The sequence below is a fragment of the Bacillus sp. sid0103 genome, assembly GCF_019219025.1.
The window spans coordinates 1-57,671 of record NZ_JAHUWN010000029.1 but is presented as its reverse complement, the minus strand read 5'-3'; the positions used below and the strand labels follow the sequence as shown (position 1 = coordinate 57,671).

47 protein-coding genes and 4 pseudogenes (1 of these 51 running past the window's edge) are annotated in these 57,671 nt (G+C 37.0%); 41 read left to right on the top strand and 10 right to left on the bottom strand.

Annotated elements, in window-relative coordinates; all coding sequences use genetic code 11:
- The 7 genes from KW850_RS25730 to KW850_RS25700 all read left to right on the top strand — a co-directional run.
- Positions 1-1,685, top strand: the 3' portion of a protein-coding gene (locus tag KW850_RS25730; RefSeq protein WP_218350626.1) for a DUF262 and DUF1524 domain-containing protein. The gene continues 28 nt to the left of window position 1, outside the view; the window shows 1,685 of its 1,713 coding nt (coding positions 29-1,713); its start codon lies beyond the left edge, outside the window; the stop codon is at positions 1,683-1,685.
- A 773-nt stretch (positions 1,686-2,458) separates the two neighbouring features.
- Complete coding sequence (locus KW850_RS25725; protein WP_218350610.1) at positions 2,459-3,973, top strand: competence protein CoiA family protein; 1,515 nt, start codon at positions 2,459-2,461, stop codon at positions 3,971-3,973.
- Between the two features lie 19 nt (positions 3,974-3,992).
- Positions 3,993-5,978: a prefoldin domain-containing protein gene (locus KW850_RS25720; RefSeq protein ID WP_218350609.1), complete on the top strand. Its 1,986-nt coding sequence runs from the start codon at positions 3,993-3,995 to the stop codon at positions 5,976-5,978.
- A gap of 17 nt (positions 5,979-5,995) precedes the next feature.
- Positions 5,996-6,937 (top strand): hypothetical protein, encoded by a 942-nt coding sequence (locus tag KW850_RS25715; protein ID WP_218350608.1) that lies wholly within the window; start codon positions 5,996-5,998, stop codon positions 6,935-6,937.
- 48 nt (positions 6,938-6,985) lie between these two features.
- A complete protein-coding gene (locus KW850_RS25710; protein WP_256358454.1) occupies positions 6,986-12,328 on the top strand; it encodes a DEAD/DEAH box helicase in 5,343 nt (1,780 codons plus the stop codon).
- A gap of 858 nt (positions 12,329-13,186) precedes the next feature.
- The gene (locus KW850_RS25705) at positions 13,187-15,919 is read left to right on the top strand and encodes an ATP-dependent DNA helicase (RefSeq protein WP_218350607.1); all 2,733 of its coding nucleotides are present in this window, start codon (positions 13,187-13,189) and stop codon (positions 15,917-15,919) included.
- Positions 15,920-17,073: 1,154 nt separating this feature from the next.
- The gene (locus tag KW850_RS25700; protein ID WP_218350606.1) at positions 17,074-17,526 is read left to right on the top strand and encodes a JAB domain-containing protein; all 453 of its coding nucleotides are present in this window, start codon (positions 17,074-17,076) and stop codon (positions 17,524-17,526) included.
- A gap of 792 nt (positions 17,527-18,318) precedes the next feature.
- Here KW850_RS25700 and KW850_RS25695 read toward each other — a convergent pair.
- Together KW850_RS25695 and KW850_RS25690 are read right to left on the bottom strand one after the other, a co-directional pair.
- On the bottom strand, positions 18,319-18,765 hold the full coding sequence (locus KW850_RS25695) for a transporter substrate-binding protein (protein WP_218350605.1): 447 nt from the start codon (positions 18,763-18,765) through the stop codon (positions 18,319-18,321).
- Positions 18,668-19,078, bottom strand: a complete 411-nt coding sequence (locus tag KW850_RS25690) for a transporter substrate-binding protein (protein WP_218350604.1) — start codon at positions 19,076-19,078, stop codon at positions 18,668-18,670. The genes KW850_RS25695 and KW850_RS25690 overlap by 98 nt, the downstream gene beginning before the upstream one ends.
- Before the next feature lie 298 nt (positions 19,079-19,376).
- Between KW850_RS25690 and KW850_RS25685 the strand changes: the two genes are divergently transcribed.
- The 13 genes and pseudogenes from KW850_RS25685 to KW850_RS25625 all read left to right on the top strand — a co-directional run bounded on the left by KW850_RS25685 (position 19,377) and on the right by KW850_RS25625 (position 28,343).
- The gene (locus KW850_RS25685; RefSeq protein ID WP_218350603.1) at positions 19,377-20,924 is read left to right on the top strand and encodes a sodium:solute symporter family protein; all 1,548 of its coding nucleotides are present in this window, start codon (positions 19,377-19,379) and stop codon (positions 20,922-20,924) included.
- Positions 20,921-21,151: a hypothetical protein gene (locus tag KW850_RS25680; RefSeq protein WP_218350602.1), complete on the top strand. Its 231-nt coding sequence runs from the start codon at positions 20,921-20,923 to the stop codon at positions 21,149-21,151. The genes KW850_RS25685 and KW850_RS25680 overlap by 4 nt, the downstream gene beginning before the upstream one ends.
- A 14-nt stretch (positions 21,152-21,165) precedes the next feature.
- Positions 21,166-21,312, top strand: coding sequence for a hypothetical protein (locus tag KW850_RS25675; RefSeq protein WP_218350601.1), 147 nt, complete (start codon positions 21,166-21,168; stop codon positions 21,310-21,312).
- Positions 21,293-21,595 (top strand): urease subunit gamma, encoded by a 303-nt coding sequence (locus KW850_RS25670; protein WP_218350624.1) that lies wholly within the window; start codon positions 21,293-21,295, stop codon positions 21,593-21,595. Before KW850_RS25675 ends, KW850_RS25670 begins: the two co-directional genes overlap by 20 nt.
- A 45-nt stretch (positions 21,596-21,640) precedes the next feature.
- On the top strand, positions 21,641-21,961 hold the full coding sequence (locus tag KW850_RS25665) for an urease subunit beta (RefSeq protein WP_218350600.1): 321 nt from the start codon (positions 21,641-21,643) through the stop codon (positions 21,959-21,961).
- Entirely contained in the window at positions 21,962-23,671 is a 1,710-nt protein-coding gene (gene ureC, locus KW850_RS25660; RefSeq protein WP_218350599.1) for an urease subunit alpha, read from the top strand.
- A 169-nt stretch (positions 23,672-23,840) separates the two neighbouring features.
- Entirely contained in the window at positions 23,841-24,287 is a 447-nt protein-coding gene (gene ureE / locus KW850_RS25655; RefSeq protein ID WP_218350598.1) for an urease accessory protein UreE, read from the top strand.
- Positions 24,280-24,966, top strand: coding sequence for an urease accessory protein UreF (locus KW850_RS25650; protein ID WP_218350597.1), 687 nt, complete (start codon positions 24,280-24,282; stop codon positions 24,964-24,966). The genes ureE and KW850_RS25650 overlap by 8 nt, the downstream gene beginning before the upstream one ends.
- A 28-nt stretch (positions 24,967-24,994) precedes the next feature.
- The gene (gene ureG / locus KW850_RS25645; RefSeq protein WP_218350596.1) at positions 24,995-25,609 is read left to right on the top strand and encodes an urease accessory protein UreG; all 615 of its coding nucleotides are present in this window, start codon (positions 24,995-24,997) and stop codon (positions 25,607-25,609) included.
- Positions 25,606-26,421 (top strand): urease accessory protein UreD, encoded by an 816-nt coding sequence (locus KW850_RS25640; RefSeq protein ID WP_218350595.1) that lies wholly within the window; start codon positions 25,606-25,608, stop codon positions 26,419-26,421. Before ureG ends, KW850_RS25640 begins: the two co-directional genes overlap by 4 nt.
- A gap of 127 nt (positions 26,422-26,548) precedes the next feature.
- Positions 26,549-27,181, top strand: coding sequence for an urease accessory protein UreH domain-containing protein (locus tag KW850_RS25635; protein ID WP_374226390.1), 633 nt, complete (start codon positions 26,549-26,551; stop codon positions 27,179-27,181).
- Positions 27,182-27,534: 353 nt separating this feature from the next.
- Positions 27,535-27,750, top strand: a pseudogene (locus KW850_RS25630) (JAB domain-containing protein); the annotation flags it as partial.
- A gap of 374 nt (positions 27,751-28,124) precedes the next feature.
- Positions 28,125-28,343: a hypothetical protein gene (locus KW850_RS25625; RefSeq protein ID WP_218350592.1), complete on the top strand. Its 219-nt coding sequence runs from the start codon at positions 28,125-28,127 to the stop codon at positions 28,341-28,343.
- 114 nt (positions 28,344-28,457) lie between these two features.
- On the opposite strand, the gene KW850_RS25620 is transcribed toward KW850_RS25625, so the two are convergent.
- From KW850_RS25620 to KW850_RS25610, 3 genes are all read right to left on the bottom strand, one after another.
- Positions 28,458-28,634: an aspartyl-phosphate phosphatase Spo0E family protein gene (locus tag KW850_RS25620; protein ID WP_218350591.1), complete on the bottom strand. Its 177-nt coding sequence runs from the start codon at positions 28,632-28,634 to the stop codon at positions 28,458-28,460.
- 342 nt (positions 28,635-28,976) lie between these two features.
- On the bottom strand, positions 28,977-29,648 hold the full coding sequence (locus tag KW850_RS25615; protein ID WP_218350590.1) for a ThuA domain-containing protein: 672 nt from the start codon (positions 29,646-29,648) through the stop codon (positions 28,977-28,979).
- A gap of 28 nt (positions 29,649-29,676) precedes the next feature.
- Positions 29,677-30,837, bottom strand: coding sequence for a Gfo/Idh/MocA family protein (locus KW850_RS25610; protein WP_218350589.1), 1,161 nt, complete (start codon positions 30,835-30,837; stop codon positions 29,677-29,679).
- A 340-nt stretch (positions 30,838-31,177) separates the two neighbouring features.
- On the opposite strand from KW850_RS25610, the pseudogene KW850_RS33550 reads away from it, so the two are divergent.
- Positions 31,178-31,471 (top strand): annotated as a pseudogene (locus tag KW850_RS33550) (cupin domain-containing protein); the annotation flags it as partial.
- Between the two features lie 51 nt (positions 31,472-31,522).
- Positions 31,523-31,933, top strand: coding sequence for a helix-turn-helix domain-containing protein (locus KW850_RS34090; RefSeq protein WP_374226389.1), 411 nt, complete (start codon positions 31,523-31,525; stop codon positions 31,931-31,933).
- A 214-nt stretch (positions 31,934-32,147) separates the two neighbouring features.
- On the opposite strand, the gene KW850_RS25600 is transcribed toward KW850_RS34090, so the two are convergent.
- On the bottom strand, positions 32,148-36,335 hold the full coding sequence (locus tag KW850_RS25600; protein WP_218350587.1) for a S8 family serine peptidase: 4,188 nt from the start codon (positions 36,333-36,335) through the stop codon (positions 32,148-32,150).
- Positions 36,336-36,731: 396 nt separating this feature from the next.
- Here KW850_RS25600 and KW850_RS25595 point away from each other — a divergent pair.
- The 4 genes and pseudogenes from KW850_RS25595 to KW850_RS25580 form a co-directional block, all read left to right on the top strand.
- Positions 36,732-36,971 (top strand): annotated as a pseudogene (locus KW850_RS25595) (hypothetical protein); the annotation flags it as partial.
- Between the two features lie 229 nt (positions 36,972-37,200).
- The gene (locus KW850_RS25590) at positions 37,201-37,371 is read left to right on the top strand and encodes a hypothetical protein (protein ID WP_218350585.1); all 171 of its coding nucleotides are present in this window, start codon (positions 37,201-37,203) and stop codon (positions 37,369-37,371) included.
- Between the two features lie 1,984 nt (positions 37,372-39,355).
- Positions 39,356-39,532, top strand: a complete 177-nt coding sequence (locus tag KW850_RS25585; RefSeq protein ID WP_218350584.1) for a hypothetical protein — start codon at positions 39,356-39,358, stop codon at positions 39,530-39,532.
- A gap of 106 nt (positions 39,533-39,638) precedes the next feature.
- Entirely contained in the window at positions 39,639-39,833 is a 195-nt protein-coding gene (locus KW850_RS25580) for a DUF2187 family protein (RefSeq protein ID WP_218350583.1), read from the top strand.
- Positions 39,834-40,420: 587 nt separating this feature from the next.
- Here KW850_RS25580 and KW850_RS25575 read toward each other — a convergent pair.
- Complete coding sequence (locus tag KW850_RS25575; RefSeq protein ID WP_218350582.1) at positions 40,421-40,759, bottom strand: YolD-like family protein; 339 nt, start codon at positions 40,757-40,759, stop codon at positions 40,421-40,423.
- Between the two features lie 427 nt (positions 40,760-41,186).
- On the opposite strand from KW850_RS25575, the gene KW850_RS25570 reads away from it, so the two are divergent.
- The 5 genes from KW850_RS25570 (at position 41,187) to KW850_RS25550 (ending at position 45,894) form a co-directional block, all read left to right on the top strand.
- Positions 41,187-41,390 (top strand): hypothetical protein, encoded by a 204-nt coding sequence (locus KW850_RS25570; protein ID WP_218350581.1) that lies wholly within the window; start codon positions 41,187-41,189, stop codon positions 41,388-41,390.
- Between the two features lie 146 nt (positions 41,391-41,536).
- Entirely contained in the window at positions 41,537-42,388 is an 852-nt protein-coding gene (locus KW850_RS25565) for an ArdC family protein (protein WP_098934519.1), read from the top strand.
- 660 nt (positions 42,389-43,048) lie between these two features.
- Positions 43,049-43,474, top strand: a complete 426-nt coding sequence (locus KW850_RS25560; protein WP_256358453.1) for a hypothetical protein — start codon at positions 43,049-43,051, stop codon at positions 43,472-43,474.
- Between the two features lie 168 nt (positions 43,475-43,642).
- Entirely contained in the window at positions 43,643-43,972 is a 330-nt protein-coding gene (locus tag KW850_RS34345) for a cysteine hydrolase family protein (protein WP_374226388.1), read from the top strand.
- Between the two features lie 386 nt (positions 43,973-44,358).
- Positions 44,359-45,894 (top strand): peptide MFS transporter, encoded by a 1,536-nt coding sequence (locus tag KW850_RS25550; protein WP_098934504.1) that lies wholly within the window; start codon positions 44,359-44,361, stop codon positions 45,892-45,894.
- 492 nt (positions 45,895-46,386) lie between these two features.
- On the opposite strand, the gene KW850_RS25545 is transcribed toward KW850_RS25550, so the two are convergent.
- Positions 46,387-47,268 carry an IS110 family RNA-guided transposase gene (locus tag KW850_RS25545; protein ID WP_256358452.1) on the bottom strand — a complete coding sequence of 294 codons (882 nt, stop codon included), beginning with the start codon at positions 47,266-47,268 and terminating at the stop codon, positions 46,387-46,389.
- Between the two features lie 508 nt (positions 47,269-47,776).
- Here KW850_RS25545 and KW850_RS25540 point away from each other — a divergent pair.
- Together KW850_RS25540 and KW850_RS25535 are read left to right on the top strand one after the other, a co-directional pair.
- Positions 47,777-47,947: a hypothetical protein gene (locus KW850_RS25540; RefSeq protein WP_218350580.1), complete on the top strand. Its 171-nt coding sequence runs from the start codon at positions 47,777-47,779 to the stop codon at positions 47,945-47,947.
- 184 nt (positions 47,948-48,131) lie between these two features.
- The gene (locus KW850_RS25535) at positions 48,132-48,287 is read left to right on the top strand and encodes a hypothetical protein (RefSeq protein ID WP_218350579.1); all 156 of its coding nucleotides are present in this window, start codon (positions 48,132-48,134) and stop codon (positions 48,285-48,287) included.
- A gap of 65 nt (positions 48,288-48,352) precedes the next feature.
- Here KW850_RS25535 and KW850_RS25530 read toward each other — a convergent pair whose 3' ends face one another.
- Positions 48,353-48,493, bottom strand: coding sequence for a hypothetical protein (locus tag KW850_RS25530; RefSeq protein WP_218350578.1), 141 nt, complete (start codon positions 48,491-48,493; stop codon positions 48,353-48,355).
- A 405-nt stretch (positions 48,494-48,898) separates the two neighbouring features.
- Entirely contained in the window at positions 48,899-49,195 is a 297-nt protein-coding gene (locus KW850_RS25525) for a hypothetical protein (protein WP_218350577.1), read from the bottom strand.
- A 755-nt stretch (positions 49,196-49,950) separates the two neighbouring features.
- Here KW850_RS25525 and KW850_RS25520 point away from each other — a divergent pair.
- From KW850_RS25520 to KW850_RS25485, 8 genes and pseudogenes are all read left to right on the top strand, one after another.
- Complete coding sequence (locus KW850_RS25520) at positions 49,951-50,223, top strand: HU family DNA-binding protein (protein ID WP_218350576.1); 273 nt, start codon at positions 49,951-49,953, stop codon at positions 50,221-50,223.
- 743 nt (positions 50,224-50,966) lie between these two features.
- Positions 50,967-52,442, top strand: a complete 1,476-nt coding sequence (gene cshA, locus KW850_RS25515) for a degradosome RNA helicase CshA (protein ID WP_218350575.1) — start codon at positions 50,967-50,969, stop codon at positions 52,440-52,442.
- A 220-nt stretch (positions 52,443-52,662) separates the two neighbouring features.
- A complete protein-coding gene (locus KW850_RS25510; RefSeq protein WP_218350574.1) occupies positions 52,663-52,863 on the top strand; it encodes a cold-shock protein in 201 nt (66 codons plus the stop codon).
- A 783-nt stretch (positions 52,864-53,646) separates the two neighbouring features.
- Positions 53,647-54,027: a BlaI/MecI/CopY family transcriptional regulator gene (locus tag KW850_RS25505; RefSeq protein ID WP_218350573.1), complete on the top strand. Its 381-nt coding sequence runs from the start codon at positions 53,647-53,649 to the stop codon at positions 54,025-54,027.
- 17 nt (positions 54,028-54,044) lie between these two features.
- Positions 54,045-55,763 (top strand): M56 family metallopeptidase, encoded by a 1,719-nt coding sequence (locus KW850_RS25500; RefSeq protein WP_218350572.1) that lies wholly within the window; start codon positions 54,045-54,047, stop codon positions 55,761-55,763.
- Between the two features lie 232 nt (positions 55,764-55,995).
- Positions 55,996-56,592 (top strand): L,D-transpeptidase, encoded by a 597-nt coding sequence (locus KW850_RS25495; RefSeq protein WP_218350571.1) that lies wholly within the window; start codon positions 55,996-55,998, stop codon positions 56,590-56,592.
- Positions 56,593-56,775: 183 nt separating this feature from the next.
- Positions 56,776-56,979, top strand: coding sequence for a hypothetical protein (locus tag KW850_RS25490; RefSeq protein WP_218350570.1), 204 nt, complete (start codon positions 56,776-56,778; stop codon positions 56,977-56,979).
- Positions 56,963-57,497: pseudogene (locus KW850_RS25485) on the top strand (tyrosine-type recombinase/integrase); the annotation flags it as partial. The gene KW850_RS25490 and the pseudogene KW850_RS25485, both read left to right, overlap by 17 nt.
- Positions 57,498-57,671 lie beyond the last annotated feature (174 nt).

Sequence of the window (57,671 nt, the reverse complement as noted above, 5' to 3'; positions counted from 1 at the left end):
AAGAAACACTTATCGGCCTAATCAATGAGAAAGAAGTTCCAGAGGAATATTCTCAAAGAGTCTATGAAAATTACCAATTCTTTTTGGACAGTATTAAAAAAAGTGGAATTGATCTCAATTTGCTTTATCGAGGTATATCAAAACTAATCGTTGTAGATATATCACTCGATAGAGACCATGATAATCCGCAACTCATTTTTGAAAGTTTAAATTCGACAGGTCTTGATTTGTCCCAAGCTGATTTAATCCGTAATTTTGTTTTAATGAAACTGGAACCAAAGGAACAAGAAATACTATATAAAAATTATTGGTATCCAATGGAAAAGGGATTTGGTCATATAAACGATCCTTCCTTATTTGATAAATTTATGCGTGATTATTTAACGGTAAAGACAGGGCGTATTCCAAATATAAGAAATGTTTATTCTGACTTTAAGGAATATGTTCTTCAACAGAAAGAAGTCTCAATTGAAGAGATATTGAAAGACATTTATAAGTGTTCTAAATACTTTGTGAATTTAATGTTTCAAACTGATAAGGATAAGGAAATTAATCAAATTTTAGAAGATGTTAATACATTAAAGGTAGATGTATCATACCCATTTCTTCTTGAAGTCTATGATGATTATTCCAATCAAAAGATAACTAAAAATGAGTTTACTGCCATTTTAAAATTGGTTGAGTCCTATGTGTTCCGTAGAGCTATATGTGGAGTACCAACAAACTCACTAAATAAAACATTTGCCACATTTAGCAAAGAAATAAACAAAGAAAATTATCTAGAAAGTGTCCAAGTCGTTTTGAGCTTAAAAGATTCTTATAAGCGGTTTCCAAACAACGAGGAATTTGTTAGAGAACTTACGGTAAAAGATGTTTATAACTTTAGGAACCGAAACTACTTATTGAGGAAGTTAGAAAACTACAATCGGAAAGAAATTGTTGATATAGAAAGCTATACAATCGAACACATAATGCCTCAAAATAAAAACTTATCTACCGAGTGGCGAAAAGACCTCGGCGAAAATTGGGAAGAAGTTCAGATGATTCATCTCCATACTTTAGGGAATTTGACGTTGACAAGATATAATTCCGAATTGAGTGATAAACCATTTAAAGCAAAAAGGGATATGGATGGTGGTTTTGCTGATAGTCCGTTACGATTAAATAAATGGCTAAGTCAGCTGGAAGTTTGGAATGAACAAGAAATTATCAATAGAGGTAAGAGACTTTCTGAACAGGCAATTTTAGTTTGGAGTTATCCGGAGCTGCCTGTAGATGTGGTAGCAAAATATAATAAAAGGGCTAATGAGAGTGAGAATGTAATTTATACAAGTAATGATTTTCCTGATTTAACTGGGAATATGTTAGAACTTTTTGAGGAGCTTAGAAAAAGGATTTGCAACCTTGATAGTTCAGTAAGGGAAGAATTTAAAAAACTTTATATTGCTTATAAAACAACAACAAATTTTGTTGATGTAGTACCACAAAAGAGCAGATTACGATTAAGTCTAAATATGGCTTTTAATGAGATACATGATCCAAAGGGAATATGTAAAGATGTTACTAATTTAGGAAGATGGGGGAATGGTGATGTGGAGATAGGTATTTCCACGTTCATGGAGATAGATGATGTTATGTACCTGATCAAACAGTCTTTTAATAAGCATCGGGGTGAAGATCAGTAAAATATACTTCTCTATTAACTTAATTCCAAGGTATCAAAAGAAATAGGATGTACTGGATAGTCTTAAAAGACTTTCCAGTATTTTTATTCGAATTGGATAAATACCTGATTCACTTATGGAAAACATCCGTTCTTCTCGAGGTATGTGCCGTGGTGAATTTTTAGATGCTTTAAAGCCGGATCAATGCTTAACAACCTGGCAGCCTTAAGGCTGCGAATTTTCTTCAGAAATTAGAACTTTAAAGATCTAGAACAAGTACATAAATAACTTATTTAGGAAGGCAGCACTACGGACTAATCAGAAAGGAAAAGACGCCTTTCTGTCATTCCGTACGTGTCGCTTCGGCATTAAATGGACCGATAACCACGGACTGTAAGGGCTAACGCCTACATTCCGTAGGTTCCTGTTTCATTTGCGGCGAGCCGCCATACCAAACGAGCAGAAAATCGGAAAATCAAAAGATTAAAAGCTCAATCAAAAGAATAAATGACAAAAGGAGAGCAGCCGAATGACAGGGTCGAATAATCAAGGAATGGTAATGTGGATTATGTATTGTTTGGAGACAATGAAAAGCCTTTGGCAGTCGTAGAGGCAAAGTGTACAAGTGCTGATGTAAACGAAGGGAAACAGTAGGCCAAACAGTAGGCAGATTGTTTCGAAACCATGTATGGTCAGAGACCTGTTATTTTAATTAAAATAATAGTAAAATATAATTATTGACTATTCTGTAAATAATAACAAATGAATCTATGAAAGTAAATGTGGTGATAAAAATGGAAAAAGCTTTTGATAGGGTTGGAAACCTTATTCAAGCTAATAAAGCTTATAAGAATATTGGAGGGTATACTTGTCCGTGTTGTGGAGAAGATGTGATAAAAGCAGAAGGAAGAATTCAAATAGCTCATTTCCGACACAAAGTTGGTGGAAAGAAAGAGTGGTGTGATTTATATACTCAAGGGTTAGGGGATTTTTATGATCCACTAGATTATGCGACTTCGGTACGGAGACCTTATATTACATTTGAAGAAACAGAAAGTGAGTGGGAATTTTATCTTAAATTCCCTAAGATTTCAAGAAACTATACAAGGTTATTTGAAGATAAGGGATTATACTTTAATGTTAGGTGCATAGAGATACAGCAGAAACTGTCCTCTATAAACTTAAGGCACGATTCTATTACTAATAAAATGAAGATTAATCCGAAAGAATTATATCATATATCTTTAGACAATAGAGATTATGCTAGTAAGTTAAATTTAAAATGGCCAGAGATAATTAATGGATTTCAACGAGATAATTATATATTCGCCTATATTAATGGAGATTATGTCATGATGGAAAGGAAAGAAATATCCCTACATGAAACATTTTATTTCGTCTCAAAGAAAAAATTCTCTAGTTTCCATAAAAGTTTAACCGTTCAACCATTAAAATGCAAAAACGGTTGGTATGCTTACAAAATAAATTTACCCAATACATTAGATGATAATTTAGTTAAATGGTTTTTTAATAATCTAAATTACCAAATAAAACCCCCTTATTATTACCTTGATTTAGTATCACCTTCACTTTATGAGCGGCATGATGACTATTCATATGCTGTTTATAAACCAGAATGTACCATCGCACTTACTTTTTGTGATTTTAAACAAAGTAGCACGACTATTGTTCATTTAGACTCTGATATGTCGTCTCAAGAGTATGAGATAACTTCATATATAAAAGAATTTCCAAATCTATCAAAAGGTTTTCATACCTTTTATATAAAAGGTCACGAAGGAAAGATGCTCAATCTATATATTGATAATACAAGAGCAAACAATAAGGAGATTCATTATAAAAATAGGTTTTTGACAAATGGACAAGAAGCATTTGTATTTAAAGATAAGGAAGTAAATAGAAAAAATACTGTAGACCTTATTCACGATATACCTTTTGAGTTATGGTGTAAGGAGAAAGGGTTATTTCCATTTCCGTTAAAAGAAACAAATTACGTAATCTCAACTAGTAATACCATTATTTATACACCAAGCGTGTGGAGTTTAAGAGTGCATGAAAGGAATGAAAATCAACAACTTAAAATAAATGTACTTCAATTATTGCAATCATATTTGAGACTGGAATATGGACCAAATATATTTATCACAACGAAACAATATAAAGCGCTACTAAATATAATAGAGAAATTACCGGACGGGATAGAAAAGAGAAAAATCAATTATTTTATTAAATTGTATCGTAATAGAGCTCCTAGGATGGTTGAGGAAATTTTAAAAAACACATATTAATTTTAGGAGGATGCCACTTTTGAAAACAGTTTTTGGTTTCATTGATCGAATAGATGGACGTAAACGTACTTTTTTAGGGGTTTTAGCAAATGTACAAAATAATAAATTAATAGATATTAAGAATCCTTATGAGGAATTTCCTAATAATGGGAAAATTTTTGTGCCGTTTCCTTCGGAGGAGATGTATAACGGAAAATTGGGATTCTTTATACTAACAGAAAGTGGAACTTATAATAGTGATATTCCATCATCTTCAAAATATATTGTTTCACATGAAGCGCCCCATATCGGTTATTTTGAAGTAGTTGAATCGGATTACAATTTTTTAACACAGCAACAAGAGATAGTTAATATAATTCAAAAAGGAATAATGCCATCTTTTAATTTTACATCAAAAATTCTTCTTTCAACTCAAGATGATTATTTAATAGGTCCATTTTCAGTAAAGTTAAATAAAGATAATAAATGGGTTGGGCAAGTAGATGATACCGGAATAATAGAAGTCCGTAGAAATAAAGAATATTTTATTAAATATCAGGACTTTAACTCTGGGGTATATAGATATTTTATTTCAACCGAAATAACAAACTCACCTGTTGATAATTATTTAGACTGTGCATCTGATGAAAGAATAGTTCGTGAAGCTTTAAAGATTTTAAAAGAAGAAAAAAAATTTCAAGAAATTTCTCGAGCAGTAATTAAAAATTTAGCTGATTTAGTCAATGAATTACCTCCGATTGTTAAAAAGGGGAGAATTTATAAAGCGATAAACTTACTACAAAGCCATTCAATTTCGGAAGAAAGCATTGATATATTTGATTCAGAATTAATACAATATGATGTAGTTGAATCAAGGATTAATAAAAAGGTTGAAGAAGCACTTGAAGAAGAAAAAAAGAAATTAGAAGATAAGCATCGAAAAATTATTAATGAAACCAAGCAACTTATAACACTGAAGGAAAAGCTTCAAACTGATGTGAAAATTATTAAAGAAAAACAAGATAAAGCAGACATTGATTTGAAAAAAGCAAACGATGCATTACAGCAAAAGTTAAAAGAAATGCAAGAAAATGTTTATCGTACCCTTGTAAACCTATTACCCAATTCGAATGTGTTATCTAACGTTAAAGTTAATACTAACTCATTAAATGAACCACCTTCCCAGTGGTTTGTACAAGAGAAAGAAGAAAAAGAAACATTGATTATGGAAATAAATACACTATTGGACCATCTAATTAGAAACCTAGAGCACATAGGGGTTGAAAAAGAAGCCCGTTTTATTGCGTTTACTGTAATAGGAGCTATATTGTTTAGAAAGCCAATTATTATCAAAGGAGAAAATGGTTTTGATATCGCTCAAACGATTGGATGGTCAATATCCGGCAATGATCATTTAACTATTTTCCCAGAAATTCATGGTTATTCCAACGATTCGCTTATATCTTGTTTCCAAGATTACAAACGATTAGAATCAGTTAAATCTTTACACGTATCGAGTATTGAAAACTCTTCTGCTGAATTATTTCTCCCTTCGTTTGTGGATTATTGGACGGTTTCCACAAATAAACTCTATCCAGATCTATTATTAATAAGTGCTAAAGATATTGAAGAAATTAGTGACAGTTTTCTTTCTAAATTAAAGTATAGCCCAGTTATTAATACTGATAATTTTGGATCAAAAGGTAGACTACGAAAAGCTCGATTACAGGGCAATATTACGTTTGGATTCACTCTATTAGAAATATTTGATGAATCTTTATGGGTTAAGAAGAAATCAAAATCCTTTAAAGAGTTTAAACAAGTATTAGAGGAAACTATTAAGTTAAAGCCTTCGAGAATTTCAAATGATTTTAAAGATTGGTTTTGTTTATTTGAGAATAATGACTTTGAAGAAGAGGAGCTTACTAAATGGCTTGTACAAATTTTCCTTCAAGATTATATAGATTCTGATAAATTTAATGAAATTATTGAGGAATTAATTATAGAAGAACTACAAAATGTATAACACGTTAGGTTGATAAGATGAATCCTATTTTTGTTTTGCAACAGGCAAAAAAAATTAATGAAATAAGTAATCATGTGAAATCTCAGCTTCGTTTTCAAGCTCTTGAAGATGATAGGGTACAAAAAGTTCATTTTCAAAAGATTCTTCCTACATTAAATCGATTACTGACATTAGATCCGTTTAGAGACATACTTGCTTTATTCGATACCGACGCAATCGAAACAATTGCTCACCAGTTACTTCAGTTACTTAGTGACATGGGTGAAATTGCAAAATTACCTGGTGGATACTATCTACCCTTGCCTGTACGTGCTGTTGAATTACCTGTATCTAAAAAGGTGATTTTATTAAGTGACACAATCAATGGGGAAAAAAGAATACCTTATATTGGGTTCGCAAGTGGTTATGGAGAAAATAACTGTATTCCTCTGTTAACTATAAACGAATGGCTCCCATCTATTGATTCGCAAGAATTCTTTGAAATCATAAAAAATTCCCACTATTATGAAATTAAGGACGATCCTACACAGGTGTTTCTACCCAAAGAAAAAAGGGGATGGGATAGCTACGAAATAGTGAGAAGTAATCAAAATATTGACTTTATAGCTAAATTTAATATCGCCCAAGGAGTAGCTGAAGTAGCTTCGTATTATTGGGCTAAAAAGAGAAGACATAAAACTAAATATTTTATTATTCCCAATCAATATCTAGATTTAGCAAAGTATACATTAGAAAATTTAAATGGAATTCATAGAAAAATAGAAATTCATTTTTTAGATAGGGACTTTTTTACGGTGAAATTTCGTCATCGTCTATCTAAAGTAGAACGAATTATGCTGATGTTGTTTGCTTTTCCAGAGAATATATATGATCCTTTTGATTGGATAGTACCAAAAGTTCATTATGAAGATTTTGTTTTTATTGTTAATAGGTTAGGAATGAGAATTCAAAACTGTTAGATTTTTTATTTATACCATTTGGGTGAAGGGGAAGAGGGAGGAGGAAATATGTTGTCGGATTATACGATAAATTCTGTTTCAAAACAATTACATCAGAAACTTCAAGAATATATTGAAGCACAGTATCCAATCAGTGAAAAATCTTTATTATTAGAGCGTAGGAGTCTATTAGAATCGGAAGGAATTATTTCAAAAGAACCATATATTGAGGCTACACCGGTCTATGAACCAGGTAATACATATATAAATATAAATATTCCTAATCATTGTAAGGAAGCGATGACGACTTTCTCTGAAATGGAACCAAGTGTTGGGGTTTTTTCAAGACCTTATGTACACCAACAAGATGCATTAGAAGCGTTTTTACATAATCAAAAGGATTTAGTTATATCAACTGGTACAGGTTCAGGTAAGACAGAGTCCTTTTTACATCCAATTTTAAACTCATTACTTGATGAAGGTTATAAAAATCTTGAACAATTTAAAACTAATGCAGTAAGAGCGTTAATTTTGTATCCTATGAACGCATTAGTCAGTGACCAAATTACAAGATTACGGAGATTGTTTGGAGATGAAAGAATAGCAAATTATTTCAAACAAAAGTGCGGAAGGAATCCATTATTTGGAATGTATACATCTCGCACACCATATCCAGGTGAGAGGACAAGGACAAAAGATCAGTATCAACTTGAAGAGATTATACAATACTATCTTAATATTGAACAACATAATCCAACGTTAGCTAAAGAAATGAAAGATCGTGGTAAATGGATTGCAAAGGATTTAATCAAATTTCGTTCTGGCAAACGTGGCGAATGGAATTCAAAATTTTTAACTTCTGATGGGGATAGAGAACTTTTTACAAGACATGAAATGCAACAGACACCACCAGATATTTTAGTTACAAACTATTCGATGCTCGAATATATGTTAATGCGCCCTATTGAACGGTCAATATGGGACCAAACAAGTAAATGGCTAGCACAAGATGAAAATAATAAGTTTATTTTAGTCATAGATGAAGCTCACATGTATAGAGGTACAAGTGGTGCCGAAGTTGCTTTATTAATAAGAAGATTGCAAGCTAGATTAGGTATAAGCCGTGATCGTTTTCGTTGTATTTTAACTAGTGCAAGTTTAGGAGATGAAAATGATATTTCTGCAATTAAATTTGCAGAACAATTAACAGGGAAACCTGAAACAAGAGAATTTCAACTTATTCAAGGAACGAAAGAAAAAAGGAGTCCAATCAGAGTTGGCTCAAATGAAGAAGCAAATGTATTTGCAAAAATTGATAGTGTTTTATTTACAAAGCGTATTCATCATTATAAAGAGTTAATCAATCATTTAAACGATGTATTTGCAAAATTAAACTGGCCAGAGATGCCATCCAAAATTGAAAATTTGCCTAAATTCTTATACAAACAATTAAATGGATTTGGTCCACTTGAGAAGATTATAGTATCAATTAGTGGAAAGGCTACCCGTTTTACTGAAATCGCTCAACATATTTTTCCAAGTACAGAGAGATATATAGCCGAAAAGGCTACTAGTAATTTGTTAATGTTAGCAAATGCTGCTAATGAAAACGGAAGGGTATTATTACCTGTACGGATTCATTTATTTTTCAAAGGTGTTTCTGGTGTATATGTTTGCACAAATGCTGAGTGTAATGCAAAAAGAATTAGTGACAATCCCTCAATATTAGGGAAAATGTATGATTCATCTAAATTAAAATGTACTTGTAAGCAAGATGCACGAGTTTATGAACTTGTAACACATCGTAAATGTGGTACTTCATTTATTAAAGGGTATATTTCTAAGAAAAATCGAGACTTTTTGTGGGCAGAAAAAGGATCTGGAATAATCGGAGAGGAACTTACAGAAATTCACTTATTAGTAGAGAAACCTCACAGTAAAATCTTTGAAGATGATACCCCACCTAAAGCTGTTTGGTTGGATATCAAAACGGGATACTTATCTTGGGATCCTCCAGTTGATGAAGGTGGATATAGAAAATTATATGCTCCTTGTATAGATGACAAAAAAAAGAAAAAAGGCAAAAACACAGATATAATAACTTTTAGTAAATGCCCTTGTTGTATGAGAAAAGTTCAAGGAACGATTATGGATTTAAAAACAAAAGGGGAACAACCATTTGCAAATTTAGTTCGAGAGCAATTTTTATTACAATCGCCGATCAAAAACGATGAGGAATTACCAAATGAAGGACGTAAAGTATTGTTATTTTCTGATGGACGTCAAAAGGCTGCTCGACTAGCTCGTGATATTCCTAATGAAGTTGAGCTTGATTCCTTCAGGCAAGCAATTTTACTTGCTGCTCAAAATTTAATTGAAAAAGATGAAGAACCTAGATTAAGCAGTTCATTGTACATTGCCATTTTGGAAGTAATGAAAGACCACCAAATGTATTTCTTTGATGGTTTAGAAAGAAAAATGCTTATGAACCATGTTCAAGTGTTCAAAGAAAACTTCGATGAAGATTACGATGACCTTATTGATGATGGTGATATTGAGGTACTTGAAAGATTTAAAAAAGAATTATTAAGACAAATATGTCATCCATTATTCTCAATCTACGAAACTACAACAGGATTCATTGAGCCAGTAGAGAAAGAAAAAAGAAAATTAAATAAAACGTTAAATGGTCTAATAAATCCCAAGGACTTAGAAATATTAACATCTTTATTTATTCAAGAGTTACTTGGCAAAATTGCTATAGATCAAACGATAGATCCTTATGAACGTTCTAAAATTAGAGGTTTTAGCGAAGGTAGTTGGGGTGTAGAAAAAGGTTATATCTCGAGAAATTTAAGAAAAATTCTTGATTTGTTTGTAGAAGATGAAGACGAGAAAGAGCAAGTAATTTCAGCACTTTTTAAACTTTGTACTGAGTACGAAACAAAATATTACCTATCTCCAAAAAAACTTAAGTTAATACCCGGAATTTACCGAGAATGGTATAAGTGTAATAAATGTAAAGAAATAAATATGGTGACTGTGAAAGGTAAATGTGTTAACTGTTTCTCAGAAGATATACTAGTACTAGACGAAAAAAGTATGATTTTAGAATCAGAAAAAGGCTTTTGGCGATCACCAGTAAAAAACTTAATGAATCATCATGGTAAAATAACAAATTTAACGGTTGAAGAACATACTGCTCAGCTTTCACAAAAGGATCCGAAAGTAGCTATCGCAACTACAGAAGAGTATGAGCTTCGTTTTCAAGACATTGTCTTAGATAAGCTTGATGGAGTTGTTGATATATTGAGTTGTACAACAACAATGGAAGTTGGGGTGGATATTGGTTCTTTAACAGCAGTAGGTTTACGTAATGTTCCTCCTCAAAGGGAAAATTATCAACAGCGGGCTGGGCGAGCTGGACGTAGAGGATCAGCTCTTTCTACTGTCATTACCTATTCCCAGGGTGGACCTCATGATTATTATTACTTTAAGCAACCAGAACAGATTATAAGTGGTCCTAGTAGGAAACCAATTATTTATATTGATAACCAAAAGATAGTAAAACGTCATATAAATGCATTTTTTATTCAAACGTATTTTCACGAAAATGTATTAACTGTAGATAATGCTTCTAGTGTTTTAAATAGTTCACTGGGAGATACCTATTCCTTCTTTGAAGGCCCTCTTCCTTTTAATATTGAAGGATTTCAAAAGTGGTTGAATACGCTTAAAGTAACTGAAATAGTAAAGTACCCTGTCATTTTTAATATTATTCCTGATGAAGTAGTTGGATTTGAAGAAAATAATAATGCATCTGTTAATCAATTAAAATTACAAATGATCTACCAGACTAGTTCTGAATTATTAAATGAATTAAAAGATAAATATCAAACTATTAAGCAAGAGTTGTCTGAGATTGAAGTTATAGAAGAAAAAGAAGTAACGATGAATCCCAATTATAAATTTTTAGATTTTCTATTTAATAATGGCTTGTTACCTACTTATGCATTTCCTCAAGATTTGAGTAGTTTATATATTGAGGGATGGGATAGTACTTCGCGGAAAATAATTGTTAAGCAGCGTCCGCAATTGGAGATAAATCGAGCGCTAAGTGAGTATGCACCCGGAAAACAAGTTGTGGTAGATAAGAAAACATATCGTATCGGTGGAATTTTTGTTCCTCACCCGAAAAATCCTTTAAAGCCTGCTAATAATTTGTCAATAGAATCATTAAAAACTGTTACTTATTGTGAATCTTGTTTATATATTTCTTTAGATGAAAATGAACTAGAAAATTGTCCAGTTTGTCAAAATCAATTAAGAAAAAGTCCATTTTTAAGACCCACTGGTTTTTCACCAGAAAGAGGAAGGGAAGTAAACGAGGGAGACAAGGATCAAGAGTTTACTTATGCAATTCCGCCACAATTGCCTTTACCTGTAAGTGGAGATAGTATTAATTGGAAATCTTTTGGAGAATCAACCCGTTTGTCATATTCAAATACGTTAAATGAAAAGCTGATTGTAATGAATAAAGGAACAGATGGTGAAGAAGGATTTGAAATATGTGGTGACTGTGGCGCCATTTGGCCATCAGGTGAAAATGGATATAATAAAATTCATGATGTACCTTACAGGCTTAAGAAAGAATATGGTCAAAAAGAACATCAGTGTAGAGGAGAAACAAGGAAGGTCTTTCTTGGGAACGTATTTCAATCAGATTTGTTATTATTAAGATTACAATTTAGTGAGGGAATAGACTTTAGTCCGGAACGACAATGGGTTCATGACGGATTAAAGACACTTGGAGAAGCTCTTGTATTAGCGGCGAGTAGAGTACTCGATATTGATTATAATGAATTATCAGCTGGATATCGACTTTTACCATTATCCATTGGTGGAGCGGATATTTATTTATTTGATACTCTTTCGGGTGGAGCTGGATACTCACATGTGGCTGGCCTTATTTTGCCAGAAATTATAAAGGAAACACAAAATATTCTTGCGGATTGTGAGAACAAATGTGAAACATCTTGTTATAAATGTTTAAGGCATTATGCCAACCAGTATTATCATACTCATTTAAACCGTTTCGTTGCATTAGAACTATTAGAGTATGTAGTAGAAGGTAAATTAAAAAAGTTATCTATAAAAGAACAAAAAGATATATTAGCTCCTGTAAAACGTATGATGCAAATTCATAATGAATACTATCAAGAAATAGAAAGAGACGGTCAGTATTTCATAAAAAAACAAAATGGTGATATGATTGGTGCTAAAAATAACATACAATTAATAAAAGAATTGAATGGTAACAGACCAATACAGTTTGTTTCTTCTTATGAAGTGTTAAATGATTTACCGAATGTTTATTTAGGAGGAAAAGTACAAAAAGCAGTTTTAAATTAAGGTACTTTATTCCTTTATTTGTTTTTGTATTAGAAATATAGGGAATAGAGTTTGTAAACCGATTAAGATAACATATTATTGTCAATTGTTACTAATGATTCATTACAGGCCAAAAAAGGTCAAGTAGATAGATGATGTTATGTACCTGATCAAACAGTCTTTTAATAAGCATCAGGGTGAAGAACAGTAAAATATACTTCTCTATTAACTTAATTCCGCGGTATCAAAAGAAATAGGATGTGCTGGATAGTCTTAAAAGACTTTCCAGTTTTTTTATTAGAATTGGATAAATAATTAATTCACTCATGGCAAGCATTCGTTCTTTTCGAGGTATGTGATTACAGCCATTGAAATTTACCACTTCTGACATTGTATTTACCACTAAATGACATGTAGTGTACCAAAGAATGACAAGACGTTTACCACCGCAATCTTACTGGTAATAGGAGGAATAAATCTATAGTTTGGGGTATCAAGAATGTTAAAAAATTTGATTAAACAAGACCAGCCTTGCGCAAACGGGAATGATTTTAGGGTAACTCTTGTATTACATAGTAGACTATTACTGCGCAATAAATACTTAAATGGATTTCTGATGGAGTTACCTTATATGAAAATGGTGCTTCAAGATTGAAAATATTCAGCAGAAGACAAGTATACTGTCAAAACACAAGAAACTCTTTAATTACATTACAATATTCGTATATTCAATTCTATTTTGGAGGATTTTAACAAATTTTGTCGAAATATGTTTATAGAAAAGCGAAATATCAGAGTATGAGTTAAATTGTAAAATTATCTCTGGATTCTTTATATATAGTAAGGATGTAATGGTAGTAGCTTTATTGGAGGTGCAGAATGTCAAATGTAACACTTTTTCAAATAGACGCACAGATTTTTAATATAAACAAGGTTATTTGCCGTCACATAGACAGCCTTGGCACTTCGCCAAGAGGCGTAGTTTCGCAGGACATCCTGTCTCAACTGCGTAACTTTGTTGAGCATATAATGCTGAAGTTCTACGCCAACGGTAAAGACATTGAAAACAGCTATGATAATATCTGCAAAGCAATTGACTTTGTTAAAACACGGGGTAATTTAAAAGTGCTAAGGCGGTTTCATGATTATTTGCAAATCGTAGCATCACACTATACGCTTGACGAGGAAAACTCAGAGCGGTTAATGCTGAAATATTATGAGTACCTTTTGAGAATCAAAAACCTCCTACATGATAGTTTTTCCCTTGACGTTCTTGGCAATCTTGACAAGTTTCCGCTGAACATGGATTCAAACATGCAGGGGTATTATGAGAAGATTGCCGATAAGATAAAAGGCTATAATATGCAGGGAGTTGGAAAATCCGAGAAATACTATATTCAAAAGATCAAGCCCTTCTTTATCGGTCAACGGATTTACTATGAGGTAACTTTTACCCCCGCCAACGATTATGCGAGCAAGTTTAACCGGGTTATCGCCTTTACAAGTTTGGAAATAACCGACAACTATGCTGTCAAGTTTGCCCTGGCTCACGACAGCATTGAAATCCTCGGTAAGACTATGCCTATCATCGTTATCGTAGGTTGGGAAGTCGCAATTCGAGATTGTGAGTTTAAGAATTTTACGAGTCTGATTAGAGGAACGGCTGTTAGGACTGGATACGCTGAACAACAGGGCATCTCACTATTTTTAACTTCAACCGGATTTAATCTGACGGAACTCGTTGATTTCTCTGATACGGAATTTCAAAAGATTAAGCAGCAAGCGATACAACGAGCCAAGGCGGTTGTGTTCTTCAATGATTTAGAGCGTTGCCGCGAGATAATGAAAGTAAATGCTGCGGGCAGCAATCTCCTGCGGTATTTACTCTACCATATGAATAACAAAGTAATTAAAAACCAGCAGCAAAGCCTTGCAAACCATAATTTGTCCGGGCTTTTTGTGAAAAACGGTTGTATCCCGTTCGACAGTATGCCCTTTAATACCTCGCCGATAGGACATAACCCCAGACTTGGAGATTTGTTCGCTTGCATTGATGCTGCAGAAAGGCAACACGAAATACTTGCACGTCTGGTTAGGAACAACACCGAAATTAAAGGACAACTTTTTACTCCAGTAAAGGATATTGTTGGGTTCGATGATATAGCGGCACTCGTAAGAATCTATAACTCTACTATATGGCACGGACATCTTGAAAACAGCAAGTTAGTGATTGAAAATGGTCACATCTTTATTAATGGTTATAAAAACGATACTCGTTTCATTATTGCCAAGCTTGAGGATCAGGCAAAAAGCGGAGTTCAGAACTATTCAAACTCGGTAAATGCGTGGTTGAGCGAACCTAACCACGGTGTTGACTGCGACGAGAAAAAAGAGGCATTAACCCAAATGTTTGAAAACTCACGGGTGGCTTTAATGTACGGCTCGGCCGGCACGGGAAAGTCTACCCTCATAAACCACATAGCACATTTCTTTGCCGATAAGAAAAAACTGTTTTTAGCTCAGACGAACCCCGCTGTCGATAATTTGAAACGACGAGTGACAGCTTCAAACTGCACGTTTTCAACGATTACAAAATTTCTAAAAAGGCAGAGTAATGGTACTGACTATGACTTGCTAATAATAGATGAGTGTAGTACGGTGAACAATCGTGATATGAGAGATATTCTTATCAAAGCTACATACAAGCTTTTGGTTATGGTTGGTGATTCATATCAGATAGCCTCTATCCGATTTGGCAACTGGTTCAGCGTGGCTCGTGTGTTTGTTCCTGAAACCTCCGTGTTTGAATTAACAAAGCCTTATAGGAGCAATAACGAAGGATTACTAACATTATGGGATAGAGTGCGTAAGATGGATGATACCATTCTCGAACTTATTACACGAAGAGGCTATTCCACTTCGTTGGACGTTTCAATTTTCGATCCTGCTGAATCAGATGAAATTATTCTATGCCTTAATTATGACGGCCTGTACGGAATAAACAACATTAACCGTTTCTTACAAGAGAGCAATTTGAGCGTTTCCGTGTCGTGGGGAATTCAGCAGTATAAGGTCAACGACCCAATTTTATTCAATGATTCCGGGCGCTTTGCGCCTCTGATTTACAATAATATGAAGGGATGGATAGTAGGGATAGAAATTCTTGATAGCGGAGAACTCACCGAACGCATACAGTTTGACATCAAACTGGACACGGTAATTAATGGCGTAGATGCCTTCGGCCAGGATTTTGAGCTATTGGACAACTCAGAAAGTGCAAATTCCGTTATACGTTTTTGTGTCAACAAACTTAAAAACTCAGATGAAGATGATGACAGCTCTTCAAAAGCGGTCGTTCCATTTCAAGTTGCATATGCGGTATCCATCCACAAGGCACAAGGCTTGGAGTACAACTCTGTTAAAGTCGTCATAACTGACGAGATCGACGAACTTATAACACATAATATCTTCTACACGGCTATAACACGAGCGAGAAATAAGCTTAAAATCTATTGGACACCTGAGGTAGAACAAAAGGTGTTGAGTAACATAAAACCAAAAAACAACAATAAAGATATACAGTTGTTGAAGAGGTTGACTAGGGAGGACTAATTTGCTTCTGCTTTGAATTGCTAAAAGTGTCATAAAGTGGCAAACGAGCATTTTTACAGGAATAAATAATTATATTTAATTAATATAAATTGACTTGTTAGCAATACCACTTAAGGATAGGTAGTAAAGTACTAATATTTGAATGAGGTCAATATTCGACAATCGGGCGCGTATGCTGAAGAAGAAAAACGTAAAACATCAAAGCCAATTGTTGCGCAGTACAACGATACTGTGCATTAAAAGCTGGTAGTCCACTTTCTGGCGCTATTACGGAAAGCTTAACAAAAGCCTAATTCCTCGGTAAAAATAGGAGGATTAGGCTTTTTCAATTCAATATCTCTAAAGTTTTTCTATTGGTAAATTCGTTGACAGCAAGTGGTAAATTCCATGGCAACTGATGGTACAAAACATGGCAGAAGTGGTACATTCTTGTGGCTGTAATCAGTATGTGCCTGGTGAATTTTTAGATGTTTTAAAGCCAGTTCAATGCTTATCAATCTGGCAGCCTATAGGCTGCGTATTTTCTTCAGTAATAAGAACTTTAAATATGTATATCAAGAGCTAACATATTTAGGCTGGCAGCACTACGGACTGATCAGAAAGGAAAAAATCACCCTTTCTGTCAACCCGTACGTGTCGCTTCGGCACTAAATGGACCGATAACCACGGCCTGTATGGCTCACGCCTACATTCCGTAGGTTCCTGTTCCATTTACGGCTGACGCCGCCATACCGAACGAGCCGAAAAATCGAAAAAGCAAAAGATTAAAAGTTCAATCAAAAGAATAAAAGACAAGAGGAGAGCAGCCGAAACGGCTGCTTTTATTGTTTTATTTTTCCTTTTTGCCTTCCGAATCGTAAAACAGCGCAAGCTTTCTAACCTTCCAGCCGGCAGGACACCCGAACCTTTCCGGCTAGAAGCTAAAAAAGCTAGTCAATCGGTCAAGGGGCAAAAAACTTTTTTGCTTAAAGGGGACTAACGCAACAGCAAAAAACTTTTTGTGCGAAGAGCGCCCTTGACCCATTGCCTATGCGTGTTTTTCGTTCTACTTGCAAAAGGGGAAAAATCATCCCCCTTTTGGGGAACGGATTCGCTTCGGAATCCAAAAAGAAAAAATGAAAGAAAAAACCAAAAATGAAAGGGAGTTTTGAAAAATGGAATTCATGTCAATCTTCGAAGTCGTTCGAATCAAACAAGAAATTAAGGAATATTCTGAACCGTTTGTACAGTATGCTGTTCGTTCACCAGAGGATGCCCAGAAATTAGCGGCCTCTTACATTGCGGATGAAGACCGTGAAGTACTTCTTGTGATGATGCTCAATACGAAGAATCAGGTGGTTGGATTACATAGAGCTCATGTAGGAAGCTTGAATGCTAGTATCGTTCATCCAAGAGAGGTAATGAAGTGCGCTATTCTCAATAATGCAGCCTCCATTATTGTCAGCCACCAGCACCCGAGCGGAGACCCCACACCAAGCCGGGAAGATATCGACATCACCAAGCGGCTTGCAGAAGCAGGGAGAATTTTAGGCATCGAAGTGCTTGACCATGTGATTGTCACCCACACCGGGAGGCATGTCAGTTTAAAAGAGAAAGGCTATCTATAAAAATACCAAAATAGCAAAAGGGGATTTTCCCCCTTTGTTCGAAAGGAAAATATATGAATACGATTCTATCTTATAAAAACCGTGGAAAATGGGATTAAACATAGTCTTATAAATTGTAAGCAAAGGGGCTTTGTCCCCTTGCTTTAAAAGGAAGAATCAATGTGAGCTAGATTATAAGAATACGTGCTGGATGGCCAGCTGATGAAACTTAACGGATGGATAAAAAACATCCGTTTTTTCTTGATTATATGACGCAGGCATCGAGCCTGCTTGACGGTTGCTGACGCAACCTTTAGAAAGATTACTCGAGGATGAAAAAAACATTTCGATCTTACTATAGGTGGCATGTGTATAAATAGAATTTTACATATTCTTATAATCCTTACTCTCTTTTTTGTTATCCGTACAGCCTTAAGGCTGTGTTTTTTCTTTAGAAATCATGACTTTAAAGAATTCGTTCAAAAATTTACAGAACCTGTTTCGGGCGGCAGCACTACAGACTGATCAGAATGCAAAGTACACATTCTGTCATTCTGTACGTGTCGCTTTGGCACTAAATGGCCCGATAGCCACGGTCTGTACGGCTAGCGCATACATTCCGTAGGTTCCTGTTCCATTTACGGAAGGCCGCCCGTACAAACGAGCCGAAAACCTTTAATACCTTGGGCTCCTTGCCCAAACCCAGCCAACGGGAGCCCGTTGGATCGCAATATACGCTCGGACTCTATTAATCTCCTTCTTTGTTCTCCTTATTGTAATCGTATGCTCATAAGGGCAGTCAAGGGTGCTACGCTAGCACTTCGCAAACTTTGTGAACTTTTTTAAGAAGTGGCCAACGGTGCACTTAGGATCAAGCGCAGCTACTTCCGTTTCTGCAGTAATTAAACTCGCAATCGGTTTTTTAATCCCGGCTTCATAATATTGCTTATAAAAAGCCACAGCACTGCTGCCAACGAGTGTTGAAAAAACAATGTCCGGAACCAGCTCCTGAATTTTTTTTACATTTTCTTCAAATTTCTGCTTGCCCAGCGGGGTGTAGTCCTCGACTAAAACCTTTCCTTGATAAACTTGTAACAGTGAGCGGATATGGGCGTTGGTTTCGTGCGGATAAATATAATCAGATCCAATTAGGTAAAAGTTCTTACCGATGTGGTCCGCAATCCATGGGATAAAGTGAATCAGATATAGTTGGCAACGGCCCGCAATAGATGATATTGGGATGTTGTTCTTCGCCTTCATATCCATTTGGATAAAAAAGAACAGAATGATATTTTTCTATAATCGGAATGACTTCCTTCCGAGAAGCGGAAGTGTATAAAGAGATGATCGCGGTTACTTTATGTTCGACGATCAATCGCTCCGCTTCTCTTGCTGCGATATAAGGATTAGGAGCTGTATCCGCAACAAAGGGTCTGATTTTCCACCCGTTTAACCAGACGTTTCGATTCACTTCTTCAATGGCCAGGAGGGCGGCCTGATATTGGCCTCTTTCAGAGATTTCCATTGTTCCGGATAAAGAAAATAGAATCCCCACCCTAATGCTTTTATCCATCCAACCACTCCCTTTCATGTTACATAGTTCATTTTACAAATAGAACACCCTTGTACATAAAGTGAACAATATGATCACTTATTTTTTTGATTATAAAGAAAGTTCAGGAAAAAATGCAATTGATTTGGAAGAAATTATGCAAAATCGTGTCAGAAAATCTAACGTAATTGTAGATAGAAAGAGAAATTGTGTCTATATTTAAAACTGTTCTAGAATTTTCTGACAATAACACTGCGTTAATGAAACATCTTAGAAACGTTTGTAACAAAATTGTAATATTAAAAAGTGGAGGGGTAGCATGTTAACACCTAGTGTAGGGTATCTTATTTTACTTATTTTCGGAGTTTTGTTTACCGGGGTTACGGCGGTTATTCACCGCATGGATTCCAAACGCAAAGGAAAAGAAATGACGGCGGAACAATTTAACACTGCCGGAAGAAGTGTAGGGGTTGGTTTGGCCAGCGCTTCGATCGTAGCGGCTTGGACATGGGCTGCCACGATCATGATGTCATCCTCGACCGGTTATCAATATGGAATCAGTGGGCCATTTTGGTATGCGGCTGGTGCTACCATCCAAATCTTATTATTTGCGATCCTTGCTGTTCATTTAAAAAGAAAAGCACCAAACGCTCATACGTTTTTAGAGTTTATTTCACAGCGTTTTGATAAAAAAAATCACCGCTTAATGCTCGTATTTGCGCTGATGACGAATATTATCGTCACCTCGATGATCATTCTCGGCGGCGCAATCACGTTAAATCAGTTAACAGGAATGAATTTATATGTAGCAGCCTTTTTAATACCTGTTACATTCACGATTTATACGATGATTGGCGGATTAAAAGCTTCATTTATTGCCGACTATTTGCACACGGTGATCTTATTTGTTGTTCTATTGATCTTTGGGGTTGCGGTCTATTATAAATTTGGCATATCCAATATTTATGAGGGGCTGCGTGCCTTGCCGGAATCCAAGCAAATGCTGACGATGGCATCTATTCCAGGGCTTTTGTTTGGGATTATTAATATTGTTGGGAATTTCGGAACCGTTTTTGTCGATCAAGCCTATTGGCAGCGTGCTATTGCCAGTACGGATAAAGCCGCTTCGAAAGCATACATATATGGAGGGATCTCTTGGTTTTCTATTCCATTTGCGGTAGCTACGATTTTGGGTGTTAGTGCGGCCGGACTTGGAATTTCAGTATCTTCTCCTGATTCTGTTGCACCGATTATGGCCTCACACATCCTTGGGTCGGTTGGATCTGTTCTGTTTCTGACCATGCTGTTTATGGCAGTTACGTCTGCGGGGTCCGCGGAACTGACAGCTGTTACGAATATTATCGTTACGGATATTTATCGTCATTCGATCAACCCACATGCCGGCAGTAAGAAACTATTGCGTGTTTCTCGTTTGGTTACATTAGGGTTCGGATTATCGATGGGAATCTTCTCGATCCTACTATTCTATTTAGGAATCAGTCTAGGCTTTGTTTATATGGCGATGGGGATTTTTGTTAGTGCAGCCGTTATACCGGTCACACTTGGACTCGTTTGGAAACGGGCCACAAATGCTGGAGCCTTTTACGGTGCATTGTTGGGGATGATTGGCGGCGTGACAGTTTGGCTTATTTCTGCTTATGTAACTGCAGGGCATGTGAACGTTGAATCGCTGGGCGGGCTCTACCCGATGCTGTTTGGTAATCTGGCAGTATTTATCATTAGTGGAGTGATTTCCATTGGGCATGCACTCATCTCTTCTGAGGAATTTCATTTTGAGTCTTTAAAAGACAAGTTTAAGAGTTTTGATGAAAGTCATAGCATGGATAGAAAGGAGAATTTGGGATGAACGATCTGGAGTTAAAAAAACAGACGAAGATGTACACTCGTTGGGCATTGGGGTTAAGTTTAGTGCTTGTCGTCATTTGGCCAGGAATTATGTTTTCGACAGGGTATATCTATAGTCTTTCCTTTTTCACGGGCTGGGTTTATCTAGCATTTGGCTGGCTGGTGTTAGCCGCGCTTTTTATCACCATTCGACCATTTATTGAGCTGTATAAGGAATACAAGCGATAAAGGGGAATAGAAGATTGGTTACCAAAGCAGCAGGTCACGGCTGCTTTGGTATTCATGTTGAATCACGAGGAGCAAATGTAGAATCGGTCTACGTTATGATTGGAAACCTCCGGTTACAGGAAAAAAGGAAGGATGAAAAAGATGAAACTGACCTCACGTGAAATGGAAAAGCTTATGGTTGTGGTGGCTGCTGACCTGGCGCGCCGCCGGCAAAAAAGAGGCTTAAAACTTAACTATCCTGAATCCATCGCCATCATTACCTATGAAGTTCTCGAAGGGGCGCGGGATGGACAAACAGTGGCACAGCTTATGCAATACGGCACCACCATTCTGACAAGAGAAGATGTGATGGAAGGTGTACCTGAAATGATTCCGGACATTCAGGTCGAGGCGACATTCCCGGATGGTACAAAACTGGTCACTGTACATACCCCGATTCGATAACCCGATTTTACATACCCAAACCAAAACCATTTAGGAGGGAAAGCAATGATACCTGGGGAGTATCGATTAAAAAAGGAGCCAATTTTGTGTAATGAAAATAAGCAGCCGCTAGTCATTCCTGTGTTAAACCGGGGCGACCGCCCAATCCAAATCGGTTCGCATTTTCATTTTTTTGAAGTCAATACAGCATTGCAATTTGACCGAGGTCGGGCATTTGGCAGGCATTTGAATATTCCTGCGGGAACGGCCGTAAGGTTTGAGCCTGGCGATGAAAAGGAAGTAGAGCTCGTTCCTTTTTCGGGGGAACAGAAGGTGTACGGTTTAAATCAATTAACAAACGGTTCTGTCATAAAGGAGGAGAAGTAAGTGAGCTTTCACATGCCGCGAAAACAATATGCCGATATGTTCGGTCCAACGGTTGGAGATGCTGTCCGTTTAGCAGATACTGATCTGTTTATAGAAATAGAAAAAGATTACACCACCTACGGGGATGAAGTGAAGTTTGGGGGAGGCAAGGTGATTCGTGATGGAATGGGGCAGCACCCGCTTGTGACAAGGGCGGAAAGTGTGGACCTTGTGTTAACCAATGCGATGATTGTTGATTATACCGGGATTTATAAAGCAGACATTGGTGTGAAAGATGGGAAGATTGTGGAGATTGGCAAGGCTGGGAATCCGCTGCTGATGGACAAGGTGGATATCGTCATTGGTGCGTCAACCGAAGTGATTGCCGCAGAAGGAAAAATCGTAACCGCCGGAGGCATTGATGCCCATATCCACTTTATTTGTCCGCAGCAAATTGAAACGGCGCTTTCCTCTGGCGTGACCACGATGATTGGCGGGGGGACAGGGCCGGCTACAGGCACGAACGCAACCACCTGTACCCCAGGCCCGTGGAATATCCACCGGATGCTCCAGGCAGCAGAAGAATTCCCAATGAATCTCGGTTTTTTGGGAAAAGGAAATGCTTCGGATGAAGCTCCGTTAAAGGAACAAATTGAAGCGGGAGCAATCGGCTTAAAGCTTCATGAAGACTGGGGAACAACGGCTGCAGCCATTGATACGAGTCTAAAAGCGGCTGACCAATATGATGTGCAGGTCGCCATTCATACCGATACCCTTAACGAGGGTGGATTTGTTGAGGATACATTGGCTGCCATTGATGGACGCGTGATCCATACGTATCATACGGAAGGCGCCGGGGGAGGACATGCACCGGATATTATTAAGGCTGCCAGCTTCCCAAATATTTTGCCGTCATCGACCAACCCAACAAGGCCTTACACGGTCAATACCCTGGAAGAGCATTTAGATATGTTGATGGTTTGCCATCATCTTGATCCGGAGGTTCCGGAGGACATTGCTTTTGCTGATTCGCGGATTCGCAAAGAAACGATTGCCGCAGAAGATATCCTGCACGATATCGGTGTATTCAGTATGATTTCCTCTGATTCGCAGGCGATGGGACGGGTGGGAGAAGTGATTACCCGTACGTGGCAAACGGCGGATAAGATGAAAAAACAGCGCGGAAAACTGGCGGAGGATCAAGGCGTTGGTGATAACTTCCGAGTCAAGCGGTATATTGCCAAATATACGATCAACCCTGCTTTAACACATGGGATTGCCGATTATGTCGGTTCGATTGAAACAGGAAAGCTCGCGGATTTGATTGTCTGGGATCCGGCGTTTTTCGGTGTGAAACCAGAGTTGATTTTAAAAGGCGGCATGATTGCACACAGTCTGATGGGAGATCCAAATGCCAGTATTCCAACGCCGCAGCCGGTTATCTATCGTCCAATGTTTGCATCATTCGGAAGTGCCAAATATCAAACGTCGATGACATTTGTCTCCCAAGCTGCTTTTAAAAATGGGGTTCATGAAACACTTGGGCTAAAGAAAATCGTCAAACCTGTGTCAGGGATCCGCCAGTTAACGAAAAAATCGATGGTTTTTAATGGGGAAACACCTGAAATCGAAGTGGATCCGCAAACATACGAAGTGAAAGTAAATGGTGAATTAATAACCTGTGAGCCGGTGGAAGTAGTTCCAATGGCACAGCGCTATTTCTTGTTTTAGGTGTTTGAGTTGCAGAAACCCGGGATGGTACAACGATCTTGCTTGGTTGAAACGTTCTATTTTTTGTGTTTGGCGTAATAAATTCTTTTTTCGCGAAATATTTACCAAGTTTGGCGAAATTCATTCCTGTAACGCCCTACTCTATTTCTTTTTTTAAGGAGAGAAAAAAATGATTATTGAAAAAGTAATTGGAAATGTTGCGACAATAGAAAAAAAAGCACCGCATACAGAAAGGGTGTATATGAACAGCGATGACTTGGTTAAACGGATTCAGCGTGTTGTCACCGACCATGGCAAGGAGATTGGGATTCGCTTAAAAGACAATAGTGACTTAATCGATGGTGATGTTTTATATATAGATGAACGAAATATGATCGTAATCTCCGTTAAAGATGATGACTTGTTGGTGATCCAGCCAACGTCGATCCAGCAGATGGGGGAAATTGCCCACCAACTGGGGAACCGTCATCTCCCGGCCCAATTTGAAGGAAATGAAATGCTTGTTCAGTACGATTATTTGGTCGAAGAGCTTCTCCAGCAATTAGAAATTCCTTTTAAGCGGGAAAATCGAAAGGTAAAGCAGGCGTTTCGCCATATTGGACACCGACATGATTAACGAATTGTTTCCATTGCTTCAGTTGTGTGATTCCAACTTTCCATCCGGAGCCTTTTCGCATTCGTTCGGATTGGAAACCTACATTCAAGAACAAGCCATTACGGATACGAAAAACTTTTCTGAAGCGATCATCGTATATATCGAAAAACAGCTTGTTTTTGTCGAGGGACTGGCGTGCCGGCTTGCTTTTGAAGCGGTCGAGCAAAACAGGATGGCGGATCTTTTCGAGCTGGATCAATTATTATTTGCTGCGAGCCTTGCTGCAGAAACGAGGATCGGCAATCGACGAATTGGGGAACGAATGGCAAAGCTATGTGCGGGCCTTTATCCATCACCGATTCTCGACGATTATGTCGATAAAATCAAAGAAAAGCAGGCCTATGGACATTCTGCCTTGGTTTTTTCGATCGTTTCCTGCCACTTACAAGTGGGGAAAGAAACAGCCATTGGCGCGTATTTATTTGGAGCTGTTTCCTCACTTATTCAAAACGCTGTCCGCGGCATTCCCCTCGGCCAGACCGATGGTCAAAAGCTGTTGGTCAACATCCAGCCGCTTTTAAAGAAAGCCGTTCGGAAGATTTTGTTGTTGTCCAAGGATGATCTTGGGGCGGTCAGCCCTGGATTGGAAATTGCCCAAATGCGTCATGAACGATTACATGTGCGCTTGTTTATGTCTTAAATTTTTTAGAAAAAGAGGGATGTTGAAAATGGAACCAGTACGTATTGGTATTGGAGGACCTGTTGGCGCAGGAAAAACGATGCTTGTGGAAAAATTAACGCGGGCGATGCACGAAGAACTGAGCATGGCCGTTGTAACGAATGACATCTATACAAAAGAAGATGCGTTATTTCTCATGAAAAACGGAGTGCTGCCGCAGGATCGGGTAATCGGGGTGGAAACTGGCGGTTGTCCGCATACGGCGATTCGTGAGGATGCGTCGATGAATTTTGCGGCCATCGATGAATTAAAAGAAAGGCACCCTGATGTTGAATTGATCTTCGTCGAAAGCGGCGGCGATAATTTAGCTGCAACGTTCAGTCCGGAGCTTGTTGATTTTTCCATATATATTATTGATGTGGCCCAAGGGGAAAAAATTCCTCGCAAAGGTGGACAAGGGATGATTAAGTCAGACTTATTCATCATCAACAAAATTGATTTGGCGCCTTACGTTGGGGCAAGTCTGGAAATCATGGAGCGGGACACAATCGCCGCGAGAGGGGACAAGCCTTATATTTTTACAAATTTAAAAGATGGAACAGGCCTTAATCAAGTGATCGATTGGATTAAAAAACAAGCTCTATTAATGGGATTAGAGTCATGAGCTATACCGGTGTATTGGAGCTTTCTGCGGTCAGAAGGCAGTCCAAAAGTATTGTATCCAGCTGTTATTATGAAGGGGCATTGAAATTAACCCGCCCGGTTTACCTGGAGGAGGATGTGCCATCCGTTTATCTGATTCATGTTGGGGGCGGATATGTCGACGGCGATACCTATTTGACTGACCTTTCAGTTGAGGCGGGAGCCGAATTGGCAGTTACTACGCAATCCGCTACAAAAGTATATAAAACGCCGAAAAACCCTGTTGTTCAGCAAACAAATTTGAAAGTGGGCAAGGGAAGTGTGCTTGAATATTTGCCGGATTCATTAATCGCTTATGAGGGTGCGCGTTTTATTCAAGAAACCAATGTTCGGATGGAGGAGGAAGCTTGTTTTTTTTATAGCGATATGATTACACCCGGATGGGCAGAGGATGGGAGCTTGTTTCGCTATAACTGGATCCGTTCGAAATTAAAAGTCTATAAAAATGACAAGCTCGTTTTATTTGATCATTTGCTGCTTGAGCCGGATGATCAGTTGAACGGGATTATGCAAATGGAGGGGTATACCCATGTTGGTACCTTCCTCATCCTTCATAATCAAGCAGATAAAGGTTTTTTGGATGGTTTATATGAGTTCATGGAGGATATTCAGGAAGAAGTTCGTTTCGGATTGTCCTCTTTGCCGGAGGGAGGAGTGATTTTGAGGGTGCTGGCCCGGTCTACAGGGATGATTGAGAAAATGATTACTCATGCGCATGCATGGGCCAGACATCAGTTGTTGGCGAAGGATGTTGTTAGATGGAGGAAATATTAAGGTTGTGGAATGCATCTTTCTTGGAAAAGAAGGATGCATTGTTGTTAAGGATTGTGCAGGAGGGATATTGGTGGGAGAATTAGTTTCGATTTTAAGTTTAGGGTTTCTTCTTGGATTAAAACATGCAATGGAACCGGATCATGTCATCGCGGTCTCGACTATTGCTAGTCAGAGTAAAAAATTATGGAAATCTTCTTTAACAGGAATATTTTGGGGGATTGGGCACACAGCCACTCTGTGTTTTGTAGGGTTGGCAGTTATTTTACTGAAGGGAGAAATCCCTGAGATATGGGCCATGCCACTTGAATGTATTGTAGGAATTATGCTCGTTTATTTAGGTTTATCAGCCGTTATTCGATATAAAAACAGCCGTATTCATCGTGCCGGAAATCACGGATTCCAGGCGCCGCATGACCATGTTCATCGATATAAGGGTACACTCTATGTGAAATCTCTTTTTATGGGTTTTGTCCACGGACTGGCAGGGAGTGCGGCAATGGTATTATTGACAATCAGTACAGTACATACGGTTTGGGGAGGGGTTCTCTATATTTTGGAATTTGGTTTAGGAACCATTATCAGTATGCTTTGTTTTACGACGATCCTTGGAATCCCCTTTGTCATGTTCTCAAATAGGGCATTGATTCATAAGGCGTTCGCCCAAATTACAGGTGTGATAAGTACGGTATTTGGCTTTTATTATTTGTACCATTTAGGTGTATCAGAAGGTTTATTTCATCTTTGGATTCAGCACATATAGTGCCTGTCACGCCCCGAATTTGGTGGAAGAAGGGAGCAAAAGTACCAGCTTGTTTCTTCTGGTGCCTTTTAGTGTGTTTCCCCAATCAAGGTCGCCAATAGCCTTGATTGCCTACCCAAAATGCTTTTTTTCCCCCAATGACTGTCGCCGATATCCTCGATTGTCAATACTTTATCAAACCAATTCCAGTCGTTAAGTCCATACGTGATTTGTCTTGAGAATTTAGTAGGGAAAACCCTGCTAATGAGTCAGCGTTTTGACCTGTCTCTTCCTTATTTACACCTTAAAAGTGAACCCGTCAAGCCCATCCCAATGAGAAGGGCTTTTGTTATGGTATGAAACGGAATACATGAAGAGAGGTGTTCAAGTCAGCCATCTTGAATAATTGCGCATCGATCATTGTCTGTCACCAGCATCCATCACAGAATGTTCAACCCTCTAGAGAAGATTTAGAGGTAACGAGAAGATTGGTAGAAGCAGGTAAGATTCTAGGTATCGAGGTTTTGGATCACCTGATTGTGAATGCCGATGCTGAATACTACAGCTTGAAAGCAGAAGGTAAAATGTAAGATCCGAAGGAGAGGGTTCGCCCTCTTCTTTATTTTTAAACGTTTTTTTGTGGTAGTTCGTCTTGTTTAGGGACATTGAGTCCCAACAAGACGGCTTCATTCCATGCTATGCAGGGATGAAGCATAAAAATGTTTTATACTTGCACTGTGCCAGAATCTCATTTCAAGAATTTTCATGAGGTTTAATTGAAAAAATCCGAAAATGTCCGCTAAGCTATTTCCTAACACTAATAAAAGATAAAAAATTATTTGATTATTATAAATATTCGGTTAAATCGACAAATATTTTACAATCACTTATTTATAATGGAGGAAGGTGATTCTTGTTTGTCCAATAGGTTTTCCTACATTTTTTAATAATGGGAGATGTAAATATGGATTTTTATGAAAAGTTACCTACTGATTTTTTAATTGCTTTTTATGATGAAATAATGAAAAACATTGAAAAAGGATTATTAACGAAAAATATGTATTATGAACTAGGTTTACTTATTTCAGTTGCAAGTGACAGGGGGATTACATTAGAGCAACCATGCGACTTTGAACAGATAGTCGATCAAAAGGCTCTAGAGGATTTTATTCATTTTACGTAACATGTAACGTAATAAAGGATGGTTTGGTACCATCTTGGAACTTTTACTATGTAACCATCAAATGAAAATTAAAAAAAATTCCCGTATTCAGTTGTGAAAATACAGGACTTTTAATCAAACTTCTGTATGTTGCTGATTTTTACTTTTTTGATACATCGTGATGAGCTCGTCCAATTTCTGACTGTAACAAAGGGTGTCATTGCTATTTAATCCAGTGTTCCCCGCAATTAGGATCAACATCTTTCTCATCTGATTGATCCGGTCCTCTAGTTCCTTCATCTCGATAACCATCATACATTCCCCTGATTCTCTTTAACTGTTTAATTCGATAAATTGTAGTTTCCTCGCAATTATTATTATGCGAAAAATTTTAAGTGATTGGAATACATCTGACAAAACCCCCTAAAACATTACAAAAAATTGTATAAATAGACGAACCAAGGGCTAAAAGAAAGAACGAGAGCCCTTTCTTTCAGATCGTACCTGTCGCTTTTTCACTGACGACGCTACCACAACTTAATCTTCTCAAGACATGAGCTGCAAATAAGGTCAATATTGACGAAAAACAGGTTATACCAGTTACTGGTATAACCTGTTTTGGCTGCTAATCTAACTATCTAAAAAAGAACGGATTCACTTCGTTTTCTTTCCTTCAGAGGCCCATAAAAATCCACGGCGCATAATAAGCGAAACTTCAGGCATGGCAACGATGTTCGCCTGATGGCCTAATGAATTATAAAACACATTTCCAAGACCCCATCGTTTGGTCCAAACTACAGGCATATCAACGGTTTTATTAGCAGCATGGGGGCCGTCAGCAATTGGAAAGCGGGTGGTAGCTAATATTTCAACGGCTGGATCGTAATGAAGATAATATTGCTCACTAACAACTTTAAAATCAGAAAGACCCTGTAATAGCGGACTTGAGGAATGCTTGATGTTGACCATGTATTCCACACCATTATTTCCAGGATGGGCAACCCAATTACCGCCAGTCATAAATTGCCAGTCTACATTGTTCCGGAAAGAGTCACACATTCCACCGTGACAGCCAGCTAAACCAACACCAGCTGCTACTGCTTCAGAAATATTTAAGACATACTTTTTTTCAATTTCACCCATTGTCCAGTGGGGAATGATTAAATCCAATGATTTTAGCTTTTCCTTGTCTGCATAAGAGTCAAGTGAATTTGATACCTCTACTTGGAAATTTTCTTCCTCAAGGATTCCTTTAAAAATTTCTGCTACCTGCTCAGGCTGATGGCCGTCCCATCCGCCCCAAACGATCAATGCACTTTTTTTCATGGAAAAGGTACTCCTTTATAGTTTTAGTTTAGACGTCAGAAATTCGGATCCATTGGCGTTTCTCAATTGATAAATCAACCGCTTCCAAAACTTCTTGACACTTTACGCCATCAAGGAAGTTTGGAACAGGCTGACGATTCTCACGGAAAGACTCCATAAGTTCAACCACTTCGTGAATAAACGTATGCTCATAGCCGATTGTATGTCCTGGAGGCCACCAGTTTTGCGCAAAAGCGTGAGCAGGGTCAGTTGCTAATACGCGGCGGAAGCCTTGTACATCCTTCCTGTCATCCGTGAAATAAACCTGCAGCTCATTCATACGTTCAAAGTCGAAGATGACACTGCCTTTACTTCCGTTGATTTCAAAAGAATTCGTACAGCGATGTCCTGCAGCAAAACGTGTCGCTTCAAAGCTTCCTAATGCCCCGTTAGAAAAACGAGCCATGAAAAGGGTAGCGTCATCCACCGTTACTTCGCCTTTTTCATCACTATTGCTGCCTTTTGCTGATAAGCCGGTCATCTGAGAAGGAATGGGCCGTTCTTTAATAAACGTTTCGTTCATACCAATAACTTCGGTAATATCGCCAATAAGGTAGTGAGCCAAATCGATCAGATGAGCCCCAAGGTCTCCGTGAGAACCTGAACCTGCAATTTCTTTCTGAAGTCTCCAGGCTAGAGGGAAGTTTGGATCCACGAGCCAATCTTGTAAAAACCAGGCGCGGAAATGATAGATTTCACCTAACTTGCCTTCATCTAGTAGCTGTTTAGCCAGCATTACAGCAGGCGCAAAGCGATAGTTAAATCCAACCATATGTTTGACTCCAGTAGTCTCAACAGCTTCAAGCATTTCTCTAGAATCCTTCAATGTAATCGCTAACGGTTTTTCGCAAAAAACATGCTTTCCAGCCTGTGCCGCAGCAATCGCTATGTCTTTATGTACATCACTCGGTGCATTGATATCGATTAAGTCAATATCATCTCTTTCTAAGAGACTCTTCCAGTCGGTAATATATTCCTCCCAGCCGAATTGCTTGGCGGCAGCAGCCACACCGTTTTTATCACGGCCGCAAATTACCTTCATTTCAGGATGAACCGTCTTCGGGAAAAAAAGCGGAAGATCCCGGTAGGCATGACTGTGTGCCTTACCCATAAATTTATAGCCGACCATACCAATTCTGAGTTTTTCCATAGTGATCTCCTTTTTTTATATGATTGTTTTAAGAATAGGATTGATATAGATTTAAAAACAAGACCCTGGTATTCTAATCATCGGAAACATGATGATCGGATACAAAAGGGAGCCCCAAAGTTACATCTGAGAATTTGATACCATAACCAAGAGAAATGAGACCAAATTCTTTTTATCTTATATTGGTAAACTTATCATTTTTTCGTTTGACACAACAAGATAAAACTTATATAATCCTAGACAAAATTTATCCTTTTCGAGAGAGTCAATCTAAAATGTTAATATATGAATCACACCATTTTGATCTAATTTCAAACTATGATGTCATAATTTAAACTTTCCAAGCCACCTCCATCGTTGTTTTGAATTAATATTTGTCGTTGATGGGGAAATGGAAGTAATGATTGAACAAAGATGTTTTCCTTTACATACTGGACAATACTTATTAATATTACCGAATGAAATTCATTCGATCGTTACAAAATCTCATTCCAGGGCTAAAATATGTATCTTTTCACCAGATTATATTCCAACATTTCAAAGGATGATAGAAACTAGTTCCCTGGAAAAACCCATTTTTAACCTATCCTTGGAGACAAAAACACTTATTTCTAGAACACTCTTTAAAGATAACTTAAATCTACTAGAGCAAAAAGCAAGCCTCTATTTATTACTATCTGAGCTAATGTCACAAACTACGCTAATTAAAGCGGAAAAAAAAGACTCACAGTTGCTCCACACCATGCTAACCTATATACAGGATCATTTTACGGAAGCCATTTCTTTAAATAGTATCGCCGTTACATTAGGTTATAGCTATAATTATTTATCGAAATATTTTAATGCTAGTGTTAAAACGTCTTTTGCAGATTTTTTAAATGGAACTAGGATTAGCTATGCTTGTCATCTGCTAAGAACTACGGAAAAAAATATAACTGAAATTGCTTATCTCTGTGGTTTTGAAAACATTCGATCATTCAATCGCAACTTTGTAAAGAAAACATTATGTACACCAAAAGAATATCGAGAAAAGATACCTTTGATGTATCTTGATCTCCACCCTTTCCACAATCAACTAGGTACTCCGTATTCATGAAAACATCCCTGGTGATCCATGTGTACGTTATATAAACTGTGCAAATCCTGAATGATATAAAAAAATACTTTACAGAGAGGAAAATGAGCACACATTTAAACAAAAGAAGTACTTTTAAACCTTTTCCATACCGAAAAAAGCATAAAAAGAACCCGAACAACAGACCCTTTTAGTGTCTGTTGTTCGGGTTTGCATTTAAAGAAAGCTGCTCTTCCTAGTTAAGACCTAATTCTTTTTTGATACTTTCCAATGTCTGCCCTTTGTACCGGTCTTTTGGTGTTAGCGGGTTGGTCGCATTCCTATTTACCAATAAGAAATTATTTTCTATAAAGGCAAAATCCTTCATGTCGACTATACCATCAAAGTTGAAATCTGCACTGCGTGTATTCGTACCCCAGTGTTGTTTCAGGAATACTGCATCCATAATATCAATGACTTGGTCTCCATTTGCATCACCAGAATGCATAATCTCAAAATTAGGCAAATTGTCACTTTCACCTTGAATGGTGTCTCCATTTTGTTTATAAATAGTAAATGGGGCACTAAATTCAAAATCACCTGGCACTTGAATATGATAAGTAAGCTCTTTTTTTGTTACCGGCAGCCTAAAGTGGGAAACCAAATAGCCTCCATCTACATTCATAACTGTTCCTTGATATTTTTGGTTGTTTTCATCCGTAACAAATGCTGTTGCACCTGCCTTTGCAAAATCCACATCTAAAGGAAGGGCTTCTTCTCCTATTCCCACTAGTACTTCCGAAAATGTTGGGATTACATAGGACTCGACAGATACACTTGGAACCGATACTGTATCCCCGTTAGTATTTATATAGGACGATGTAAGATTCTTAAGATCTATTTCGCCATCATAATAGAGGTCATCCTTTACTTTCATGGTGACATCTACCACTGGAAGGGTTCCATCAATACTTTGGCCTGCATCCTTAACAGCTATATGAATACGATGCTTTTTATTTACCCCGCTTCCTTGTAATTCTTCATCATTTAGTTCTACTGTGGCCTTTTTCTGTAGCTCTGGATTGACAGTGACGCTTTCAATATCAAAGTAATCACCTAGATAATCGAATGTAAAGGTTTGATCCTTCAACTTATTTGCGTTATTCATTGTCAATGTGTAAGTTACCGAATCACCCATTTTTATCTCTTGGTTATTCGGTTTTGCTGCTACATACTGTGTTCCTTTTTTTACAAAATAAGTTGTTGGCATATCTGGGTAATGCCCAGCTCCCGATATACTTTGAGCCATGAAACGAACCGGGAGAATCGGGACGGATTCATTCATTGGTATAGTTCCTGCAAATGTTCCATCTGAATTAAGTGAAATGACTTTGTCTAGGTAAGGACTAAAATCCTTTGGTTGGTTGTAGGTATACCCAACTCTATTGTCAGCTTGTGAGACATTCAAGCCGGCAGTCTTCATTTCATTGATAACATTGGCGTAAATAGACCCTGAAAAGGATACCGATTTTTGGCCTGCTTCATATTCATATACTCCTTTTGGCAGGTTATACTTAAATTCTGGTGCAGCATTGTCAATAAAAAAGTACTCTTCATTTTTAGCTGTAAACGCTTGACCTTGCTCAGTTATTCCAAAAGCCTTTATTTTATATTTGCCTGGTTTCAAATGATCCATTCGAGAGGCTAGGGAAGAAAATAAATCATTGATATCACTAGAGGATGGTTTTTTTTGATTCCGTAAAAACGGTATATAATATCCCATCCAACCCGATAGAGAATCTTTGTTTGGCTCTAGCTTATCACCGCGAGTACTAGTTAGTTCCCCAATATATTCGTTTGTTTCTGGGTCAACAATCATCAAAGTAACCCATTTTACATGTGATGTTACATTTACAATTATTTGGGGCCAAGATTCGTATGGATTTCCATTCGCAAGAATTGATGAAGTTCCTGAATGTGTTTTTATTTTGAAAGTATTAAATGCTGGTGCATTTTCGTAAGAGAAGCCGAATGGAACTTTATATGTTTCAGATGGATTGTCTTTATTTGAATACACCACATATCCTTCATAAAATCCCTTTTCTGCTGTTTTTGGAATGTAGAGAGAATCTAAAATTTTCTTTTGTTCTCCCCCTTTTAGTTGGACAGAAGTTGCCGTTTCGACCTTCACACCATTCTTCGCTGCATCTTTCGATCCTCTTAGACCGGTTTGAAATTGTACCTTAACATCATATGTTTTGGCAGTAGTTCCGTTGTTTTTCATCACAACCGTTTTTGAATCAACGATATCTTGGCCTGGATCATAGAGTTGTCCAAAGCTGATGCCGCCCGAATTATCATCAATGAATGTTTCCTTCCCTCCACTTTTTAATATTGGGGTAGTGTCCATAACTTTGATTTCCATATCAGAATGGATCGCTTTATAAGGATCAACTCGTCCTGCACCAACTTCAAACACACTGTAAGGATTACTTAGCGGATCTGCTGTATTCATTAAAATGGACTTTACATCTTCAGGCTGCAAACCAGGTTTTGCTTGCAATAACAGCGCTGCAATGCCAGCAACATTCGGAGTTGCCATCGAAGTACCAGACATCCGTTCGTAAGCATATTGATAATTGTCCCCTTGCCCATCGTTGACTACGTCGGATGCAGCAGTAGATAGTACATCTACTCCTGGGGCAGTGACTTCTGGTTTGATTTCGTAAGTGTTATGGGATGGTCCGCGGGAGCTGAAATCTGCTAATTGATCTCCCTGTGTTTTTATTTCTGACATCTCACCAAAGTTGAAGTTTGTGTAGCCTGCTTCCACTTGTTGTTTTAACGCTAATCCGTCTGCTTGTGTTAAGGAGAATGTAGATATAAAATCTTTTCCCTCTGCAAAATAATAAGGTATCTGCCCTTCTGTCGGATTATTATTATATAAAAGGACCGCAGCTGCACCGTTTTGTTTCGCAAAATTAATTTTAAAATCCATACCGAAATCTCCTCGGCTTATTAGGGCTATCTTTCCTTTTACATCTTTATTAAAAAAATCCTCGGTCCTTCCCATTCCGACATCAACAACTGGGAGTGTTTGACCTTTAAACTTCGTAATGTCATCTCCAAATCCGAACGCGAATAGTTGTAAATTTACACCCACTGCCTTTTGTCCAGCTGCAAGTGAGCCTTTAAAAGTGGGAATGGTTCTTGGGACATTACTTGCACCCACCGTGAGCGCTAATGATGCGGTACCTGGGCTTCCTAAAGTGTACATTTGATTGCCGGCGTTTCCTGCTGCTATTACTGCTGTGACTCCAAGTAAAACAGCGTTGTCAGCTGCTAAACTGATAGGATCCCACGGGTCATTTGTATTTCCACCTAATGACATGTTAATGACGTCCATGCCATCTTCAATTGCTTTATCAATTCCGGCCAAAATAGAAGAATAGTATCCTCCTCCATATGGTCCTAAAACTCGGTAAGCATAAAGATCAGCGTCTGGAGCGATTCCTGTCGTTGCATATTTACTATTATTTTTTCCTTGTCCGGCAATCGTTCCTGATACATGAGTTCCGTGAGTGGTCATGTATGACTTGGCATCGGATGGCTTACCTGCTTTTACCCAATCTTCATAGGTCGTTTCCATCGGATCGGCATCATTATCGACAAAGTCATATCCACCTTTATAGGCGCCTTTTAAATCAGGATGGTTATAGTCAATACCTGTATCGATCACTCCCACCTTAACGCCTTTTCCTGTGTACCCTTCGTCATGAAGCTTATCAACTTGAAGGAAGGAAAGCTCATCTGACATTCCTAATCCCATGGTTCCAACATCTGACGCTTTCGCTTTTACCGGTTGCTCAACTTTTACCTGTAGATCACTGTAAACAGCTTTAACTTCCATTGAGTTTAATAAGGATTGAACTTGGTTGGCTGGTAGTTTCATAGCTACACCATTGAACGCATGTTTATAGGATCTATTTACCTTGTAAGAAGGTGAAGCACCCTTTTTTGCCCCTTTAGACGCAAAGATCGTTGCCAAATCATTTTTAAAGGTATCATGTGAAGCATCCACTTGTTTTTTTGCTTCTGTTACAGACAACTTTTTCCCTTTTGATGCTGCATCGATTACCGCTAATTTAGCCGGACGTTGTTTGAATTCAACAATAACTGGAATTTCATCTGAACTCTTCAAATTTACATCTTTTGATAATTGTAAACCCACGATTCCATTCATGCTTTGCAGTTTTGTGAAAGCTGCTAGCTGTTCTGGAGTGAGATTAGCTGGTAATTGCTCAGTTGGTGCTTTGATTGGTGCCTTCGTTTGTGCATGAGCAACTGTTGAAGAGTAAGAATTTGATAGAAGTCCCGAGAATGGTGATAAAACGAGAGCACTGGAAAGACATATTGTCGCAAATCGTTTTTTATTTTTACCCACTAATTTCCACCCGCCTGTTATTTTCTTTTTATACATCTCCATATAAAAACCTTTGCACATCGGAAAAATCAACAAACCCTTGTTTTCACTATGTAGTACTTAACATACTTCCAACTGGCAACATCCTCTCAAATTGGATTTTAAACACTATTTCATTTCTGCTAAAAATTGGTTTTCCACCTACTTCCACTTCAATATTACTAACATTTAAAATATTATGTCTTTTATAACTGCAAATCAATGTTGTGTAATCTATTGAATAGATAGATAGTGTTTATCGGTTTAATAAATTGGTAATATATTCAATATTTATGTTTTATTTAGAGTAGGAAAAAATACATCATTTTAAGTGATAAAATGTATAAGCAAATAGCATTTCCTATTTTTAGGGGATGGAATTTTCAGTATCGCCAATGTAATGTAAGCGGCTGGTGCGATATTTTGGCGGTCGCGGTGGGTTGGAATGAGTATGGCCAATATTATGTAAGTGATTGGCGCGATATTGTGGCGATTGCGACGGGTTGTGCCCATACCGTCGGGCTTAAATCGGACGGCACAGTGGTTGCTGTGGGTGATAATGAATATGGCCAATGTTATGTAAGCGGCTGGCGCGGCATCCAGCTGCCCGGCAATTAGTGTTTAATAACAACAAGCCAGAGAACCACACAACGAGTTAATGAGCATTGCTTCAGAAATAAGGCCATTTTATTAAAGGGCGCGATTTTTGAAGACTAGTAGTCTAATTCCTCGGTAAAGATGTGGAGGAATTAGACTTTCTTTATCTCTCAAAATCCTTAACATTGTAAATCCATTTTTCTTGACAATACTCCATTGGTAAACGCGTTGGCAACAAGCGGTAAATCTTGTGACTATCGCCGGTAAAAAACAGGGCAGAAGTGGGACATTCTTATGGCCGTTATCAGGGGAAGAGGAGCCTGGTTACGCAACTGTTTCAGGGCACTTGACTGCTCTTTGGACAGGGGCACTGATCGTAACCTTGATGAAATATGGTTTTATAATGGTAAGGAACATTTAAAATTCAACCCCTAGATCTCAAAAGAAGATTTGAAAATGAAGAGTAAATTTCTTAAAGTCTCCTTTTTTCATACTCTCGTTTTGACCTATTCCAACTTCCTTAAACTCAGAGTTAGTAAGTTCACTAACTTTTATACTAAGTAGAATAGAAGTTCAGTATGAGTCTTTTCAAAACTACAAGCTGGTGATGTTAATAATAAAATAGACAGTAAATTCAAAACAAAATACTCTTCTATCTCTTTTGGGATCGAATGTTCTAATTGTTCAAGGAGGATGGTACTAAAATTTTTAATTCTATTCATCCCCTACAGTTTTTGCTGATCCTACAGCCTTAAGGCTGCAACTTTTTCATCAAATAAGGACTTTAAAATCTGATTAAAACCATACAGAAAGACTTTGGGCGGTTGCACGACGGACTGATCAGAAAGGAAAAACATACTATTTAACGTTTACATTGATAATGGAAAAGAAATCAATATTGATTATGGATTCAAATTCAGGATGAATTTGAATTTCCATCTCTTCTATTTTCAATTCATCCAGAAGTGGACTAGGAGTTTTTTAATCATCCTGCCAAAGATCTTTCAACATCTTTATGTTTTCTGGCATGAAAAAGCCGTGCCATTTCTTCATTCCACGATCTTTATTCATTAAAAAAATTCTCCCTTTGATTTAATTATAAGAACGTTTGTTCTAATTGTACAAGGGATATGGACAAAAATTTTAGATATGTCTACATCCCCTTCAGTTTTTTATTAGTCTTGCAGCCTTAAGGCTGCGATTTTGTCTTCAGAAATAAGGACTTTTTTTGTCCTATATACATCATGGTAAATATATAAGGCTTTAGGTTTAAGTCAGGTTAAATAAAGGAGGTGTCAATAATATTGATATGTAAGTACACAGTTTGTTTTGTAAGGAAGAAAATAAAATACTATGCTTAACCGAGAAAAAGATCCAAATATTGGTGATTAATTATTTGAGTAAACTAGTATTAAAGTAAATGACTTTTTTTCTTAAGGTACTGTAACCTAGGAATCTTCAAATTGAGAACAGGATGAAATATATGTTTGTTAAGATAATATGGAGCTAATTTGTCAGGAGGTCTTTATGATTAAGTGAAAACACAATAAGTAATAGCCGTTATTGGTAACCATGTATTCGTCAAATAAATACTGACAATGAGGATCTGGTGTAAAACAGACTCGCTAGATACATAGAGTGTAAGTTTCATCTAAATCGATGCTAACAAATACTAACAAAGTTCCCGTTTTCTGACCATCCTTGTTTTTTATTGAATGGGAACAGGGTTAATAGAGGGAATAGCAGGATAGAGATGTTCGGAAAATGCTTAAAAACTAAAAAAGTTTGAACAACTTTAGGACTGGATTACCTTAATTTTACCAATAGGAGTCACTGGTAATAGAATTTATCCAATATAATACAATACGAAAGGACTGTTGAGAATGTTTCGAGACAAACTGATAATTATGTGGTTTGGATTAATGGTAATTCTACCGCTTATTCTGCAAGTTGTTACGGTTGTTCAGAAATAATTGCTTCGGGTCACAACTTAAAGAAATATAGTTTTATAGTTTTGTATATTTTTGGATTGGTTGTTTAGTTTCCATCATACTTCGAATGCCACAGGAAAATATCCCTTTGAATTTAACATCCGCAAATCCAGAGACCAGTGACCTTTCAAATTATGAGGCCTGTTATACCTGATTTGTTTAATTTAAGTCGTTGTTATCAAACTTTTATTTTTCATTAATTAAAGTGTAAACCAGATATGATATGGTAGATGAACCAAAGTATTCCTCTAGTAAAAGCCGGCAATTAATTCTCAAGAAACGGTTGGCTTTTATTTAAATAATTAAGAGTAGTTTCCATGGTTTAGGCCATAAAAAGAAAAGATAACATAATAATCTAAAAATTGTAAAAATTAGTATTATATAATGTTAAAAGAATAGGAGTTTAGTATAGAGATGAGGGAAGAAAGTAATTGTAATCTAAATGGAATTGATACAGACAATTTGAAGCAAATGGAACTAAAAAGAAGGAAAATCATTGAAAACATTTCGGATTTTCCTCCATCAAAAAAAGAAATCATAATTAAAAGTCTCGATGAATTAATTTTATTAGCGAATAAAGCCCATCAATAATTTTTTGTATACAATGGTTTTAAACCATCTCAATAAAATAAAATTAAACAATTACAAAGGTATAAAATCTAAGAAAAATAAACATTTTAGATTTGAGGGAAAAAAGATGATATTCAAGGCAAAAAAGATAGCAGAATTTGGGGATTATATCCTTTTTAAGAATGGAATTAAAGGGATCGTGGAGAAGGTAAATGAAAATTCAGTCATTGTAAATATAACCGATAATAAAACGGGAATGGAGATTAAAGGAAACAGAACAGTTGTAGCACATAAAAATTACAAGGTTATTGATTGTGTATGAAGTGAAGTCTATATACCTGATTTTATAGGTAACTTTTCTGCAAGAATCCCAGAAAAATGTAGGCGCTTTCTGTAATAGTAAATAGCGGATGGTATGCATTAGTGACTGTCATAGTATTTGGTATAGGTAAATTCCGTTTAAAGATATGAGATAGGAGAACATGTTGAAATAATTACCCTCTCATTGTGGATGATATCTGTTATGTTTCTATTCCTCAATATAAGAGCCCTTCTCAGCTTGAGCATATGTTCTCAACATGTTGCTGGAAGGGCTAAATTCATAATTAACACAAACAATGAAAAAATTCAGCGTTTAATTCGTTATATTAACTTCATTTTTATCGATTTCTTCCATTTGCTTTAATCTATTCTTTATGTGTTTGTTGGAAATAAATAACATTGCGATGAATAAAATTAGACATCCACACATAATCAACAAGAAAAATTGCAACCAAGCATTGAGAACTGAAAACTCCATTCAAATCCCCCTCGATTTAATGACTTGTCTATAATTATTTCTATGTATGTAAAAAAAATCCTCCTATTGAAGTGCAATAATTATAGGTTTGACCTTTTTAAGGTAAGTATTTATTTGACCTTTACATTGGTTATGGAAAAGAAATCAAGATTAATGATGGATTCAAATTCATCTAGGATTTGAATTCTTTTATTTAAAGAATCAATTTTCATTACAAATCCAACACGGGAAGTAAAAAATCCGTCTTTCCATGTAGTAATTTCTAAAAGTAATTTGGTTTCCATGCTATTAGATAATAGCTGTTCCATCTCTTCTATTTTCATTTCATCTAGCAGTGGCCTAGGAGTTTTTTGATCATCCTTCCATAGATCCTTTAACAATTTTATGGATTCCGGCATGAAAAAACCATGCCACTTCTTCATTCCACGATCTTTATGATCTTTCTTCATTAAAAAATCCCCCTTTTTATTTATTATAAGAACATTTGTTCTTATTATTCAATGGGTATGTTATAAAAATTTTAGATATGTCTACATCCTCTTTTCGTTTATTTATCAGTCATGCAGCCTTAAGGCTGCGATTTTTCTTCAGAAATCATGACGTTAAAATTTAAGGTTAAAAGCATACAGAAAGACTTTGGTCGGCAGCACTACGGACTGATCAGAAAGGAAAAAATCACCCTTTCTGTCAACCTGTACGTGTCGCTTCGGCACTAAATGGACCGATAACCACGGTCTGTACGGCTATCGCCAACATTCCGTAGGTTCCTGTTCAATTTACGGCTAACGCCGCCATACCGAACGAGCCGAAAAGTAAGAAAATCAAAAGATGGAAAGATTAAAAGAATAATAGACAAAAAGGAGAGCAGCCGAAAGAATGGCTGCTTTTATTGTTGATTTTCCCTTTGCCTTCCGAATCGTAAAACAGCACAAGCTTTCTAACCTTCCAGCCGGCAGGACACCCGAACCTTTCCGGCTAGAAGCTAAGAAAGCTAGTCAATCGGTCAAGGGGCAAAAAACTTTTTTGCTTAAAGGCACTTTCGCAACAGCAAAAAACTTTTTGTGCGAAGAGCGCCCTTGACCCATTGTCTATGTGTGTTTTTCGTTCTACTTGCAAAAGGGGAAAAATCATCCCCCTTTGGGGAACTTACTCGCTTCGCAAGTCAAAAGGAAAAAGAAAATCTTAAAAAATCAAAAATTATTAGAAAATCCAAGGAGGAAAAGCAAATGACAAAAAGTGTTTATGAAATCATTACAGAAAAAATCATCGAAAAATTAGAAAAAGGTGTTGTACCGTGGCGCCAGCCATGGACCAATTCAAACGCGGTTAACTGGAAAACACAAAAGCCATATCGAGGAATCAATATTTTTCTAGTAGAACCTGGAGAATATGCTTCCAAAAAACAGATTTTAGAAGCTGGTGGACGAATCAAAAAAGAAGAACTAAAAAATTCTCATATCATTGTCTATTGGCTTTGGATAGAGACGGAGGACGATGAAACAAAGGAGAAAAAGACTTTTGCTAAACCCTTTTATTATCGAGTTTGGGAGATTAATAAACAGTGTACCGGCTTAGAGAGTAAAAGAAGGATTGAAGCCTTTGAACATGACCCGATAGAAAAGGCGGAGGAAATTTTTAAAGGATATATCGATTCTCCAGATTACACGTTTCATACAGGTAAGGCGGTTTATTATCCAACATGGGATCGAATCAATTGCCCTCGGATAAAAGATTTTAAGGTTTCAGAGGAATATTATTGCACTTTGTTTCACGAAATGACGCACAGTACCGGACATCAAAGCCGTTTAGCTCGACCGGGTATCACGACAGAAGGAGTTGCGTTTGGGGATGAAGTTTATTCCAAGGAAGAGTTAGTCGCTGAAATGGGTGCGGCAATGTTGTGCGGAGTAGCCGGAATTGATAACAGCACTATAGAGAATACCGCTAGCTATATCGATTCATGGTTACGAGCTTTGAAAAAAGAAAGCCGTCTAGTCTTACAAGCAGCTGCTCAAGCACAGAAAGCAGCAGATTATATTTTAGGAGAAACAAAGGAAAAATTTGCAGACGAAAACTAAAAGAATTGTCATTCATACAATCACAAGCAATAATTTCACCGGCTGACAGGTCAGCCGGTGAAAGGATACATCGAACATGTCGAACCTAAACCAAAGATTTCTAATAAAAGGAGTGGAAAAAGTATGAAAGTTTTTCAAGTTGTTTATTTTGCAAAAGGATTTCAAATGGTATCGATTGTAGTTGCCGAAATGAAGAGCGTGCAGAAAAAATGGTTACTAAAAACCTTGATAGTAAAGAGCACTACAAATTAGATAGGGTCAATAAATGTGACTTGGTAGTTGAAAACATTAATTCGTACAGAAGTAATAGAAATAGTTTGATAAACTAAATAAAACACAGAATTGATCTTTATTAAACTAACAACACCGGCTATGTTCTAGCCGGTGAAGCTCACGGATGGAGGTAAAAAACATTCATTATTTTCTTAATGAAAGCAGGCATCGAATCTGCTTGATGGTTGCTAATGCAACCTAAATTCTTTGCGACATAACCCCTTTCGAGGGTCTTAAAGTAATTGGAAATAATAGGCCCGATTATTTTGATGGTACTGCTATTCTTAACATTAGAGGAAAGGATGATACTGGATAAAAACATGCGCCTACTGTGGAAGCCCAGTTAAATTTCTTGATAAGTATAATTACTATTGCTATTTTTGTACGATGAAGCTGAAATATGAGGATGTACAGGAAAATGGAAAGAGGAAAAACCTTTTACCTTCTTCGCAGCCTTCTCTTTCTGATTTGAACAAAAGCACCCCTGAGCTAATGTGTCTTTCAACCGTTGAACTGCTGTTCCTTTTAAAATTTGCTCGAAAGGAACGATCGGACCTTTACCATCGACGGTACATCTTTATTCGAGCGATGAAAGAAGGAGCAGGCGGGTTTACAGAAGCAGAGGAATACACCTTTAGTGAATACGAAAAAGTCACACGGAAATGCTTTGTTCTTGAAAACTTAGTCCGGGAACGGCTTGGCTACTATCCTACTAAACTGACAGAATCTTATATTCAAACTCTTGTAGCAAGAATGGAGGAGTCAGCAAAAAAAGATATGGTGATCCAGGAAGCTAAGCCGATAAAAAGTTAATGTTAGTCAAATACAATTAGCCTCTATCTTTCATGAGAGGCTAATTCCTTTGCGATATTCCATTAGCACCCGATTGTGGAATAACAAAGTTACATATGATACCAGGTTGAAAAAGAGGATTTTATGATTTAACAACGAAATAAGTTCAAAAGTTAAAGTGGGCGAATTATGAAGAATAATATTGAAGAAAAGTTTGTGGAACAGAGTAAAATTTATATGAAAAGGAGTTTTTCATTGAAACAAGCTTTGCTCGTTATTGATGCTCAACAAGAATTAATAGACGGTAGCGAAAAAGAAAATCCAGTCCTAAACAAAGATGCATTATTGATTAACATTAATCTCGTCATTGAAAAAGCATTAGCACTAGGAATAGAGATTATCTTTATTAGAGATTCGGATGTTGCAGAGGGAAAGGGGATTGGATTTGAGTCTTCATCAAATTCATCCGAACCAATTAACTCTATATCAATGTATCTCCTACACCCTCATATAAATTAAAATTGAACGCTTTTTTTCTCTTTTTTTACTATTAATTATATTAGAAAAATATTATTTGTCGGATTATTTATTCTGTTTCGTTAGTAAGTATTAGCTAAATTTTTAAAATAAAGAAAGTTATTTAGAAAAAAATGATAATTGACAATTATAAAATATTAAAATACTATTATAATATAGAATAGGTACCCCAAGGAGGAAAAATATGAGGCGCACACGATTTTTTTAACATTCAGCAAATTTTTTTATACGATTATCTCGAATTAAAAATTATTGAAATTGAGACTTATTATTTCTTTAATTTTTGATTCAAAATAAAATGTTCAAATTACACAAAAGGAAAAGTGGAAATAAATGACAAAAGTATTGTACAAACAAGGAGGTCTAATATGTCTACTTTGAGAAAAGAGAAATTTGTGGAAAGCGCTTCACAAGTGGGCTTAAATAGAAAGAAAATTGTGGAAAGCGTTCCGCAAAAAGGCTTTTTTGGCCACCCTAAAGGATTATTTACGCTATTTTTCACTGAATTCTGGGAGAGATTTTCCTACTATGGTATGAAGGCAATCCTTGTATACTATATGTATTATTCAGTTTCAAAAGGCGGATTAGGAATTGATCAGCAAACAGCACTTGCGATTGCTTCGGTATATGGTTCATTAGTGTATATGTCCGGAATCATTGGAGGCTGGCTATCTGACAGAATATTTGGAACATCGAAAGCCGTGCTATACGGCGGTATATTGATTATGTTCGGGCATATTGCTCTAGCGATACCTGGAAGCATGACGATGTTTTTTGTTTCGATGGTACTGATTGTACTCGGTACTGGATTTCTAAAACCAAATATTTCTACAGTATTAGGGGAAATGTATGATATTAATGACGCGCGTCGCGACGCTGCATTCAGTATTTTTTACATGGGCGTTAACCTTGGCGCATTCGTCGCACCATTAGTTGTTGGTACAGTTGGAATGCAGTATAATTTCCACCTTGGCTTCGGGCTTGCTGCAATTGGTATGTTCTTGGCGTTAGTAGTTTATATTGCTACAAAGAAAAAGAATCTCGGTCTTGCCGGTACCTTTGTTGCCAATCCGCTGCCAGATGCAGAAAAGAAAAAAGTTTTCACCAAAATTGTTGTAGTTGCACTAATTTTAGTAGTATTAATTGCAGTTGTGGTTTCAACTGGCACTTTAACCATTTCATCATTTATTAACCTTGTAGGAATCTTGGGATTTGTGATTCCAATCCTTTACTTCCTTACTATGTATCGCAGCCCGAAAACAAGCAAAGAAGAGCGTTCTCGTCTGATTGCTTATATTCCACTATTTATCGCATCAGTTATGTTCTGGTCGATTGAGGAACAGGGTTCAACCATTTTGGCAAACTTTGCCGATAAGCGGACACAATTAGACTTTGCTGGAATGCATATTTCACCAGCTTGGTTCCAGTCCTTAAACCCATTGTTTATTATCGTTTTTGCACCGATTATTGGCTGGATTTGGGTAAAATTAGGTGACAGACAGCCGACATATACACAGAAATTTTCATTTGGTCTATTGTTCGCAGGATTGTCATTCGTCGTGATTCTTGTACCGGCCTTGATTGGCGGCACGCATGCACTTGTTAACCCATTATGGCTTGTATTAAGCTACTTCATTTGTGTTATTGGTGAATTATGCTTGTCACCTGTTGGATTATCAGCCACAACAAAATTAGCACCTTCGGCCTTTTCAGCTCAAATGATGAGTCTATGGTTCTTATCAAATGCTGCTGCCCAGGCACTCAATGCTCAACTTGTTAAATTTTACACACCGCAAAACGAAATGGCTTACTTTGGAACTATTGGGGTAGTATCAATTGTTTTATCAATCATTCTATTTGCTCTTTCACCAAAAATGCAAACCTTTATGAAAGGGATCCGTTAAACCATTCCAGAATGAAAAGAACTTTACTAAAAACTACGGAGAAAATAGTCTCCGTAGTTTTTTCTATTAAGGATAAAAATTTTATCTTCCAGAATTGTCCAGCTCCATGTTTTCTGTTAGCATAACAACTGCTACTGATAAATCTAATTCACTTCCGTTGATTTTATCTATTGGTGCGTAGCCCTGTCATTAATTGCTGTTGTATTTGGATTTCGTAAAAAATAAATTATTTTCAAAATGACTTATTCAACTATTGAATATGCCTTTTCTTTTTTTTAACGTTAAAGCCGTTGATAATCTTTCTTAAACTGGTTGCTTATGTTAAAGATGGGGGTGTTGAGGTAGGACTTTTCCTTATTCGACTACCATGAAAATTAACTTCTGTAACTTCGGTTAGAAGGCAATACTTAAATAGACGCAGCTCATTCATTTTTTTTTTTAAAAAGAGTGGGGCGCCTGATCAAGAGATGTTTATGGATTACAAATAGTGGATTAGGATGCTTCGGAAATTGTCACAGTATAGCCTAAGTTTTCTAATCTTCGAACCGAATGGCGTACAATAGAGACTTGTCTTTGTTTATCGAAATAATCTTCGCCTAGGTCGACATACATTTCTTTTCGGGTTAGAAGGTAATATGCGATTCGCAACATCGCATGGGCGACTACAATTGCTGCCTTTTTCTTTCCTTTTCTTCCAGCTGTGCGTCTATACAGTGCACCCAGATAGTTTTTTGACCCTCTTACTGATTGAGCTGCTTCTGTTAATGCAGATCTTAAATACTTATTTCCCTTTTTAGATCTACTAGATTTCCTTTTACCTGCGCTCTCATTGTGTCCGGGGACTAAGGCTGCCCATGAACATAAATGTGCGGCAGTCGGGAATTGATTTCCAACATCGGTACCAATTTCAGCTAAGATTTGTTCAGCCATTCTTGTGGCGATCCCAGGAATTGAATCAAGTCTTTCTATATCATCCTGATAAGAGCTTACTCTTTGAGCTATCTCTTGATCTAACATTTCAATTTGCTCAGAAAGAAAATCAATGTGAGATAAAATCGTTTTTAACATTAAGCGTTGGTGAGGGTTAATGTAGCCCTGAAGTGCCAATTCAAGTTCTTCTTTTTTTCGTTTCATTGTTCGACGAGCGAAGTTCGCTAGTTTCTTAGGATCATCTTCACCTTCGGCAATTGCTCGAAGCATATCCTTTGATGAAACGCCCATGATATCAGAAACAACCGAACCTAGTTTAATATTGGCTCCTTCTAGAACCTTTTGAATTCTATTATGCTGTCTAGCTCGTTCTTCAATAATACTTCGACGATAGCGTACAAGTTCCCGCAGTTCTCGTTGATTCCGATCCAGTGTTCCCCGCAATTAGGATCAACGTCCTTCTCATCTGATTGATCCGGTCCTCTAGTTCCTCCATCTCGATAACCATCATACATTCCCCTGATTCTCTTTAACTGTTTAATTCGATAAATTGTAGTTTCATCGCATTTATTATTATGCAAAAAATTTTAAATAATTGGAATACATATGACAAAACCCCCTAAAACATTACAAAAAATTGTATAAATAGACGAACTAAGGGCTAAAAGAAAGGACTAGAGCCCTTTCTTTCAGATCGTACTTGTCACTTTTTCACTGACGACGCTACCACAACTTAATCTTCTCAAGACATGAGCTGCAAATAAGGTCAATATTGACGAGAAACAGGTTATACCAGTTACTGGTATAACCTGTTTTGGCTGCTAATCTAACTATCTAAAAAAGAACGGATTCACTTAGGAATCCAAAAAGAAAAGAGGAACATATAGAAAAACGTTTTTTTCAAAACGACGAAATCGGTTATGGATATGATGAAGCTGAACATGGAAATGAGGTGGAATTTGCTGAAATCGATATTGACCTTGTCATTTGGATTGTGGAAGAATTTCAGGAGATTTATAACAGCGATGTTGAATTGTATAAGATTGTAAGTGTCAGGGCGACAGAAGCAATAGGTTCCGATGAACCAAGAATTTCAATCGATTGGAAGGATGAGTCTTATTAAGCAAACGAGGAAGTCCTAGCCGCGATCGAGGATTCCATTTAGAATCTGCAGGAGGAATTCTTTAAATGTCAGCCGTTAAAGAAGTTGAAATCACCATCAACTATACAGAAAATGGAGAAAAAAGGTACAGCAATATTTCTGTTAGGCGTCTGATACAACGGAAAAAGGCCTGGTGTTTTTTGCTTTGGAGCATCTTTGTTTATGGGAATTCGAAAAATCGTTGCATCAGTATATAGGTTGGACCGTTTCGATTGATTCCGTAGAATACAAAATCGATGGTGAAACTACCACCGTTTACGGGACAAAGGTAGAACAGATTTTCCTTGTTGCCGCTTATTAATAGACTTTTTTTAGGAACGGTATTATTTTCCCAAATATGGTCTCCAAAAAAGAAAAAAGTTTGATTTACCCTACGTGACGGTCCGTCTTGCCTTTTCGGCTTGGCGGATTGTTTCGTTTATGCCGTTCCTGGTACGCGTAGTACCAAAGCATTCCCGAAAAAGTGGTCCCACCTACTGTTGCGATGAGTAATGCCCAATCCATCATAACGGCAGCCTCCTTTCTTTGGAAAATGTGCCCATTTAATAGAGGTAAAGAGATTATATCCACTCTTTGTCCAAAAGGCAACCGTTTTTAAAAACCCATCTGGAAATATTTTCAACTCCAACCTCCTACTTAAATAAACTAAATAGTTCGAAGCTTACTCCCTATATCCCCAAAAAAAATTCTTCTTTACAGTCCTTCAGTGTAGCGAGTTATTTTGATTTGGCAAACACGAATCTAAATTTTTTTTCCGATGACTTCGCCGGAGTATGAGTTCGTTATCCTAATCCCTTTCACAAGGAAATTCTTATGAAATGCAGCCAGCCTGTCATCGACTGGGGACATGCACGGAACGGGTGAAGTTAATATTTTTATTTCAAACCAAAATAAAAAACATCCCGAAGGATGCTATTCGCTGTTCTTCGATGGTTTTGGTGAATCAATCACTTTACCATCTTTTGTAGGATTCATCACATAATATATTGCGGTACACAATCTTGCTTCAATATATGTCAAACTAGGTATATCAATCTCACCATCGAGTTTTTGCTTTTCCATTTTAGCAAACATTCCTAATGCCCGGGAAGTTAAATCTAAAGCCCTTTTTAGTTTATAAATATCATTATCATAATCTTTGTCCGTAACTTGAGATGAAATTCCATCTGTAATTTTAATAATTTTTTCAAGTCTTTGATACTCGTTCAAATTCACCACCTCCCAATAGATATTATGGAATGATGATTTACTTTATTACTGTAAAAAAAGGAGATTCCCCAAGAGGAATCTCCCTTTCACATTTAAAACAGTCCTAAGAATTTCTTTCGTTTCGTCGGTTCCGGCTTTTCCGAGCAATACCATACTAAATAATCAAACTTTTTCATAAAACCGAAACTTAGATCTGCTGACAAAGAATCCATTTTGATTAATATTATTTCAAAATGGATTCTTTTTAATTATCGTAAAATGCTGGTTTGTGAGATATTTTTGATCAAACTTTATTCCAAAGCAACACGTATCCAAATTTTCCCATGATTTCATCCAACTTTTTATATTCGGAAAGAACATACGAATCTTATTTTCTGTATTAATACCTTCAAGAAATTTTCTCCAGATGTGAAAGATTTTCCTTTGTCTCTTACCAATTCTTTAAAATTTAATAAGCAAAAAGTCATACTGGCTTGTACCAAAGGTGGTAAACTGCAATGAACTGGACGCTTCTGTCGGAATTGGAAATAAACCCAATCTCTAGAGTGAAAAAAAGAAGCTAGCTTTTTTTCGCGAAAGAAAGATATTTACTTGGCACTTAAACACAATCTTCCAATCAAATCTATGTAATAATCTCTTTAAAAAAAAGGATTTCTTTTCCCTTTATCTAATTTTATTATGAGAAAGATAGGAAATATATGATATGCTGTAATCTCTACATAATAGCCATTAATAAAAAGACGAGGTGTTTGAATATGAATAAAACAGAATTAGTAAATACTGTTGCGACTCAAGCGGAGCTAACCAAGAAAGATGCCACAAAAGCTGTGGATGCGTTGATTGAAACCATCTCTAGTGCACTTGCTAAGGAGGAGAAAATCCAGTTAATTGGATTCGGGACATTCGAAGTACGTGAGCGCGCAGCTCGAACAGGCCGTAACCCACAAACAGGGGAAGAAATTCAGATTCCTGCTTCTAAGATTCCAGCTTTTAAACCTGGCAAGGAATTAAAAGAAGCAGTTAAATAAGTTCGTCTGTATTGTCTACAGGGAAATTCTTTTGAATCTTTTTCTGAGGTATAATAAGGGGAACCACTCTATTCAGTAAATTGGGGTGATGATTTCCATGAAAAATCGTGATAAAAAGAGAAAAAAACGTATTTTTTTAAAGGATTACTTGAAAAACAAGTTGAAGGATTGGTTTAACCCAAGGAAGAGACCTACATCTAACTAGATCATTAGCATAAAGAATAAGGAACCCTGATAGAGGAGTAGTTAGTAGTTGATAACTGCTCTTTTTTTCATCCATTTATTACCATACCAAACTAGGAGCACCAATGGGGTGGTAAGACATTATATTTCAACCATCATGGATAAAATGAAGCTCCCGACTGGATAAAAATAGTTTGAATGTTTACCCAAGCAGTAAAGCAGTAAACCCCATCTAACGAACTTAATTAAGAAGATAGAAATCTAAGCTGTAATAAAATAAATGTTTTTTTGAACTCGTAGGAAGGAGTTTTTGATTTATTACGAAAGGGATGGGAATCACTGTTTGTTTGGAATGTTTGGAAATAGAAAAACCATAGAGTACTTGGCATTTGTTATGACTAGAGCAACTCTATTTGCTATTAAGAAGAAATTCTTTGTAAGCGAGGGTGGATGCCTTTACATTCCTAATTAGCTTGTAAAAATTAATACATATGTGCATTTCATCAAGTAATTTAGTTCAATATAAAAAATAGTAAACACATAGAAGGGGTTTTTGAAGTATGACAACATTTCATGAAATGGGTATTAGTGCCCCTATTCAAAGAGCGATTGCGGATATGGGATTTGAAGAAGCATCTCCTATTCAAGAAAAAGCCATTCCCATAGCTTTGACAGGGAAGGACATTATTGGTCAAGCGCAAACAGGTACAGGAAAGACAGCTGCCTTCACCATACCAATCTTGGAGAAAGTGGATACGAGCAAAAAATATGTTCAGGCGATTGCAATTGCACCGACAAGAGAATTGGCTATTCAGGTTTCAGAAGAGATCAATCGGCTTTCGAAATACATGGGCATATCTTCCCTCCCTATTTATGGAGGCCAGTCAATAGATCGCCAAATCAAAGCATTAAAAAAGGTCCCACACATTATTACGGGAACACCTGGAAGACTTCTGGACCACATTAAACGTAAAACGCTAAAGTTAGATCGCATCTCAGTGGTGGTATTGGATGAAGCTGATGAAATGTTAGATATGGGCTTTCTGGAGGATATCGAACGAATCCTCAAAGAGACCCCTGAAGAAAAACAAACCTTGCTGTTCTCTGCAACAATGCCCAAACCGATTCAAAATCTTGCGGAAAGGTTTATGAACGATCCGGAGTTAGTAAAAATAAAAGCGAAGGAAGTTACCTCTCCATCGGTAAAGCAAATATTTTATGAGGTTAATGAACGAGATAAATTTGAAGTGCTTTGCCGTTTGCTTGACGTGGATAACCCAGAATTAGCCGTAATTTTTGGAAGAACAAAAAGACGTGTGGATGAATTAAGTGATGCATTGAATAAAAGAGGGTATCTTGCTGATGGGTTGCATGGAGATTTAAATCAACGACAGCGAGATGTGGTGATGAATAAATTTCGTGAGGGAAACATTGATATTTTAGTTGCGACCGATGTGGCTGCGAGAGGAATTGATGTATCGGGGGTTACCCATGTCTACAATTTTGACATTCCTCAAGACCCGGAAAGTTATGTTCACCGAATCGGTAGAACGGGGCGAGCTGGTAAGACGGGGTTAGCTATTACATTTGCTACACCGAGGGAAATCGGACAGATTCACAGTATTGAAAAAGCATCTAAAGGAAAGATCCAGCGTAAATCAATTCCGACTGTAGCAGAGGCAAGGGAGTCTATACAGAGAGCCGCAATAGAAAAGATGATTCAATTGGTTGAAGAGGAGGAATACAAACAGTTTAAACAAGCAGCAAGCGAATTGCTCGAACAATACGATTCGATAGCGTTAGTTTCAATTGCCTTGAAATTGTTGTCGAAGGAACAGAGGGATATTCCTGTGGAGCTAACTTCCGAGGCACCGAGATATGCCAATAAGTCTAAAGTAAAGGTACAAGAGAAACAAAGGAGAAACTATAAAGGAAATAGGGAATTTGGAGGAAAAGGGGGAAATGGTAAACGTAAAAAAACTTCCAAGTCCTCTCGGAAAAAAGAAAGCATTCCTTTACTTGGAAAGACTATATAGGGATATTCTGTATTCCACCGCTCTTTTTTTATGTATTCGTAGTCTTAATCCAACAGTTAATAGTAAGCATCTTTGCAAACACATTCGAAAAGTGCTATTCTTTAAAAGAATTATTTTTGTTCGGTGTAAAGGATTTGTATAAGTTCAACTTTTCGTCTTGATGATCACTGAGAGCAAGGATAGTAGTACAATGTGTTATCGCACTAGGAGGCAACAAAAGGTGGAAAAAGGCAAAGTAAAATGGTTTAACAGCGAAAAAGGCTTCGGATTCATCGAACGCGAAGGTGGAGAAGATGTATTCGTTCATTTCTCAGCAATCCAAGGCGAAGGGTACAAATCATTAGAAGAAGGTCAAGAAGTGACTTTTGACGTTGAGCAAGGTCAACGTGGACCTCAAGCATCAAACGTACGTAAAGCTTAAATTATAATAGGCGAATATTGACAGACTCTAAACTAAGAGTCTGTCTTTTTTATTTTTTAACCAAAATACCCCACTCTAGCAGCCCTTTGTGTTACAAAAAAATGAAGTGAATGATAATGAGGACAAGTTGTCATGGATGATTGAAGATAACAAAATCAGTCATAGGTTAGTATATAGGGGGAATTATTAAAGAGGACAAAGTCTTCACACAAATTGTCCGAAAAAACAATGATACTGCTTTTCTATGTAAATCACTCATCATCAAACTAAGCAGTAAAATACATTTCCTTTACCTTTTATGTTACATCTATAACCGCCTGATAACTTTGAACGCTTCGTGCTAAATTGGTTTGAGTTACATTAAAGAAGGCAAGTCAATTATATAGAGAAAGCCCCTTTTATTTCTACCCTCGAGAATCGACTCTGAGACAGTTAACTCGAGGTTTTTTTTTTATCCATAATGTCCTGGATTCAATAACAAAATGGATTTAAAAATATGTTTAGAAGGAGGCGACGCCGGAAGGCTAGAAGAGGGGACCCGGGGAGACTGTAAGCCTAAATATGGGCACGTTTTAAACCTCACTGGCTCAAGGGTCTGTAGTTTTTCGTAGCACATTTCCAAAGGATTTTGAAAAAAGTAAGCACACTTATAAGCACGCTATAAACCCGCGTCCCAGCAGGCTTTGCCTGAATACTTTTTGTAGGCAAAAAAGCTATTGACAATACCATCCTACAAGCGTAATCTGTAAATATGGATTACATATGTAGGATGGAGGAAGAAAGATGAAGAAAATAGATTGCAAAATATCTGATGCAGAGTGGATAGTAATGAAGGTGTTATGGGAAGAAGCTCCATTAACTGCTGCGAAGATAATAGAGGCATTAAGTTCTAATACGGAATGGAGTCCGAAAACAATTCATTCATTAATAAGCAGACTGGTAAAAAAGGGAGCTTTAGGTGTGAATAAGGAGACGCCTCAGTATGAGTTTTATCCTTTGGTAGATAAAAGAGACTGTGTACTGGAAGAAACAAGGTCGTTTATCCAAAAGGTATTCGATGGTTCTCTCCACCTTATGCTCGCCAATTTTATAAAGGATGAGAGGATTTCTGAAAAGGAAATAGAAGAACTTCAAAGATTGCTTAATAAAAAAATTAATGAGTAAAAGGCAGGTATTGAAGCATGGTTTTATCTGCAGTATTTAAAGAAGTCTTATTACTGTCACTTATGGGCAGTATATTAGCCTTAGGGATACTTGCCATTAAGGCAATTTTTGGACAAAAGCTTAGCGCAAGGCTTCATTATTATATTTGGTTTATGCTTGTACTTAGGCTAATTCTGCCAATAGGCATTCAAAGTCATATAAGCTTGCTGAATTTTATTCCAAATGAGCAGAAGAAACTTGATATTATAGCAGAGCAATATGTTCCTAACATAATATCAAACAGTACTATTAAAACCGGAAATACACCGCCTAAAGAAGATAGTAAGGCATTAGCTGATCCTAGTATTAAAGGGGCTATATTTAATTATGATACTGCGGCGGTGCTGTGGATAATAGGTGTTTCATCAGCTTTACTGTTTATTCTATGCGTAAATATCTTGATGATGGCTAAATTGAAAAAGTGCTCAAGCTGTGAAAGAGAAGACTTAATTGAAATTCTTGAAGCAGAAAAATCAAGGCTAAAAGTAAATTCGAAGGTGGAAATTATTTATAATAATTTCTCGAAATCGCCTGCAGTTTACGGGGTGATACGTCCTAAAATTTTAATTCCAGAGGAGCTTATAGACAAATTAACCCCGGAAGAGCTTAGGTTTATTCTCAGCCATGAATTAACTCATATTAGGAACAAGGATTTAGCGGTAAACACCTTGCTTATGTTTGTTAAAGCAATATATTGGTTCAATCCCTTAATCTGGTATTCACTTAATCAGATAAAACAAGACTGTGAGCTGGCTTGTGATGCGGCTGTCCTCAACACCTTAAAGACAGAAGAAGTCAAAAAATACGGTCAGACTATGATCAATATGCTTAGATTATTCTCAGAAAAAAAGGGCATTACTGGGGCATTAGGATTTGCAAGTAAATCCAATAAAAGAAGAATTATTATGATTACACGATTCAAAAAAAGTTCGGCAATATGTGCTGTTTTAGCTGTATTTCTTACAATTATGGTAGGCTGCTCAAGCACCATTAAATCAGTCAGTACAGGGGTTATCCCAAATAACAACAGCGGTACAAATAGTTCTAATGTTAATTCTACTCCGTCAGTGGATAAAACATCGCAAGATCAAGCAACACCAAGCAATGCAACACAAGACAATACAACACAAGACAATACAACACAAGACAATACAACACAAGACAATACAAGCCAATCGTCAGCATCGAATAACAATTCTGCTGCTTCATCATCTCAAGAGAGCATTCAGAGAAAGCTTCTTGCAAGTATTATGTACTTGGCAAAGCAGGGTAAAATCATAAATTCTGAGTTTCCTGTTAAAACCACAGTTATAGATGAAGCAGAGAAAAAGCTTGGAAATCCGGATAAGGTCGATTGGGTACCTAGGGCTAAAGGGAATTATGCTGTATTTTCGAAATACAATGTGGTATTTGGCTTCAATAAAGGGGAGCAGATCTTCGAGGCGAGATCCTTTGATAAGGAATTAAATGAATTATCACTTTCTATGGTGAAGAAAGCATATGGAACTCCGGCATATGATGCAAAAAGTAATGTTGAGGAAATTATAGGGTATGTTGTAAGTTCGGAATACAAGATTTTGTTAGTATTTCCTCAGCCTTCAAATAACAATCAGGACCCGGTAATGGACCACTACTCCGTACTTTACCCTAGGGGTACCGTTAATACTATGGCAGGCGATCCGGGAAGACAGTGGTGATGCAAGAATTTAAGTGAGGGTGATCAAATTGTTAAAAAAACAGTATTCTTTTTATTTATGGTTATAGTAATGCTGACATTGATGGGATATGGGAAAGTTGGAATAGGAAAAGGCAACACCCAAAGTATAAAAGGCTAATATTAAAAGAAACCGAAAAAAGACTCTTTTATTTGTTAATGATATATTTTAATATTTAAAGAATTATTATTTAATTAAGAAAGAAGAGAATTAGATGAATGTATTATCCCGTTTATTCCTAAAAGGTTTAGTGCTTTTATTAGGTACTTTTATTTTGCTATATGGATGCAGTATGCTTAATTTGCCGTCAGATAAAAAATCAGCTGCACAAATCAATCAACATTTAAAAAATGATAACAAGGCGGAACCTGTAAACTGGTTAATGCCTACTGGAGGCGCTTATCCTTTAATAGGGTCCAATGATCCAATTTGGATAAAAGTTTCTAAAGAGAAACAACGAGTATACATTATGAAAGAAAATAAAATTATTTATACCATGATATGCTCTACCGGTTTAGACAAAAATTCAGATACCTTTACACCCGAGGGAACCTTTTATATTCAAAAGGAGAGAGGGCTAAGCTTTTATAATGAACAAGAAAAAGAAGGAGCAAAATACTGGGTTTCATGGAAAAATCATGGGGAGTTTTTATTTCATTCAGTTGCAACGGACAAGAACGGAAATGTGATACAAAGTGAAGTAATGAAGTTAGGGCATAAGGCATCACATGGTTGTGTACGGCTGGCTGTTCCTGATGCAAAGTGGATTTATGATAATATAAGATACAACACTAAAGTCGTAATTAGCTAAAGAATAACCCTAAGAAAGCCAAGAAAAGAAGAATATCTTTTCTTGGCTTTCTTGTTTAAATTTTTCATTTGTTTTGGATACCATTTTACCAATAAGAAAAATTATTGCCATATTAAATCGTAATGGTTACTATTTTTATTAGTGATCATTACGATTTATATTAATCTCAAAGGATGTTTAGATTTGACTGAAGCAGTAACCCTTAAAAATGTAAATGTATCGTTTGATTTCAGCAGCAAACAAGAAGCCATCGAGTGGATCGAGTCTATGATGGAAGAAGTTCAGAAAGGAAAGAGGGGTAAGTTCCCCTCTTTTGGTTTATTTACTTTTAGAAAGTGTACCGAAAGGCATGGAAAATTCCCGGCTATCGCGAAAGACTCCGGTTAAAAGCAGGGGAGTGGAGCCTGAGGAAAAGTACCGGGGAGATCGAGCGATTATTTATTTGTTGACGTATGCTGGTTTGAGGGTGGATGAACTCTCCAATTTACTCTAGACATGGAGTTAAAGCGAATTCGAATTTTAGGGAAAGGGCAAAACTGCGGACGGTGCCTAAGTCCAATACCTTGTGGCAGGAACTGTACGACTGGTTACTTTTTAGAGCAGAAATGTCAAACAAGAAAGAGCATGTAGAAGAGTCGCAATATGTGTTCTATAGCCAGTGGTCCCCACATTTTACAGTTCGAGGCATCCAGAATATGATTGAAAGTTACAGTTTGTCCCAGAAAAGGCTTACTCCACATATGTTCAGGCATACCTTTTGCAAATGGATGTTAATAGCAACCAATAATGACATTGAAAAAGTGAGAAGACTTGCCGGTCATAGTAACATTTCAACCACAGCACGATATATAAAAGATTCCTATAGTGACTTGGCTAATGCTGTTGAGGCAATGCCGAAATTTTAATCTGTGTAGATGTTCTAAGTTAGTTAGGGAGTACGAAATTGTAACAGTATATAATAGAAGAAATTCGTCAAAAAAAGCCTTTACTCATCTGGAGCAAAGGCTAATTATATTCCCTTATATGCAATAATTAACCTAATTAATACAAATGTACGTTTCAAAGAATACGAAGCAAAT

What these genes read in the sequence shown, in the direction of transcription:
- KW850_RS25725 (WP_218350610.1), top strand. Translation starts at nt 2,459, where the DNA reads ATGGAAAAAGCTTTTGATAGGGTTGGAAACCTTATTCAAGCTAATAAA.
- KW850_RS25560 (WP_256358453.1), top strand. Translation starts at nt 43,049, where the DNA reads ATGAAGCTGAAATATGAGGATGTACAGGAAAATGGAAAGAGGAAAAAC.
- KW850_RS25695 (WP_218350605.1), bottom strand. Translation starts at nt 18,765, where the DNA reads ATGAAGGCGAAGAACAACATCCCAATATCATCTATTGCGGGCCGTTGC.
- KW850_RS25640 (WP_218350595.1), top strand. Translation starts at nt 25,606, where the DNA reads ATGAGCTATACCGGTGTATTGGAGCTTTCTGCGGTCAGAAGGCAGTCC.
- KW850_RS25670 (WP_218350624.1), top strand. Translation starts at nt 21,293, where the DNA reads ATGAAACTGACCTCACGTGAAATGGAAAAGCTTATGGTTGTGGTGGCT.
- ureG (WP_218350596.1), top strand. Translation starts at nt 24,995, where the DNA reads ATGGAACCAGTACGTATTGGTATTGGAGGACCTGTTGGCGCAGGAAAA.
- KW850_RS25575 (WP_218350582.1), bottom strand. Translation starts at nt 40,759, where the DNA reads ATGAAGAAAGATCATAAAGATCGTGGAATGAAGAAGTGGCATGGTTTT.
- KW850_RS25585 (WP_218350584.1), top strand. Translation starts at nt 39,356, where the DNA reads ATGAGGGAAGAAAGTAATTGTAATCTAAATGGAATTGATACAGACAAT.
- KW850_RS25690 (WP_218350604.1), bottom strand. Translation starts at nt 19,078, where the DNA reads ATGGATAAAAGCATTAGGGTGGGGATTCTATTTTCTTTATCCGGAACA.
- KW850_RS25625 (WP_218350592.1), top strand. Translation starts at nt 28,125, where the DNA reads ATGGATTTTTATGAAAAGTTACCTACTGATTTTTTAATTGCTTTTTAT.
- KW850_RS25665 (WP_218350600.1), top strand. Translation starts at nt 21,641, where the DNA reads ATGATACCTGGGGAGTATCGATTAAAAAAGGAGCCAATTTTGTGTAAT.
- KW850_RS25710 (WP_256358454.1), top strand. Translation starts at nt 6,986, where the DNA reads ATGTTGTCGGATTATACGATAAATTCTGTTTCAAAACAATTACATCAG.
- KW850_RS25495 (WP_218350571.1), top strand. Translation starts at nt 55,996, where the DNA reads ATGAATGTATTATCCCGTTTATTCCTAAAAGGTTTAGTGCTTTTATTA.
- KW850_RS25680 (WP_218350602.1), top strand. Translation starts at nt 20,921, where the DNA reads ATGAACGATCTGGAGTTAAAAAAACAGACGAAGATGTACACTCGTTGG.
- KW850_RS25610 (WP_218350589.1), bottom strand. Translation starts at nt 30,837, where the DNA reads ATGGAAAAACTCAGAATTGGTATGGTCGGCTATAAATTTATGGGTAAG.
- KW850_RS25615 (WP_218350590.1), bottom strand. Translation starts at nt 29,648, where the DNA reads ATGAAAAAAAGTGCATTGATCGTTTGGGGCGGATGGGACGGCCATCAG.
- KW850_RS25530 (WP_218350578.1), bottom strand. Translation starts at nt 48,493, where the DNA reads ATGATGGATTGGGCATTACTCATCGCAACAGTAGGTGGGACCACTTTT.
- KW850_RS25635 (WP_374226390.1), top strand. Translation starts at nt 26,549, where the DNA reads ATGGAACCGGATCATGTCATCGCGGTCTCGACTATTGCTAGTCAGAGT.
- KW850_RS25650 (WP_218350597.1), top strand. Translation starts at nt 24,280, where the DNA reads ATGATTAACGAATTGTTTCCATTGCTTCAGTTGTGTGATTCCAACTTT.
- KW850_RS25505 (WP_218350573.1), top strand. Translation starts at nt 53,647, where the DNA reads ATGAAGAAAATAGATTGCAAAATATCTGATGCAGAGTGGATAGTAATG.
- KW850_RS25565 (WP_098934519.1), top strand. Translation starts at nt 41,537, where the DNA reads ATGACAAAAAGTGTTTATGAAATCATTACAGAAAAAATCATCGAAAAA.
- ureE (WP_218350598.1), top strand. Translation starts at nt 23,841, where the DNA reads ATGATTATTGAAAAAGTAATTGGAAATGTTGCGACAATAGAAAAAAAA.
- KW850_RS34090 (WP_374226389.1), top strand. Translation starts at nt 31,523, where the DNA reads ATGTCACAAACTACGCTAATTAAAGCGGAAAAAAAAGACTCACAGTTG.
- KW850_RS25705 (WP_218350607.1), top strand. Translation starts at nt 13,187, where the DNA reads ATGTCAAATGTAACACTTTTTCAAATAGACGCACAGATTTTTAATATA.
- KW850_RS25500 (WP_218350572.1), top strand. Translation starts at nt 54,045, where the DNA reads ATGGTTTTATCTGCAGTATTTAAAGAAGTCTTATTACTGTCACTTATG.
- KW850_RS25580 (WP_218350583.1), top strand. Translation starts at nt 39,639, where the DNA reads ATGATATTCAAGGCAAAAAAGATAGCAGAATTTGGGGATTATATCCTT.
- KW850_RS25620 (WP_218350591.1), bottom strand. Translation starts at nt 28,634, where the DNA reads ATGGTTATCGAGATGAAGGAACTAGAGGACCGGATCAATCAGATGAGA.
- KW850_RS25550 (WP_098934504.1), top strand. Translation starts at nt 44,359, where the DNA reads ATGTCTACTTTGAGAAAAGAGAAATTTGTGGAAAGCGCTTCACAAGTG.
- KW850_RS25685 (WP_218350603.1), top strand. Translation starts at nt 19,377, where the DNA reads ATGTTAACACCTAGTGTAGGGTATCTTATTTTACTTATTTTCGGAGTT.
- KW850_RS25715 (WP_218350608.1), top strand. Translation starts at nt 5,996, where the DNA reads ATGAATCCTATTTTTGTTTTGCAACAGGCAAAAAAAATTAATGAAATA.
- KW850_RS25570 (WP_218350581.1), top strand. Translation starts at nt 41,187, where the DNA reads ATGGCTGCTTTTATTGTTGATTTTCCCTTTGCCTTCCGAATCGTAAAA.
- KW850_RS34345 (WP_374226388.1), top strand. Translation starts at nt 43,643, where the DNA reads ATGAAGAATAATATTGAAGAAAAGTTTGTGGAACAGAGTAAAATTTAT.
- cshA (WP_218350575.1), top strand. Translation starts at nt 50,967, where the DNA reads ATGACAACATTTCATGAAATGGGTATTAGTGCCCCTATTCAAAGAGCG.
- KW850_RS25700 (WP_218350606.1), top strand. Translation starts at nt 17,074, where the DNA reads ATGGAATTCATGTCAATCTTCGAAGTCGTTCGAATCAAACAAGAAATT.
- KW850_RS25520 (WP_218350576.1), top strand. Translation starts at nt 49,951, where the DNA reads ATGAATAAAACAGAATTAGTAAATACTGTTGCGACTCAAGCGGAGCTA.